The sequence below is a fragment of the Streptomyces beigongshangae genome, assembly GCF_019710745.1.
GTDB lineage: Bacteria > Actinomycetota > Actinomycetes > Streptomycetales > Streptomycetaceae > Streptomyces > Streptomyces beigongshangae.
This window is the reverse complement of sequence record NZ_JAHKJW010000049.1, coordinates 1-57,671: the sequence shown is the minus strand read 5'-3', so window position 1 is coordinate 57,671 and position 57,671 is coordinate 1. Positions and strand designations below refer to the sequence as shown.

The 57,671-nt window shown below is 72.9% G+C and carries 46 protein-coding genes and 3 pseudogenes (1 of these 49 running past the window's edge); 27 read left to right on the top strand and 22 right to left on the bottom strand.

Annotated features, from left to right (window positions below; all coding sequences use genetic code 11):
- Positions 1–2,549 carry part of the coding region annotated (locus KM933_RS29910) for a beta-ketoacyl synthase N-terminal-like domain-containing protein (protein ID WP_221357968.1) on the bottom strand (this coding region is incomplete at its 3' end). Its footprint begins 2,216 nt before the window's first position, so 2,549 of the 4,765 annotated nt are shown.
- 199 nt (positions 2,550–2,748) lie between these two features.
- Between KM933_RS29910 and mhpA the strand changes: the two genes are divergently transcribed.
- Positions 2,749–4,356, top strand: a complete 1,608-nt coding sequence (mhpA, locus tag KM933_RS29905) for a bifunctional 3-(3-hydroxy-phenyl)propionate/3-hydroxycinnamic acid hydroxylase MhpA (protein WP_221357966.1) — start codon at positions 2,749–2,751, stop codon at positions 4,354–4,356.
- Here the strand turns inward: mhpA and KM933_RS29900 are convergent.
- Both KM933_RS29900 and KM933_RS29895 read right to left on the bottom strand, forming a co-directional pair.
- Positions 4,322–7,222 (bottom strand): helix-turn-helix transcriptional regulator, encoded by a 2,901-nt coding sequence (locus KM933_RS29900; RefSeq protein ID WP_221357964.1) that lies wholly within the window; start codon positions 7,220–7,222, stop codon positions 4,322–4,324. The genes mhpA and KM933_RS29900 overlap by 35 nt on opposite strands.
- A gap of 451 nt (positions 7,223–7,673) precedes the next feature.
- Positions 7,674–8,303: a malonic semialdehyde reductase gene (locus KM933_RS29895; RefSeq protein WP_221357962.1), complete on the bottom strand. Its 630-nt coding sequence runs from the start codon at positions 8,301–8,303 to the stop codon at positions 7,674–7,676.
- 259 nt (positions 8,304–8,562) lie between these two features.
- Between KM933_RS29895 and KM933_RS29890 the strand changes: the two genes are divergently transcribed.
- The 4 genes and pseudogenes from KM933_RS29890 to KM933_RS29875 all read left to right on the top strand — a co-directional run.
- Complete coding sequence (locus KM933_RS29890; RefSeq protein ID WP_308013588.1) at positions 8,563–9,507, top strand: zinc-dependent alcohol dehydrogenase; 945 nt, start codon at positions 8,563–8,565, stop codon at positions 9,505–9,507.
- Between the two features lie 362 nt (positions 9,508–9,869).
- Positions 9,870–11,231: a crotonyl-CoA carboxylase/reductase gene (gene ccrA / locus KM933_RS29885; protein ID WP_260334366.1), complete on the top strand. Its 1,362-nt coding sequence runs from the start codon at positions 9,870–9,872 to the stop codon at positions 11,229–11,231.
- Positions 11,232–11,579: 348 nt separating this feature from the next.
- Positions 11,580–12,263: a response regulator transcription factor gene (locus KM933_RS29880; RefSeq protein WP_308013589.1), complete on the top strand. Its 684-nt coding sequence runs from the start codon at positions 11,580–11,582 to the stop codon at positions 12,261–12,263.
- Positions 12,260–13,672 (top strand): annotated as a pseudogene (locus KM933_RS29875) (HAMP domain-containing sensor histidine kinase); the annotation flags it as partial. The gene KM933_RS29880 and the pseudogene KM933_RS29875, both read left to right, overlap by 4 nt.
- 350 nt (positions 13,673–14,022) lie before the next feature.
- Here KM933_RS29875 and KM933_RS29870 read toward each other — a convergent pair.
- Positions 14,023–16,173, bottom strand: coding sequence for an MMPL family transporter (locus tag KM933_RS29870; protein ID WP_221357951.1), 2,151 nt, complete (start codon positions 16,171–16,173; stop codon positions 14,023–14,025).
- Positions 16,174–16,287: 114 nt separating this feature from the next.
- Here KM933_RS29870 and KM933_RS29865 point away from each other — a divergent pair, with 114 nt between their 5' ends.
- Positions 16,288–16,635, top strand: coding sequence for an aldo/keto reductase (locus KM933_RS29865; protein WP_308013587.1), 348 nt, complete (start codon positions 16,288–16,290; stop codon positions 16,633–16,635).
- The gene (locus tag KM933_RS40380) at positions 16,580–17,854 is read left to right on the top strand and encodes an acyl-CoA dehydrogenase family protein (protein ID WP_221357949.1); all 1,275 of its coding nucleotides are present in this window, start codon (positions 16,580–16,582) and stop codon (positions 17,852–17,854) included. The genes KM933_RS29865 and KM933_RS40380 overlap by 56 nt, the downstream gene beginning before the upstream one ends.
- A gap of 223 nt (positions 17,855–18,077) precedes the next feature.
- Here the strand turns inward: KM933_RS40380 and KM933_RS29855 are convergent, their stop codons facing one another.
- Entirely contained in the window at positions 18,078–18,755 is a 678-nt protein-coding gene (locus KM933_RS29855; RefSeq protein ID WP_308013585.1) for an NAD(P)H oxidoreductase, read from the bottom strand.
- 112 nt (positions 18,756–18,867) lie between these two features.
- Here KM933_RS29855 and KM933_RS29850 point away from each other — a divergent pair, with 112 nt between their 5' ends.
- Positions 18,868–19,845 (top strand): AraC family transcriptional regulator, encoded by a 978-nt coding sequence (locus KM933_RS29850; protein ID WP_430727386.1) that lies wholly within the window; start codon positions 18,868–18,870, stop codon positions 19,843–19,845.
- Positions 19,846–19,996: 151 nt separating this feature from the next.
- Here the strand turns inward: KM933_RS29850 and KM933_RS39795 are convergent, their stop codons facing one another.
- Complete coding sequence (locus KM933_RS39795; RefSeq protein WP_308013584.1) at positions 19,997–20,605, bottom strand: TetR/AcrR family transcriptional regulator; 609 nt, start codon at positions 20,603–20,605, stop codon at positions 19,997–19,999.
- A gap of 174 nt (positions 20,606–20,779) precedes the next feature.
- On the opposite strand from KM933_RS39795, the gene KM933_RS29840 reads away from it, so the two are divergent.
- The 4 genes from KM933_RS29840 to KM933_RS29825 all read left to right on the top strand — a co-directional run bounded on the left by KM933_RS29840 (position 20,780) and on the right by KM933_RS29825 (position 23,679).
- Positions 20,780–21,751: an alpha/beta hydrolase family protein gene (locus KM933_RS29840; protein WP_221357943.1), complete on the top strand. Its 972-nt coding sequence runs from the start codon at positions 20,780–20,782 to the stop codon at positions 21,749–21,751.
- A gap of 43 nt (positions 21,752–21,794) precedes the next feature.
- Positions 21,795–22,391 (top strand): NADPH-dependent F420 reductase, encoded by a 597-nt coding sequence (locus KM933_RS29835; protein WP_221357941.1) that lies wholly within the window; start codon positions 21,795–21,797, stop codon positions 22,389–22,391.
- Between the two features lie 479 nt (positions 22,392–22,870).
- Complete coding sequence (gene panD / locus KM933_RS29830; protein WP_221357939.1) at positions 22,871–23,290, top strand: aspartate 1-decarboxylase; 420 nt, start codon at positions 22,871–22,873, stop codon at positions 23,288–23,290.
- A gap of 44 nt (positions 23,291–23,334) precedes the next feature.
- On the top strand, positions 23,335–23,679 hold the full coding sequence (locus KM933_RS29825) for a GNAT family N-acetyltransferase (protein WP_221357937.1): 345 nt from the start codon (positions 23,335–23,337) through the stop codon (positions 23,677–23,679).
- 670 nt (positions 23,680–24,349) lie between these two features.
- On the opposite strand, the gene gndA is transcribed toward KM933_RS29825, so the two are convergent.
- Positions 24,350–25,789, bottom strand: coding sequence for an NADP-dependent phosphogluconate dehydrogenase (gene gndA / locus KM933_RS29820; RefSeq protein WP_221357936.1), 1,440 nt, complete (start codon positions 25,787–25,789; stop codon positions 24,350–24,352).
- A 327-nt stretch (positions 25,790–26,116) separates the two neighbouring features.
- Here gndA and KM933_RS29815 point away from each other — a divergent pair, with 327 nt between their 5' ends.
- Positions 26,117–27,316: a transglycosylase family protein gene (locus tag KM933_RS29815; RefSeq protein WP_221357933.1), complete on the top strand. Its 1,200-nt coding sequence runs from the start codon at positions 26,117–26,119 to the stop codon at positions 27,314–27,316.
- Between the two features lie 48 nt (positions 27,317–27,364).
- On the opposite strand, the gene KM933_RS39790 is transcribed toward KM933_RS29815, so the two are convergent.
- Positions 27,365–28,750 carry a DMT family transporter gene (locus KM933_RS39790; RefSeq protein WP_260334355.1) on the bottom strand — a complete coding sequence of 462 codons (1,386 nt, stop codon included), beginning with the start codon at positions 28,748–28,750 and terminating at the stop codon, positions 27,365–27,367.
- A gap of 225 nt (positions 28,751–28,975) precedes the next feature.
- Here KM933_RS39790 and KM933_RS29805 point away from each other — a divergent pair, with 225 nt between their 5' ends.
- The 5 genes from KM933_RS29805 (at position 28,976) to KM933_RS29785 (ending at position 35,516) form a co-directional block, all read left to right on the top strand.
- Positions 28,976–29,803, top strand: a complete 828-nt coding sequence (locus tag KM933_RS29805) for a (2Fe-2S)-binding protein (RefSeq protein ID WP_308013583.1) — start codon at positions 28,976–28,978, stop codon at positions 29,801–29,803.
- Positions 29,804–29,840: 37 nt separating this feature from the next.
- On the top strand, positions 29,841–31,001 hold the full coding sequence (glgA, locus tag KM933_RS29800; RefSeq protein ID WP_221357931.1) for a glycogen synthase: 1,161 nt from the start codon (positions 29,841–29,843) through the stop codon (positions 30,999–31,001).
- A gap of 51 nt (positions 31,002–31,052) precedes the next feature.
- The gene (gene glgC / locus KM933_RS29795) at positions 31,053–32,273 is read left to right on the top strand and encodes a glucose-1-phosphate adenylyltransferase (protein ID WP_221357930.1); all 1,221 of its coding nucleotides are present in this window, start codon (positions 31,053–31,055) and stop codon (positions 32,271–32,273) included.
- Positions 32,274–32,494: 221 nt separating this feature from the next.
- Entirely contained in the window at positions 32,495–33,862 is a 1,368-nt protein-coding gene (locus KM933_RS29790) for a wax ester/triacylglycerol synthase family O-acyltransferase (protein ID WP_221357929.1), read from the top strand.
- A gap of 103 nt (positions 33,863–33,965) precedes the next feature.
- On the top strand, positions 33,966–35,516 hold the full coding sequence (locus tag KM933_RS29785) for an SDR family NAD(P)-dependent oxidoreductase (protein WP_260334354.1): 1,551 nt from the start codon (positions 33,966–33,968) through the stop codon (positions 35,514–35,516).
- A 21-nt stretch (positions 35,517–35,537) separates the two neighbouring features.
- Here the strand turns inward: KM933_RS29785 and KM933_RS29780 are convergent, their stop codons facing one another.
- The 4 genes from KM933_RS29780 to KM933_RS29765 all read right to left on the bottom strand — a co-directional run bounded on the left by KM933_RS29780 (position 35,538) and on the right by KM933_RS29765 (position 38,723).
- Complete coding sequence (locus tag KM933_RS29780) at positions 35,538–36,293, bottom strand: SDR family oxidoreductase (RefSeq protein ID WP_221357928.1); 756 nt, start codon at positions 36,291–36,293, stop codon at positions 35,538–35,540.
- Positions 36,294–36,389: 96 nt separating this feature from the next.
- Positions 36,390–36,899, bottom strand: a complete 510-nt coding sequence (locus KM933_RS29775; RefSeq protein WP_221357927.1) for a hypothetical protein — start codon at positions 36,897–36,899, stop codon at positions 36,390–36,392.
- Positions 36,900–37,005: 106 nt separating this feature from the next.
- On the bottom strand, positions 37,006–37,638 hold the full coding sequence (locus tag KM933_RS29770; RefSeq protein ID WP_221357926.1) for an MBL fold metallo-hydrolase: 633 nt from the start codon (positions 37,636–37,638) through the stop codon (positions 37,006–37,008).
- Complete coding sequence (locus tag KM933_RS29765; protein WP_221357925.1) at positions 37,635–38,723, bottom strand: S-(hydroxymethyl)mycothiol dehydrogenase; 1,089 nt, start codon at positions 38,721–38,723, stop codon at positions 37,635–37,637. The genes KM933_RS29770 and KM933_RS29765 overlap by 4 nt, the downstream gene beginning before the upstream one ends.
- 392 nt (positions 38,724–39,115) lie before the next feature.
- Between KM933_RS29765 and KM933_RS29760 the strand changes: the two genes are divergently transcribed.
- Positions 39,116–39,286, top strand: a complete 171-nt coding sequence (locus KM933_RS29760; RefSeq protein ID WP_221357916.1) for a hypothetical protein — start codon at positions 39,116–39,118, stop codon at positions 39,284–39,286.
- A gap of 94 nt (positions 39,287–39,380) precedes the next feature.
- A pseudogene (locus tag KM933_RS39785) lies at positions 39,381–39,670 on the top strand (GNAT family N-acetyltransferase); the annotation flags it as partial.
- 128 nt (positions 39,671–39,798) lie between these two features.
- On the opposite strand, the gene KM933_RS29755 reads toward KM933_RS39785, so the two are convergent.
- Complete coding sequence (locus KM933_RS29755; RefSeq protein WP_221357915.1) at positions 39,799–41,205, bottom strand: amidase; 1,407 nt, start codon at positions 41,203–41,205, stop codon at positions 39,799–39,801.
- Positions 41,206–41,532: 327 nt separating this feature from the next.
- Here KM933_RS29755 and KM933_RS29750 point away from each other — a divergent pair, with 327 nt between their 5' ends.
- The 5 genes from KM933_RS29750 (at position 41,533) to KM933_RS29730 (ending at position 48,827) form a co-directional block, all read left to right on the top strand.
- Entirely contained in the window at positions 41,533–44,553 is a 3,021-nt protein-coding gene (locus KM933_RS29750) for an alpha-mannosidase (RefSeq protein WP_221357913.1), read from the top strand.
- 248 nt (positions 44,554–44,801) lie between these two features.
- Positions 44,802–46,181, top strand: a complete 1,380-nt coding sequence (locus tag KM933_RS29745; protein WP_221357911.1) for an enolase C-terminal domain-like protein — start codon at positions 44,802–44,804, stop codon at positions 46,179–46,181.
- Positions 46,178–46,933, top strand: a complete 756-nt coding sequence (locus tag KM933_RS29740) for an SDR family NAD(P)-dependent oxidoreductase (RefSeq protein WP_221357909.1) — start codon at positions 46,178–46,180, stop codon at positions 46,931–46,933. Before KM933_RS29745 ends, KM933_RS29740 begins: the two co-directional genes overlap by 4 nt.
- Before the next feature lie 5 nt (positions 46,934–46,938).
- Positions 46,939–47,976 carry an aldo/keto reductase gene (locus KM933_RS29735; protein WP_221357907.1) on the top strand — a complete coding sequence of 346 codons (1,038 nt, stop codon included), beginning with the start codon at positions 46,939–46,941 and terminating at the stop codon, positions 47,974–47,976.
- A complete protein-coding gene (locus KM933_RS29730; RefSeq protein WP_221357904.1) occupies positions 47,973–48,827 on the top strand; it encodes an amidohydrolase family protein in 855 nt (284 codons plus the stop codon). The genes KM933_RS29735 and KM933_RS29730 overlap by 4 nt, the downstream gene beginning before the upstream one ends.
- Here KM933_RS29730 and KM933_RS29725 read toward each other — a convergent pair.
- The 5 genes from KM933_RS29725 to KM933_RS29705 form a co-directional block, all read right to left on the bottom strand.
- Positions 48,815–50,263: a lipase maturation factor family protein gene (locus KM933_RS29725; RefSeq protein ID WP_221357902.1), complete on the bottom strand. Its 1,449-nt coding sequence runs from the start codon at positions 50,261–50,263 to the stop codon at positions 48,815–48,817. The genes KM933_RS29730 and KM933_RS29725 overlap by 13 nt on opposite strands.
- Before the next feature lie 94 nt (positions 50,264–50,357).
- Positions 50,358–51,026: an anti-sigma factor family protein gene (locus KM933_RS29720; RefSeq protein ID WP_221357900.1), complete on the bottom strand. Its 669-nt coding sequence runs from the start codon at positions 51,024–51,026 to the stop codon at positions 50,358–50,360.
- Positions 51,027–51,237: 211 nt separating this feature from the next.
- A complete protein-coding gene (locus KM933_RS29715; RefSeq protein ID WP_221357898.1) occupies positions 51,238–51,753 on the bottom strand; it encodes a hypothetical protein in 516 nt (171 codons plus the stop codon).
- Between the two features lie 135 nt (positions 51,754–51,888).
- Positions 51,889–52,434, bottom strand: a complete 546-nt coding sequence (locus KM933_RS29710) for a sigma-70 family RNA polymerase sigma factor (RefSeq protein ID WP_221357896.1) — start codon at positions 52,432–52,434, stop codon at positions 51,889–51,891.
- A 181-nt stretch (positions 52,435–52,615) separates the two neighbouring features.
- The gene (locus KM933_RS29705) at positions 52,616–53,077 is read right to left on the bottom strand and encodes a universal stress protein (RefSeq protein WP_221357894.1); all 462 of its coding nucleotides are present in this window, start codon (positions 53,075–53,077) and stop codon (positions 52,616–52,618) included.
- 191 nt (positions 53,078–53,268) lie between these two features.
- On the opposite strand from KM933_RS29705, the gene KM933_RS29700 reads away from it, so the two are divergent.
- Positions 53,269–54,123 (top strand): polysaccharide deacetylase family protein, encoded by an 855-nt coding sequence (locus KM933_RS29700; protein WP_221357893.1) that lies wholly within the window; start codon positions 53,269–53,271, stop codon positions 54,121–54,123.
- Positions 54,124–54,301: 178 nt separating this feature from the next.
- On the opposite strand, the gene KM933_RS29695 is transcribed toward KM933_RS29700, so the two are convergent.
- Entirely contained in the window at positions 54,302–54,964 is a 663-nt protein-coding gene (locus KM933_RS29695; RefSeq protein WP_221357892.1) for a class F sortase, read from the bottom strand.
- 332 nt (positions 54,965–55,296) lie between these two features.
- Here KM933_RS29695 and KM933_RS29690 point away from each other — a divergent pair, with 332 nt between their 5' ends.
- Positions 55,297–55,785: a hypothetical protein gene (locus KM933_RS29690; RefSeq protein WP_221357891.1), complete on the top strand. Its 489-nt coding sequence runs from the start codon at positions 55,297–55,299 to the stop codon at positions 55,783–55,785.
- A gap of 100 nt (positions 55,786–55,885) precedes the next feature.
- On the opposite strand, the gene KM933_RS29685 is transcribed toward KM933_RS29690, so the two are convergent.
- The 3 genes and pseudogenes from KM933_RS29685 to KM933_RS29675 form a co-directional block, all read right to left on the bottom strand.
- Positions 55,886–56,434 carry a hypothetical protein gene (locus KM933_RS29685; RefSeq protein ID WP_221357889.1) on the bottom strand — a complete coding sequence of 183 codons (549 nt, stop codon included), beginning with the start codon at positions 56,432–56,434 and terminating at the stop codon, positions 55,886–55,888.
- Between the two features lie 241 nt (positions 56,435–56,675).
- Entirely contained in the window at positions 56,676–57,440 is a 765-nt protein-coding gene (locus KM933_RS29680) for a bestrophin-like domain (RefSeq protein WP_221357887.1), read from the bottom strand.
- A gap of 15 nt (positions 57,441–57,455) precedes the next feature.
- Positions 57,456–57,671: pseudogene (locus KM933_RS29675) on the bottom strand (hypothetical protein); the annotation flags it as partial.

Genomic DNA, 57,671 nt, shown 5'->3' with positions numbered 1-57,671 from the left:
GTCGAAGAGGACAGCACGAAGGCGGTGAGGGCGGCGTCGCGGGTGAGGTCGTGCAGGGTGCGGACCTCGGCGGCCACGCGGGTCTCGGAGGGCTCGTCCACGGCGTCCCAGGCGTGGACGACCAGGGTCAGGGGAGAGGGCGCCTTGGCCAGCGCCCGCCTGAGTTTCGCGCGGTCGTCGAGGTCGGCCTCCGCGAGCCGGACCTCCGTGCCCTGCCGGGTGAGCCGGGCGCGCAGGCCGGCCGCGCCGGCGCCCTGTCCGGGCGGGGTGATCAGCAGCAGGCTGCGGGCGCCGTGGGCGGTGGCGAGGTGGCGGGCGATCGTCGTGCCGCGTCGGGTGTCGGCTCCGGTGACGACGACGGTGCCCGTGCGGTCGAAGGCTCGATCGGGCTGCGCGACCGTGTCCGTCGCGGCGTCGAGGGTCACGCGTTCCAGTCGGGGCAGCAGGACGACACCGTCGCGGACGGCGCTCTGCGGTTCACCGGACGCCACCGCGGCGGCCAGGGCGGCCATGGCCGCGTCGGCCGCATCGGCCCAGTCGTTCGCGTCGTTCGCGTCGGCCGAGTCGTTCGGGTCGGCCGGGTCGTCCGGGTCGTCAGCGTCATCCAGGTCCACGACGGCGACGCGGCCGGGGTGGGCGGCCTGGAGGGAGCGGATCAGGCCCCACAAGGCCGCCTGGCCGAGGTCCCGCACCGTCTCGCCCGGGTGGGTGGCCACGGCGCCGCGGGTGAGCACGACCAGCCGGGGACCGGCCGGGTCGGCGGACGTGAGCCAGGGTTCGGCCGTACGCAGGAAGTCGTCGACGCTCGTGCCCGCGGGGGTCGGCAGCAGGGCGACGGAGGGCGTGTCGCCGGTCAGGTCGGTGCCGGAGGCCCGGAGGCGGTCGGCGAGGGCGGTGCCGGGGTCACCGAGGAGCGTCCAGTGGCCGTCGGCCGACGCGGGCGCGGACGGCTGGGGAACCCAATGGGTGCGGAAAAGGGTGTCATGGTGGGCGCCGCCGACCGCGCGGAGCCGGGCAGGACCGTCCAGGAGCCGGTGCCGGGTGACCTTACCGGTGGCCGTGCGCGGGATGCGCTCGATCTCGTACAGCTCCTCGGGGACCTTGAAGTACGAGAGCCTCTCGCGGCACAGGGAGAGCGCCCGGGCCGGGTCGAAGCCGCCGGGGGCGGGGACGACGAAGGCGACCGGCACTTCGCCGAAGACGTCGTGCGGCTTGCCGGCCACGGCGGCGTCGGCGACGCCGGGGACCTGACGCAGCACGTCCTCCACCTCGCCGGGGTGGATGTTCTCCCCGGCTCGGATGATGAGCTCCTTGAGCCGTCCGGTGACGGTCAGGTAGCCGTCGCGGTCGCGGACGGCGAGGTCACCGGTGTGGAACCAGCCGTCGCGCAGCGCCTCGGCGGTGGCGTCGGGCTGGTCGTGGTAGCCGGCCATGACGTTCGGGCCGCGCACCCAGACCTCGCCCTCGGTGCCGTCGGGCACGTCGAGGCCGGTGCGGTGGTCGACGACCCGCAGCGCGAGGCCCGGCACGGGAAGGCCGCAGGAGCCTTCGACGCGGGCGCCGGTCGGCCAGTTGATGGCGATGGAACCGGAGGTCTCGGTGGAGCCGTAGGCGTCGATGAGGGGGGCGCCGAAGGTCTCCTCGGCGGAGCGGCGCAGCGCGGCGCCGAAGACGGCGCCGCCGACCAGGCCGACCCGCATCCGGGGCACGGTGAAGCCCGGGGCCCGTGCGGCGCGGACGAGGTAGTGGTAGAGCGTGGGGACACCGGCGACGACGGTGGACCGGTCCTGCTCCCACAGGGCGAGCACGTCGTCGGCGGAGTGGCCGTCGGTGATGCGGGCGGTGGCTCCGACGGCCGTCACGGCCAGCACGCAGACGATGTGGGACAGGCTGTGGAACAGCGGCAGCGGCCACAGCACCCGGTCCTCGGCGGTGAGGCCGAGCGCGGGGACGTAGGCGGCGGCGACCGACCACAGGCAGTTGCGCTGGGTGGCGAGGACGCCTTTGGGGCTGCTGGTGGTGCCGGAGGTGAAGAGCATCCAGGCGACGTCGTCGAGCCCCTGGTCGTCGCGGGCCGGGGTGGCGGGCTCGGTGGTGGCGAAGTGCTCGTAGGCCAGGCACCCGGCGGGGACGGGGCCGTCACCGTCCACCACGACCACGGTCAGCGGGCCGGTGCGGGGGGCCAGCCGGCGCACCGCGGGCACGTGGGCGGCGTCGGTGATGACGACGCGGCTGCCGCTGACGGTGAGCAGGTGCTCCAGCTCCGCGGCGGAGAGGTGCGGGTTGACCGGGACGCCGATGCCGCCGGCGCGGACGACCGCGAAGTAGCTCTCCACCGTCTCGACCCGGTTGCCGAGGAACATCGCCACCCGGTCGCCGGGCAGCAGACCCAGTCCGGCGAGGTGCCCGGCCAGACGACGGGTACGGGCTTCCAGACCGGCGTAGCTGACGGCGCGCCGGGCGTCGAGGTAGGCAGTCCTGTCGCCGAAGCGCCGGCTCTGTTCGGTGAGGAGTTCGTGGATCGGGCGGATCAACTCGGCACGCAGCATGCTGTCTCCACACTCCGTCTGCTGGGGTACGCGTGCCGCTGCGGCGGCTTCGGCCACGTCCAGCTTCACCCGCGCCGGGCGTCGGGGATCCCCTGAATCACCCCCTCACCTCCCCCTATTTGTGATCTGCGGGGCTTTCTCCGCGGTGTGCGGCGGAACGCCGTTGGTAGGTTCGCCGCACTTCCGGAGGGAGGGGCCGATGCGCACGTCGCAGGCGGATGTCCTGATCGTCGGGTACGGGCCCGTGGGTCAGGTGTTGTCGGTACTGCTGGCCGAGCGGGGCCGGCGCGTGACGGTGGTCGAGCGGTGGGAAGCCCCCTACACGCTGCCGCGGGCGACCAGTTTCGACGGTGAGACGGCGAGGACGCTGGCGGGGCTGGGGGTGGGCGACGCGTTCGCGGAGATCGGCCTGCCGGCCGACGCCTACGACTGGCGCAACGCCGACGGCGAGTCGCTGCTCCGCGTCGAACTGGCGCGGCGGGGCGCGCACGGCTGGCCGGAGACGACGACCATGCACCAGCCCGCCCTGGAGGAGGCGCTGTCCGCCCGCGCGCGGCGGCTGCCGGGGATCGAGGTGGTGCGCGGGTGCACGGTGACGGAGCTGTCCGACGACGGGGACCGGGTGGAGGTGACGGCGGCCGACGCGGCGGGGCGGGAGCGGCGGTGGACGGCGTCGTGGGTCGTCGGGTGCGACGGCGCGAACAGTTTCGTGCGGGAGCGGCTGGGGGTGCGGTGGAACGACCTGGGCTTCTCCTACGACTGGCTGCTGTGTGACGTGACGCTGGACGTGCCGAGGGAGTTCTCGCCGCTCAACGTGCAGTTCTGCGATCCCGCACGGCCGACGACGGCGGTGGGCAGCGGACCCGGCCGCAGGCGCTGGGAGTTCATGCGGCTGCCCGGGGAGAGCGTGGCCGAGCTGAACCGGGAGGAGACGGCGTGGCGGCTGCTGGCGCCGTTCGACGTGACGCCGGCCAACGCCACGCTGCGGCGGCACGGCGTCTACCGCTTCCAGGCGGCCTGGGCCGAGGAGTGGCGGCGCGGCCGGGTGCTGCTCGCGGGGGACGCGGCCCACCTGATGCCGCCGTTCACCGGCCAGGGCATGTGCGCGGGCGTCCGGGACGCGCTGAACCTGTCGTGGAAACTGGACCTGGTGCTGAGCGGTGACGCCGGTGAGGAACTGCTGGACACGTACGGCCCCGAGCGTGCCGGACACGTGCGGGAGGCGGTCGGCACGGCGGTGCGCCTGGGCAAGGTGCTCTGTGTGACCGACAGGGCCGCGGCGGCGGCCAGGGACGCCGCGCTGCTGGCGGGCACGGACACCGGCCGGTTCGGCGGCGCCGGCGCGCCGCTGCGGACCGGGCTGCTGTACACCGGGGCCGGCGCGGAACCGGTGCCGCCGGCCGGGGAGGTGGTGCCGCAGGGCCGGGTGCGGCTGGGCGGTGTGACCGGGTACTTCGACGAGGTGGTCGGCGCCGGTCCGGTGCTGCTGGGGTCGGCCGCTCCGGCGGCGGCACTCGACGGACCGCGGCTCGCCTTCCTCACCGGGCTCGGCACCCGGATCGTGCACCTGGTGGAGGACGGGGTACCGGGCGCCGGGGCCGCGCCGGACGCCGCCGCGGACGTCGACGGCGTGTATCTGCCGCTGCTGCGGGCGGCTCGGGCGCGGTACCTGCTGGTGCGCCCGGACCACCACGTCTACGGCCCGGCCCGCACCTCGCGTGAACTGGCGGCGCTGGTCGACGCGTTCCGTTCGGGGCTGGCCGGCGGGCCGGTCACAGCAGGTAGGGCAGTTCCTGGCGCCGTTTGACGTTGACCTTGCGGAAGACGCGGGTGAGGTGCTGCTCGACGGTACTGGCGGTGATGTACAGCTTGGCGGCGATCTCCCGGTTGGTGTACCCCTTGGAGGCCAGTGCCGCGATCCTGCGTTCCTGCCGGGTCAGCGAGGAGACGCCGTCGGGGCGTTCCTGCGCGTCGGCGTCGGCGGCGGGCGCGACCTCGGAGCCGGCCGGGTCGAGGGCGGCCTCGTGGTACAGGTGTTCGGTGCCGGTCTGCTTGGCGAGGTGCCAGGCGCGGTGGGCCACCCGGCGGGCGTTGCGCTGGTCGCCGGCGTCACGGAAGGCGGCGCCGAGGTCGATGAGGGCGCGGGTGAGTCCGTAGTCGTCGCCGCTCTCCTTGAGCATGTCGACGGCCTCGGTGAGCAGTTGCGGGCGGCGGGTGACCCGGCTCACCGCGGCCAGGGTGCGCAGGCTCTGCCCGCGTTCCCGGGAGGGGCCGGGGAGCAGCCGGGCGAGCTGTTCGCGTACCAGGCGTTTGGCCTGTTCCTGGTCGTTCTGCGCGAGCCATGCCTCGGCCGCGCTGAGACGCCAGGGGACCACGTCGGCACCGGGCCTGCCCCAGGTCTCGGCGAAGCGGCCGCAGGCGAGGAAGTCGGCGAGCGCGGCCTGCGGATGGTGGGTGGCGAGCCGGTAGTGGCCACGGGCGTGCAGGTAGGCGGCGCCGTGGCGGCTGTGCAGGGCGTGCTCGGGTAACGGCAGCGCCACGTACTTCTCGGCCGCCGCCAGGTCTCCGGAGCGGGTGGCGGCCAGGACGGCGCAGGCCAGAACGCCGGCGAGGCCGACCCCCCAGCCCTGCGGCGGGACGAGGGACAGGGCGCGGGCGGCCAGGTCACGGGCGTGGACGAGGTCACCGCGCTGCAGGTGGGCCTCGGCGCGCACGGCGAGGAACCGGGCCTGTGAGGCGACGGCGTGGTGGGCGGCGGCCTCGGCCTCCAGTTTCCCGCACCAGGCGACCACCTCGTCCAGCCGGCCCGCGTGGCAGAGGCCGCGCAGGGCCAGCACCCCGGACTCCACGTTCCACAGCGAGTCGTGGTCGAGGTGGTAGGTGCTCAGCAGGAGTTCGGCGCGCCGGACCAGCTGGTCGTGGCGCCCGTCGACGTAGTCGTCGGACAGGGCGACCGCGGAGGGCAGCCACGGGTCGTGGCAGGGGACGGCCGCGGGGGTGGCCGCGGCGACGGAGTGGGCGAGTCTGCGCAGACCGGTGTGGAGGGGGTAGGCCGTCGCCGCCCAGCTCGTCAGGGAGCGGATGTCCTCGGTGCCGGGGCCGGGCCCGCTGTCCTGCCGGTACCGGGTGCGCAGGACGTCGAGCAGGGCGGTCAGATCGTGCAGGGCGCCGGTGTCGGCGAGACCGAGGACGAGTTCGGAGACGCCCCGCCGGTCCAGGTGGCCGGCATGGAAGTCGTCGAGCTGGGGGCGCAGGTGGCGGACGGCCGCCTGCGGTTTCAACTGCCGTTCCAGGCGGCTGAGCCGGGTCCGGACGCGGGCGCCGGTGGTGCCGTCGGTCCGGGTGCGCCGGGCGAGGCCGAGGCAGCCGAGGGCGGTGTCGACGTCGCCGGCCGCCAGTGCCTCCTGGGAGGCGGCGAGGAGTACGTCGATGCCGTCGTCGATGCCCGCGTCCCCGGCGCTCGTGAGCTGCCGGGCGATGGTGAGCGCCGAGGCGCCGTTCTCCCGCAGCAGTTCCGCGGCGGCGTGGTGCAGCGCGGTCCGGTCGGCGGCGGGCAGGTTGTCCAGGACGGCGGCGGCACCGGCCGGATGCCGGAACGCGTACCGCTCCGCGTGCGCCGGTGCCGCGGTCCCGGCCGCCGGCACCACGACACCGGTACCGGGCGGGCCCGCGTGGGCGCCCGGCACGCGTGCGTCGGCGCTCAGCATGCCCGCGTCGGCCAGGGCCCGCAGGGCCCAGCGGGTGGTCTTGGTGTCCTGCCCGGCCAGCCGGGCCACGTCGGCCGGTTCCGGGGCACCGCCGAGCACCGCGAGGGAGCGGACCACGGCCGGTATCGGCGGCCGGGCGTGGGCCACGAGGTCGAGGAGCGCCTGCCCGTACCCTTCCGGGTGGCCGGTGCCGCCCGCCTGCTGATCGACGATCAGAGCACGTACGGCCAGCGGGTTGCCGCCGCTGACGGCGTACAGGTCGGCGGTGAGCCGGGGGGTGGCGGTGCGCGGTCCGAGGAGCCGGGTGGCGAGGCTGTGCACGGCGGTGCGGCTGAGCGGGGCCAGGGGGACGCGGTGGACGTGCGGGCCCGGTGCGGGCCCGCCGAGCAGCGGTGAGCGCGGCCGGCGCATGGTCGGGTCGTCGGTGACCAGCACCAGGATGCGGGTGGAGTGCAGCCAGGCCACGACGCCCGCGAAGAAGTGCAAGGAGGGGGCGTCCGCGTAGTGGGCGTTGTCGACACAGATCACCAGAGGGGTGTTTTCGGCCAAGTGGGCCAGTTCCACGGTGAGTTTCTGGAACGCGTCCGCGATCCGGGGGTTCGCGGCGTCCTGGGCGTCAGGGGCGGTGCCGCCGTGGAGGAGGGCGTGCTCGACCGCCGCGGCGAGCAGGGCGCGGAACGCCTCCCGGCGCGCCGGTGGGATGGCCAGGCCGTGGGAGAGCTGGGTCAGCACCCCGAACGGCAACGCCTCCTCGCGCAGCGACGCGGTGGCCCGCAGGACGCGCGCGGCGCCGGGTTCCAGGGTCTCCAGGAACTCGTGGACCAGTCTGCTCTTGCCGCTGCCGAGCGGTCCCTCGACGACGACCAGCCGTCCCTTGCCGCCGACGGCGTCCGCCAACGACGCGCGCAGCGCGGTCAGTGCGGCGTCACGTTCGACCAGATCACGTCGGCCGGTGACGGCGGCCACGGAATCGCGGCATTCCAAAAAACTTAATGACATGCCAGCTCCCGACATTCCCTAGTGTTGTGCGGCCGGGCGAAGGGAACGCCGCCGCTCGAACTGCTTGACGTACGGGCAGACGACAGCCGTGACGTTTTACGTCACGGCGAGAATGATGGAGGAAAAAGACAGGTAAAAAAACCGTAGTCTTTTGTGGTGACGGTGTGTGGTCAAGGCGCGGACGGGCGCTCACCGAATGTGTGTGGGGGGTGCCGAGTGGGTGGGGGGCACCGAATGGGTGGGGGCAACTCTCGGAATCATGGATAAATCGCCGTGCACCGCAATGTCAAGCGTTTGAGTCGTACGTCACGAACCACTCCGGCTTCGCGCGCGGGCCGGGCGCGGCGGCGGAACGGGGCACTCGCACCGAGTGCCCCGTTCCGCCGGAATGTCGGCGTCGTGCCGGGCTGATCCGCTGTCAGACCAGTTGCACGGCCTGCTCGTAGGACGGCCGCGCCCCCCGCTCGCGGAACGCGTCCTCGGCCGGGTGGCCGATGTTGACCAACAGGATCGACTTCCACCGGCCGTCGGGGAAGAACTCCTCGTCGACGGCGCGCGCGTTGAAGCCGCCCATCGGGCCCGCGGCCAGGCCCGCGGCCCGCACGGCCAGCACGAAGTAACCGGCCTGGAGCCTGGCGTTGAGGTCCATCTGGGCCACCCGCAGGGCCTCGTTGGCCTCCAGCATCGCCCGGAGCTGGGGGTTGGACGGGGCCAGGAAGGGAACGTATTCCGCGAACTGCGTGTCCGCCGCCAGCACCGCGGTGACCGGGGCCGACGCGGTCTGCTCGCGGTTGGGCGGCGCCACGCCGTCGAGGAGCCGGCGCCTGCCGTCCTCGGTGCGGACGTAGAGGATCCGCAGCGGGTTGATATTCGCCGAGGTCGGAGCCCACTTGAAGAGTTCGTAGATGGCCTGCAGGCGGTCGTCCCCGACCGGTTCGTCACGGAAGGCATAGGCCGTCCTGGCCTCGGTGAAGAGTAATGCCTGCCCTTCGGGGGAAAGCGCGTACAAGCTCTCGTCCACTTCGGAGACCAGGGTGCTGTCCGACATATCGAAATGCTCCTCATTCACGGTACACGCGGTGCTTGATTGCCTGGCACAGCGTACGCGTTCCATGAGCCCGTCCACAGACCGAACCCGCTGTGGTGAAGGGGTATTTGTCCGCTGCCGGAGGAAAATGGCGCAAGGACATCGGTGCGGTCTACCGCCGGGCTGATCACCTGTGGCAGGCTTCGGGCATGCGCCCGCCGACGATCCGCCGCGACGAGTGGGCGGTCCTTTGAGGGCCGCCGTGCTGACGGAGCCCGGCGTGCTGTCCGTGACCTCCGTGCCGGACCCCGGGTGCGGCACCGGAGAGGTGCTGATCAGGATGCGTGGCACCGGCCTGTGCGGCTCCGACCTCGCGGTGTACGAGGGACGGCGGCCCGCGCCGCGCCGGCCGTGGATCCTGGGCCACGAGGGAGCCGGCCGTGTGGCCGGGCTCGGCGCCGGCGTCGAGGGTCTGACGGTCGGTCAGGACGTGGTCGTCGAGCCGGACTACTGCTGTCTGGCGTGCCCGCCGTGCCGGGAGGGACGGACGTCGGCCTGTGCCGGCCGGGCCGCGGTCGGACTGACCGTGCCGGGGCTGCTGAGCGAGTACGCGGTGGCGCCGGCGGAGTTCGTGTGGCCGGTCGCGCCGGACGTGCCGCTGGAGGACCTGGTCTGCGTGGAGCCGGCGACCGTGGCATGGGCGGCGCTGCGCCGCTCGGGCATCGCGCCCGGCTCCTCCTGCCTCGTGACCGGTGCCGGCTCGCAGGGCCTGCTGCTGTGCCGGGCCCTGGTCGAGCACGGGGTGACGGTGTACGTCCAGGAGCCCAACGCGGGCCGCCTCGAACGGGCTTGTTCCCTGGGCGCGCTGCCGGCGCCGCCGGGCGGTGGGACGTTCCCGTACCTCTTCGAGACCTCCGGCGCCCCCGGAGCCGTCGAGCAGGGGCTGCGGCGCCTCGCCCGGCACGGCACCGCGGTACTGATCGGCCTCGACACCGCGCCGCTCCAGCTCTCCCCCCGTGACCTGGTGGCCGGGCAGGTCACCCTCATCGGCAGCATGGTCTACGACCACCCCGGGGACTTCGCCCGGACCGTCGGCGCGCTGCGCTCACCGTCGTCGTCCCCCCTGGGCGCGGTGGTCAGCGACGGCTATCCCCTGGACGACGTCGACGAGGCGTTCGCCGCGGCGGCCACCGCGTCGGGCAAGGTGTGGGTCGACCTCGGTTGACCGGCCGAGAAGGACCTCCCAGCGACACGGCGGGCCCGACCGGGCGGAACAGTGCGCGGATCCGGCCGCTGCCCCCCGTCCCGGCAGTCGTCCTGGCGGGCCTGTTCGTCTCCGCCCGACGTGCACCGTCCCGCCCGACGTGCACCGTCCCGCGTCCGGGTGGAGGCCGCGCACCCGCGGCCCCGGTCGTCGGTTCGGCGGCCTGATCGCGGGGCACGCCGCGACGGCCGTGCCCCGGGACACCCCTCACCCCACGGTGCGGACCCGACGACGGTGTAAGGGGGGTACCCCCCTGCACGGGGCCCGAAAATCTGGGGTTCCCGCGCTGACCTCGTCACTTTAAGGTGCGGTACGTGGAAGACATGACCAGTGCGCTCCTTTCCGAGGACGTCACCCGGCAGGACTGGGCCGGTGTCCGGATTCCCGACTCCTTCCGCGGCATCGTCACCCGCAAGGACGAGACCGACCTCTTCGAGGGGGTGGACTCGGCCGACAAGGACCCGCGGAAGTCGCTCCATCTGGCGGAGGTGCCGACCCCGTCGCCCGGCCCCGGTGAGGCGCTGGTGGCCGTGATGGCCTCCTCGGTCAACTACAACACCGTGTGGTCGGCCGTCTTCGAACCGCTGCCGACGTTCCGCTTCCTGGAGCGCTACGGCAGGCTCAGCGCGTCGGCCCGCCGGCACGACCTGCCCTACCACGTCCTGGGATCGGACCTGGCGGGCGTGGTGCTGCGCACCGGGCCGGGCGTCAACGCCTGGCGGCCCGGCGACGAGGTCGTCGCGCACTGCCTCAGTGTGGAACTGGAGTCCGCCGACGGCCACGGCGACACCATGCTCGACCCCGAGCAGCGCATCTGGGGCTTCGAGACCAACTTCGGCGGCCTGGCGGAGATCGCGCTGGTGAAGTCCAACCAGCTCATGCCCAAGCCCGCGCACCTGAGCTGGGAGGAGGCCGCCGCTCCCGGCCTGGTCAACTCCACCGCCTACCGCCAGCTGGTCTCCCGCAACGGCGCCCAGATGAAGCAGGGGGACAACGTCCTGGTCTGGGGGGCGAGCGGTGGCCTCGGCTCGTACGCCACGCAGCTCGTCCTCGCCGGCGGCGCCACACCGGTCTGTGTGGTCTCCTCGCCGCAGAAGGCCGAGATATGCAGGAGGATGGGCGCCGAGGCCGTCATCGACCGCGATGCCGAGGACTACCGCTTCTGGCAGGACGCCCACACCCAGGACCCGAAGGAATGGAAACGGTTCGGCGGGCGCATCCGCGAGCTGACCGGCGGAGAGGACGTCGACATCGTCTTCGAGCACCCCGGCCGCGAGACCTTCGGCGCCAGTGTGTACGTCACGCGCAAGGGGGGCGCCGTCGTCACCTGCGCGTCGACGTCCGGCTACGAGCACGTCTACGACAACCGGTACCTGTGGATGTCGCTGAAGCGCATCATCGGCTCGCACTTCGCCAACTACCGCGAGGCGTGGGAGGCCAACCGGCTGATCGCCAAGGGCAGGATCCATCCCACCCTGTCCAAGGTCTACTCCCTCCAGGACACCGGCCAGGCCGCCTACGACGTCCACCGCAACCTGCACCAGGGCAAGGTCGGCGTGCTGTGCCTGGCACCCGAGGAAGGCATGGGCGTGCGCGACGAGGAGACGCGGGCCCGGCACGTCGAGGCCATCAACCGCTTCCGGATCACGGAGGATCCGCCGCCGGAGGAGACGGCCACGGCCTGACACGGGTACCTGCTCACCCTTGGAGGACGGGTACCCGCTCACCCTTGGAAGGTTCGCTGCGCGATGCGCCGGCTCTTCCGCCGCACGGGCCTTGGCTCCGGCACCTTCGTCGTTCCCGGCACCGGGGCCGAAGCCGACACGATCCACGGCCGCGGCTGTCGCTTTCCCGCGGCCGGACCAACGACCGTCCCAGCCGAAAGCCACATGATCAACGGCTTCTGTCCGGACCTCCTGGGCATCCGTAGGGGCACGGCCCCCGGGCACCACAGCGGCGACGCTCTAATCCTGGTCTCAGGTTGATCGGGGACAATGAGCGGCAAAAGCATCGACTGGAGGGGGCGGGCCGACGTGCGAATCATGATCGCGGATGACGAGGCGGCCATCCGCGAGTCGCTGGAGCGGGTGCTCCAGGTCGAGGGTTACGACACCAGCACCGTTGCCAACGGTCTCGCCGTGCTCGACGGGGTCGGTGGCGACGCGCCGGATCTGCTGCTCCTCGACGTGATGATGCCCCGCCTCGGCGGGTTGGAGACCTGCCGGCGGTTGCGGGCCGCGGGCCGGGATCTGCCGGTGCTGATGCTGACCGCCCGCGACCAGGTCTCCGACCGGGTCGCGGGACTGGACGCGGGCGCCGACGACTACCTGCCCAAGCCGTTCGCCACCGAGGAGTTGCTGGCCCGGGTGCGGGCCCTGCTGCGCCGGCGCACGCCGGCCGACGAGGAGTCGCAGATCCTGTCGTTCGCCGACGTCCGGCTCGATCCCGACCGGTTCGAGGCGTGGCGGGGCGGGCGGCCGCTGCGCCTGACCCGGACCGAGTTCTCCCTCCTGCAGGTCCTCGTGCGCAACGCGACCCGGGTCGTGACCCGCGACGCGCTGTTCGAGGCGATCTGGGGCTTCGGCATGAGCTCCACCGCCAACAACCTCCAGGTGTACGTGAGCTACCTGCGCCGCAAGACGGAGGCCGAGGGTGAGCCGCGACTGATCTACACGCTGCGCGGCCTGGGATACACGTTGCGGGAGACTCCTCCGTGAACAGGCCCGCCGGCCGGGGCTCGCGCCGGCTGACCCGATGGTGGCGCCGGCGGTCCCTGCGGGCCAGACTGACGGTGATCGCGGCGACGGCCATCGCGGTCAGCGTGTTCGTGGCCTTCCAGGTGGCCAGTGAGCTACTGGACCGGGAACTGCGGGACACCAACGAGGGTCAGCTGCGCGCCGACTCCCGCGTCCTGGCGACGAACGCGGAGCGCGCCGGTCTGGCGCAGGTCCAGCTACCGCCGTATCCCGGATCCGGTCGGCTGGTGCGGGTCATCCTGCCCGACGGCTCGATCCGGACGCCGGCCGGCCAACCCGCGCTGCCCCCGGTCAGCGAGGGCGCCGGCCGCGTGGCGCAGGGCGCGTCGGCCGACCTGATGGAGTCGAACGACAGCGACGAGGACGGCTACCTCGTCCACACGCTGCGGGCGGGCGACGGTGCGGTCCAGGTGGCCCACGTCGTCGACGACAGCCCGATCAACCGGTTCGGGTTCGGCATGCTGTTGATCGGGCTGCTCTGTGTGGTCGGTGGCGCCCTTGTCGGGCGGACCGTGGCGCGGACCGGGCTGGCACCGATCGACCGGCTGACCGCCGCCGCGGTACGCGTCGCGCACACCCGGGATCTCGACGCCGACATCCCGGATGAGGGCGGTGGGGAGATCCGGCGGCTGATCCGGTCGATCAACGACATGCTCGCCGCGCTCCGGGACTCCCGGCAGGCCCAGCGGCTGCTCGCCGAGGACGCCGCCCACGAGCTGAAGACCCCGCTCACCAGCCTGCGCCTCAACGTCGAGCTGCTGATCCGGCTCGATCGGCGCGGCACCCTGGACAGCGCATTGCCGGCGGAGAGCCGGACCCGGCTGCTCAACGACCTCGGCGCCCAGGTGGCCGAGTTGAGCACCCTTGTCGCCGAGCTGACCGAGCTGGCGCGCGGTGACGTCAGCGACGAGAGCACCGAGGCGCTCGACCTCGCCGACGTGGTGGTGGCCGCCGCGACCCGGGCGCGTTCCCGCATGCCCGGCATCGAGGTCGCGCTCGACGTGACCTCTGTGTGGGTGAGCGGGCGTCCCGCTGCGCTCGAGCGGGCGGTGCTCAACCTCGTCGACAACGCCGGCAAGTGGTCCCCCGCGGACCAGCCGGTCCAGGTCCGGCTCCGTGCCGAGGGCGCGTCGGCGGTGCTCGAGGTCGACGACGCCGGGCCGGGCATCGCCGCCGCCGACGCGCCGCGGGTGTTCGACCGGTTCTACCGTGCCGACAGCGCCCGGGCGTTACCGGGATCCGGTCTGGGGCTGTCGATCGTGCAGCGGGTCGTCGACGCCCACGGCGGCCGGGCCACCGTCGCCCGCTCCGCACGCGGTGGCGCGCTGCTTCGGGTCGGCCTTCCGGCCGCGGCCCCGCCCGCCCCGATCGCNGCGGCCGGGCCACCGTCGCCCGCTCCGCACGCGGTGGCGCGCTGCTTCGGGTCGGCCTTCCGGCCGCGGCCCCGCCCGCCCCGATCGCGCGCCGCGGCGCCGGGGAGGACAGCGCGGTGCGCTGATCCGCCCCGGCGGCGCGGCGCAGGACAAGGGACGGCGGCCCCCGGACATGGCCCCGCGCGGCTCACCGTCGGGGCAGAACACTGCGGTGCCCCGGCCCCGGCCCCGATCCCGGCGAGGGCGAGGGCAAGGGCGCGGGACCGAAGGGCGGTGACCGTCGGGCCCGTGAAAAAACCCGGGACGGGCCTGGGGCCCCGTCCCGGATCTCGTCCGTGCCGCCGCGCTCACCGTTGCAGCGCGGGCTCCTCGTCACCGGCGAGCGGCTGCTGACCGTCCGGCAGCTCCGCCGCTGGACGGGACAGCCGGCTCGGCCACCAGATCCGGCGGCCGATCAGCAGGGTGAGGGCGGGCACCAGGACCGACCGCACCAGCAGGGCGTCGAGCAGCACGCCGAAGGCGACCAGGAACCCGACCTCGATCAGCATCACCAGCGGAAGTGTGGCGAGCACCGCGAACGTGGCCGCCAGGACCAGGCCCGCCGAGGTGATGACGCCACCGGTGGCGGAGAGGGCTTTGAGCATGCCCTCCCTGGTGCCGAGACGCACGGTCTCCTCCCGGGCCCGGCTGGCCAGGAAGATGTTGTAGTCCACGCCGAGCGCCACCAGGAACAGGAATGCCAGCAGCGGAACCGAATAGTCGACGCCCTTGAACCCGAGGATCGTGTCGAAGACGAACACGCTGCCGCCGAAGGCCGCGGCGAATGAGACGATCACGGTGGCCATCAGGAGCAGCGGGGCCAGGACCGCGCGCAGCAGCAGCCCGAGGACGATCAGGACGACGGCGAGCACCAGCGGGATCACCAGCTTCTCGTCGCGCTCGGTGGTCACCTCGGTGTCGAGGTTCTCCGCACTCGGCCCGCCGACGATCGCCTCCGCCCCGCTCACCGCGTGCACGGCGGTGCGCACCCGCTTGACCGTGTCGTACTCTGCGACGGTGTCCGGCGCGTCCTTCGGGAACACCGAGATGTCGGCCCAGCCACCGCTGGTCTGTTCCGGGACGGCCAGGGCCACACCGCGAGTGTCCCTGACGACGTCGAGCACCCGCTCCTGGTGCGCCGGCCGCGTGAAGATCGTCATCGGCTGGCCGCCGAGCTCCGGGAAGTGCTGGCGGAGAACGGTGAAGCCGGTGACCGACTCCGGCGCGGACAGGAACTGGTCCTGCTCCCGCAGGGCGCCGGTGTTGCCCGCCAGCCCGAGGGCGAGCACGCCGAGGACTCCGAGCGAGCCGAGCGCCGCCACCCACCGGCGGCGGCTGATGGCGCTGCCGAGCCGTCCCCACAGCCCCGGCTTCTCCTCCACGGCCGTGCTGAACCGCGGGATGGCCGGCCAGAAGATCCGCCTGCCGAGCACCACGAGCACCGCCGGGAACAGCGTCAGCATGGCCACCAGCGCGCACAGGATGCCGGCCGCACCGATCGGGCCCAACCCGCTGGTGCTGTTCAGGTCCGCGACGAGCAGGCAGAGCAGGCCGGCGACCACGGTGGCCGCGGACGCGACGACGGCCGGCGCCGCGCCGCGCAGCGCGTGGACCATCGCGACCCGGACGTTCTCATGGTGGTGCAGTGCCTCCCGATACCGGGCGATGAGCAACAGCGCGTAGTCCGTGCCGACGCCGAACACCAGGATCGTCAGCAGCGCCGAGTTCTGGTCGTTGACCACGATGCCGAAGCCCTTGACGAGCAGGTAGACGGTCCCCATCGAGATCAGTGCGGCCGCGCCGACGGCCACCAGCGGGATGATCCACAACACCGGGCTGCGGTAGGTGAGGATGAGCAGGAGCGTGACGACGACGATGGTGGTGAGGAGGACCTGCACGTCGATGCCGTCGAAGACGGCATCCATGTCGCCGTCGATCGCGCCCGGGCCGGTCACGTCGAGTTCCAGGCCGGAGGGGCGGTCCTTCGCGGCGTCACGCAACGGGCCGACGATGTCCTCCGGTGCGCCGTAGGCCGTGCTCACCTCCAGGGTGAACATCATCGCCTTGCGGTCGGCGGAAGGGCTCGTCGGTGAGCCCTCGTCGTCCTCGCCGGCCGCCGCCGTCGCCTTCGGCGGGTACCGCTCGGCAAGGGTGTTGTAGTGGCGCTCGACCGTCGCGCGGTCGGCGTCGGTCATGCCGCCGGCACGGTGGTACACGAAGACGAACGTGTTGTCGTCACCGCCGGGGAGACTGTCGTCCAGCACCGCCACCTTGGTGGACTCGGCACTGGCCGGCAGGGTGTCCACGGGGCTGTCGGTGGTGACCGAGCTCAACTTTCCGCTCAGCGGCACCATGCCCGCCGCCAGCACCAACCACAAGCCGATCACCAACCAGGGCACCCACCGGCCCGCCAACCGACCGGCCGGCGCTTCCCCGGACGGCGCTGCGTCGACTGCCATCACTAGCCTCCTGCATACGGGTTGCATCGCTTGTCTGGATGGCTACTTCCTACCGAGCGAACCTGAGACGACTGTTAGTACGACAAGACCCTCTACCGCGACGGGGACCAGGCAGTGGTCGAACGCGTCCACGGGATCGCGGGCAAGCGGGGTCTGCCCCCGGCCCAGGTCGCCCCGGCCCGGGTCGTGCGCGACCCGGCGGTGACCTCGCCCGTCGTCGGGGTCACCAAGCCGGCCCAACTGGCCGACGCGGTCGCCGCGGTGGACGTCGAACTCGACGAGGACGAGGCCGCCTGCTTGGAGGAGCCCTACCGGCCGCACGAGACCGCCTACCTGGAGGAGTCCTTCTGCACGTCGCGCCCTGTGGCGGGTCCGAGGGTGTGGGGCGGGGTTCGGCGGAGACGCTGTGGACGTTGCCGTCGCCGGGCGCACGGAGCCCGCGCAGCACGTACTGCTTGGTGAGCACGCCGACCGCCCGTGCGCTGGCAGCCGGCGCTACCCGAGGAATAGATGTAGATCATGGAACGTTGCCTGGCGCATGATGACTAGAAGTACCGACGGCGCCTCCGTCCCCCTGCTCGATGCCGCTCGTACGGCGGCGAAGCAAGCAGCGGTCGAAGCCGCGGCGACCGAGCGGGATCGGCGGATCACCGACGTGAGTGCCACCGCCGCCCGGGCTGCGGGCGCGTTCGCCTTGGGCGTCCGCCGATCCGACGGAGGGATCGAGGCCGACCTCAGCACGAGGGTGCGGTTCCTGGCCGAGCTCGGACGGGGCTGCCCGTCGACGGCCTGGGTCGCGGCCACGACCTACGAAGCGAAGCGGTTGTTGCAGATCGGCACGTCGGACGAGGCATACGCGGATGCGTTTCGCGATGTCGACAGCGTGGTGTGCTCTTCTGCCCGGCCGGGGACAGCCGTCCGTGAGCCCGGCGGGCTGCGCATCTCCGGCCGATGGTCGTACGCCTCGGGGTGTGAACTCGCCGAATGGGCGATGCTGTCCGTGCGACTGCCCGGGGAGGGTGACCGCCCGCCGCAGCCGGCCGCGGTGTTCGCCCGCACCCGGGATCTGACCGTCGACCGGGACTGGCACATGGCGGGACTGGGCGGCACCGGAAGCCACACTCTCGTCGGCGACGACGTGTGGATCCCCGATTCCCATGTCCTCGACCTGCCCCGGATCGCCGCCGCGCTGTCCAACATCGCAATCGCGGTCGGGCTGTTCGCTCCCCTGTGGGGTGCCGCGCGCGGCGCCCTCGACATCGTGGTCGACGTCCTCGCCAAGCGGACGTCACCGAACCCCGCCCACCCCACGCTGGCCGACTCTCCCGGTGCCCGGAGGAACCTCGCCGTCGCCGCGCACAGGATCGACACCGCTGAACGGCGCATGCTCGGGATCGCCGCCGCCGTCGACGCCACGCAACCCGGCGAGGTACTCGCGGCCGAAGAGCGCGCACGGCTCCGAATGGATCTGATCGCCGCTGTGCGGGAATGCCGCAGCGCACTGGAGGAATTGCTGGACCTGCACGGATCCACCGGTCTGGACAGCGCCAACCCCTTGCAGCGGTACTGGCGGGACTTCGCAGTGGGGACGCGGCACGTCCAGTTCACCTCCCACGTCGTCGAGGAGGACTACGGCGTGCTTCTGCTCGGCGTCGACGAAGCACCCTCCGGGATGCTCTGAGGACCAGCGCCTGTCTCTTTGACCGGTGAGTGCCTCGGGGGGGAGAGAGAGCCGCTGCTGGAACTTCTCCCGGTAGAGCGCAGGATCCTTCGACACGTCCGCTCCGGGCAGGGACGACTGCCCACTGATCGCCATGCCTGCGATGTGGCAGCCCGTGCCGCGTCGGCGAGCAGGGTGGCCGCACCCCGAAGCAGGCGACGGGGGCGGCACCCTCCTGGGGACGTCAGGCCGCTGCGGGTTCTGCGACGAACTTCTCCACGAACTCCCTTGCCCGCCGGTCGAGATCGGCGTACCGGGCTTCCCGCTCCGCACCCGTGAGGGCTTCGCCGACCAGGAGGTTGCCCTCGGCGTCGACGCGTTGCGGACGTTCCTCGGCGTCGGTGAGCAGGCCGACGGTGGAGTGGGCGAAGCCGCAGTAGTAGGCGATGCCTTCGCTCAGACCGGTTTCCAGGACGGTCTGCATCCCCTCCACGAGGGGATCGTCGGCGGTCGCACCGGCCAGGCCCAGCCACAGCATGCGCTTGCCGGCGAGGCGGGGCTTGCTGCGGCCGTAGGCGAACCCGTAGTTCCACACGCGGTCGATCCATCCTTTGAGGATGGCGGGCACGTTCTGCCAGTAGACCGGGAAGACGGCGACGACGACATCGGCGTCGAGTACGCGCCGCATATGAGCCCGCGTCTCGTCCGAGTATGCCTTTTCCCTGTTGCCCCAGTCCGGCTGGTCCGTGACGGTCATCCGCGGGTCGAACCCCTCGGCGTGCAGGTCGAGCAGGTCGATGCGGTATCCGGCGGCTTCGAGCCCGGCGGCGGCGCGGCGGGCCGTGTGCGCGGTGAGGGAATCGGGACGGTGGTGTGCGACGACCACCAGGGCTGTTCCGGCGTGGCTGTCGTGCTGTGACACGGTGTCTCCCGGTTGGTCTCGATGATGCGACACCTCCAGTACAGCCGGGGTGGTGTGGATGATCCATGAGAGAAAAGCTCCGAAACATAGGAGATCGTCTACGATGTGTGCCGTGGATCCCTTGAGCTCACTCCTGAACGGCATCCGGGCCGAAGGCTCGGTCGTCAGCCGCGCCGTACTGATGCAGCCCTGGACGATCCGCTTCACCGACGACGCACCGCTCACCATGATCAGCGTGCTGCGCGGCGGGGGCACCCTGTTGCTGTCCGACGGCACCGAGCGAGCGATCGGTGCGGGCGACACAGCCATCGTGCACGGCCCCGCTCCGTTCCATCTCGCGGACCACCCCACCGCTGTCCACACCTCCCGCACCACGTACGAGGTCGCCTGCTTCAGCGCGCCCGCCGAGCCCACCGAGTCCACCGCCCAGGAACTCGGCGGGATCCGCTGGGGCGACGACTCCGCGGAGGCGACCGCCCTGATCGTGGGTGCCTACCGCGCCCCGAGCCACCGCCACGAGCGGCTTCTGCGTGCCCTGCCGCCCGTCCTGGTGGTCAAGGAGGACGTGGAGGTCTGCGCCTGGCTGGAGACGGCTGCCGCCGACGCCGCCCGTTTCTCGGCCGGTTCGCAGGCGCTGATGGACCGGCTCCTCGACTGGGCCCTGGTGTGCACACTGCGCAGCTGGTTCGACCGGGCCGGTGCTGATGCGCCCAGCTGGTACCGGGGCCTTGCCGACCCGGTCCTCGCCCCCGCCCTGCAGGCATTCCACGACCGGCCCGCCGAGACCTGGACGGTGGCAGCCCTGGCCACTCGGGCCGGCGTCTCACGGGCGCTGTTCGCCAAGCGCTTCACCCAGCTGATGGGCCGCCCACCCCTCGCCTACCTCACGCAATGCCGCATGGATGAGGCCGAGGCGCTTCTGACCGACACCGACCTCGGCATCGCCCAGATCGGGAGATCCGTCGGTTATGCCGACGCCTTCGGCTTCAGTGCCGCGTTCAAACGCCACAAAGGTCTGAGCCCCAGCGCGTTCCGCGCCACGGCAGCCGGGGTCCCGGCCCGGCGGGCAAGGGCTCCTCGCGAGGTCTGACGAAACCGTTGGACGTCGTAACGGCTTCATCAGGAGGACGACGAGGCCGAGGCGCGTGCCTGCCGCGCCCGCTCCCCGCGTCGCAATCGCAGGACGGGCTCAGGCGACGCGGGCCGCGGCGATGCCGGTTGCGGCCGACGCGGCCCGCGTGTCAGCGCTCGAACTTGAGCGAGCCGTGGCCGACACGGGTCCTCTCGGCGATGCTGCGGATCAGGTTCAGCAGGTCCTCGTGCAGACGGTCGGTCATGCGGCCTTCGGCGACACTGCGTTCGAAGGATCGGTTGACGCCTCTGATCGCCGCACGACCGGCGGCCTCGAACGGGTCCTCCTGATCGGTGCCGTCGAAGGGGAAGTCGGTCCCGGGGGTCCGGCGCGACACCTCCACCTCGGCCAGCGCGACGACACCGGGATTGGCGAGCGCCATCGCGCGGGTCAGTGTCGCCTCCTCGTGGTCGAGGTGGTCCCGCAGGTCGCGCCACCACTTGTCGACGAGCTCGACGAAGTCGACGGACGGATCGGCGTGGTGGAGCGCGATGAGCCGCTGCTCGCGTTCGGCCGGCCATTCGGTGACGAAGTCGAGCTTGGAGGGGAAGTAGCCCGTCACCGTCCGCGGGGCCACGTCGGCGGCCTCGGCGATGTCGGCGATGGTCGTCCCCTCGTAGCCGTGTTCGGCGAACAGGCGCAGAGCGGTGTGCAGGATGTGGCGCCGACGGCGTGCCTTGTTCCGCTCCCGCAGTCCGGGACCGTTGCCTGCCGTCACCGCGCCCTCCCTCTCGTCGTTCGCCGTCACGCGATTTTTGCCATATACAGCATACACACCTCAACCGGCATAACTGCCTACTTGCGCAAACTTGCCTCTGGTGGCAAGATTTTCGTTGACGGTTCGACAATGTGTCCGAACGGACGGCAACTGCCCGCGGACCGCGCATAGGAGATGGTCTTGAACACTGCATACGCCGACGCATCCGGGTTCCCGGTCGGTGACCCGACATCGATCCTGAGCTGCAGCCCCGTCGTCCTGGACGTCCCGGACAGGCCCGTCCGGCTGGAGGTCAAGGTCACGGCGCCCGCGACGGGCACCGGGCTCCCGGTCATCGTGTTCTCCCACGGGCACGGCGGCGCGAACTTCCTGTCCTCGCTGCGCGGCTACGGCCCGCTCGTGGACTTCTGGGCCGCCCACGGGTTCGTCGTCGTCCAGCCGACGCACCTCGACTCCACCGTGCTCGGACTGCGCGAGCGGGACCTGCCCGACGCGCCACTCTTCTGGCGTGACCGCGCCCTCGACATGCACGCCGTCCTGGACCGTCTGCCGGAGATCCTCGGCGCCCTCCCCGGCCTGCCGGAACGCGTCGACACCAGCCGGATCGCGGCGGTCGGTCACTCGCTGGGCGGCCACACGGTGTCGCTGCTGATGGGCATGCAGGTCCTGGAGCCGCAGGACCCTCGGGAGAAGGACCTGTCGGACCCACGGCTGACCGCGGGTGTCGTCATCGGGGCCCCCGGCATCGCCGACGAGCACTTCGGTTCGTGGGCCAGGGAGCACTACCCGTCGCTGCAGTACCCCGACTTCGCGACGATGACCGGCACCACGCTGGTCGTGGCCGGCGACGAGGACCTGAACCCGAACTTCTCCAGCCGCCTGAGCTACCGGTGGGACGCCTACACGCACAGCCCGGGCGGTAACAAGACGCTGCTCATGATGTTGGGAGCCGGGCACCTGTTCGGCGGGATCTCCGGCTACGACGCGGCCGAGACCACGGACGAGAACCCGGCCCGCGTCGCCGCACTGCGCGCACTGGTCCTGTCCTACCTCCGGTCCCGACTTCTCGGCGACCGGTCCTGGGAGACGGCGCTCGACGTGCTCCCGTCCCTGCCGGTGCCTCTCGCCACGGTGGAGACCAGGTGAGTACGCGACCTCGCCCCCACCGAGGGCCGAAGGGGAGCAATCCGTGAACATCGCCGTCCTCGGCACCGGCAAAGTCGGCTCGACGCTGGGCGCACGCCTGACCTCGCGAGGCCACCGTGTGCTCTACGGATCCCGGACACCCGCGGGAGCGGACCGGCTCGACCACCGCAGCGCCGTCGCCTCCTGCGACCTCGTCGTCACGGCCCTGCCCGGCAGCGACGTGCTCGGCGTCCTGGACGGGATCGGGGACGAGGTGCTGGGTGACAAGATCCTGCTCGACCCCTCGGCGACGATCACCCCGCAGACCGCCACGGGGCACACCGGCGACGCGGTGGCCGTCCGGGTCCAGAAACGGTTCCCGCGCACACGCGTGGTGAAGACCCTCAACACGATGAACTTCGCCATCATGGTCGACCCGCTCGCATCGGTCCCCGCGGCCACCGTCTTCGTCAGCGGTGACGACGTCGCGGCGAAGACGGTGGTCACCGGCCTGCTCGGCGACCTGGGCTGGCCCGATACCGGCATCATCGACCTGGGCGGCATCGACACGGCCGCCGCGACCGAACAGGCCGGCTCGCTGTACTTCGCAACGGTGCGCGCCCTGGGCGATGCGAGGTTCAACCTCACGGTGTCGCGATGACGAGGACGGCACCGGAACCCGCCCGGTGACGCCTGCGGGCCGCGCATGCACCGGTGCGACGTCCGGGCCGTCATGAGGCCCTGGAACGCTCAGTTCCGCGACAGCGCCCAGTTCCGCGTCGAACGGCAAAGCCGCTGCACGGACGCCTGCTGCGCGCCGTCCTCGCCCGCCCCGGTGCACAGGACGGCGGGCGAGCGGCGGTGAGGACGACACTGCGCCCGGCCGTGCTGCGGGCGCGGACGGTCGTGCGTACCGAGCGCAGGCGCGAGCGGGTCCTCGTAGTGAAGGAGTTCCCGACAGGCGCGGTCGGCGACGAGCACGTCGGCCCTGACGGTGGGTCGGAAAAGTCGGCAACCGGTCGGCATGAGTCCTGGAGAACCTGGGGGCGGCTGCCCGGGCGTGCGTCTCGTTGTAGGGTGTCGAAACAGCCCTTGACCTGTGGAAATACAGGCAGGGAGCCTATCTGTGGGAGTGCCCCGATGTTGCGTACAATGTTCAAGTCCAAGATCCACCGTGCCACCGTGACCCAGGCCGACCTGCACTACGTCGGGTCCGTGACCATCGACGCCGATCTCCTCGACGCCGCCGACCTGCTGCCCGGTGAACTGGTCCACATCGTCGACGTCACCAACGGCGCCCGCCTGGAGACGTACGTCATCGAGGGGGAGCGCGGGTCCGGTGTCGTCGGGATCAACGGCGCCGCGGCCCACCTCGTGCACCCCGGTGATCTTGTGATCATCATCAGTTACGCTCAGGTCTCCGACGCCGAGGCCCGTGCGCTGCGGCCGAGGGTCGTGCACGTGGACGCCGGCAACCGGATCGTGACGCTCGGTACGGATCCGTCCGAGCCGGTGCCCGGCTCGGACCAGCAGCGCAGCCCGCGGTCCGTTCCGGCCTGAACTCCGGGCACGCCGGGTTCCGGCCGCACCCACGAGGAGAGTCCATGAGCGAGATCACCATCCGTGACGACCGGGCGGCGGGGCGCCTGGAGGCGTACGCGGGTGACGAGGTGGCCGGCCGCATAGCGTACTTCGTGCTCGAAAGCCCCGGCCGGGCGCTCGTTCCGGTCCACACCACCGTGGAGCCCGCGCACGAGGGCAAGGGGATCGCGGGCTCGCTCGCCCGCGAGCTGTACGCGATCTCGGAGCGTGAGGGCGTGCCGGTCGCTCCGCTGTGCCCGTACGTCGTGAAGTGGGCCGAGCGGCATCCGGACGTGGCGCCGGTCGCGGACCCTGCCCTGCTCGACGCGGCGAAGGGGTGGCTTGCCGCTCGTCCCGGCCGGTTCTGACCGGCCCGGTCCTCCGGTCTGACCGGCCCGGTCTTCCGGGCGGTCATCCGGGGCGGTTCCCGTGGTGCGGGTCGGTGAGGGCTGGTCGCGCGGTTCCCCGCGCCCCCGGAGGGGCGCCCCGGAAAGGCGCCCCGACGGGTACCGCCAGATGTACGGCCACCTGGCCCTCTGGGTCCCGCGAGGGAGTGAGTGCGGGCGACGGGGCAGGGTAGGCGGGGGAGAAGTCCAGAGTCGATGATCCCCATGGCTGGAGGACAAGATGACGCATCCGTTCCCCGACCCCGTGCGACCGGACCCCACGCCCGGACCGGGCCCCGACCGGCCGCAGCCGTTTCCCGACCCGGTGCCGACGCCGGACCCGACGCCCGGTCCGTCACCGAGCCCGGTGCCGCAGCCGCCCCCGAGGCCGGCTCCCGGCCCGGACCCGACCCCGGCCCCGGAACCCCAGCCGGGCCCTCTGGGCTGACGGCGCGGCAGAGCCGGCGGGTGGCCGGTGCGGACATGCCCGCACCGGCCACCCGCCGGCTTCTGCGGTCAGGACGCCTTCAGGGGGCGCACTCAGGGGCGTGGGGGACTGCACGGCCGAGCCCCACCCGACGCCCGCCCCACCCGGCCCCCAGCCCGTCACGAGCCCTCAGCCCGTCACGAGCCCTCAGCCGGACACGAGCCCTCAGCCGGACACCTCGGACCGGTCCCCGCCCCACAGCGTGTGGAACGACCCCTCCCGGTCGGTCCGCCGGTAGGTGTGCGCGCCGAAGAAGTCCCGCTGTCCCTGCGTGAGCGCCGCGGGCAGCCGCTCGGCGCGCAGCGCGTCGTAGTACGCCAGCGCCGCCGCGAACCCGGGCGTCGGCACCCCCTGCTGGACGGCGGAGACCAGCACCGCGCGCCAGTCGTCCTGCGCCGCCGCGATCTCCTGCGCGAACGTGTCGTCGGAGAGCAGGCTCGGCAGGTCCGCGCGCGCGTCGTAGGCGGCGCGGATGCGGTCGAGGAACGCCGCCCGGATGATGCAGCCCCCGCGCCAGATCGAGGCGACCGCGCCCAGGTCGATGTCCCAGCCGTACTCGGAGCTGCCGGCCGCGATCTCGTGGAAGCCCTGCGTGTACGACACGATCTTCGACGCGTACAGCGCCTGCTCCACCCGGTCGGCGAAGGCCGCCGCCTCGGACCCGTCCAGCGTGGACGCCGTCGGCCCGGCCAGCCCGCGGGACGCCTCGCGCAGCGCACCGTGGCCCGACAGGGAGCGGGCGAAGACCGCCTCCGCGATACCCGACACCGGCACGCCCAGGTCCAGCGCGATCTGCACGGTCCAGCGGCCCGTGCCCTTCTGCTCGGCCTGGTCCTGGACCACGTCGACGAAGGGCTTGCCCGTCGCCTCGTCCACGTGCGACAGGACCTCGGCGGTGATCTCGATCAGGTACGAGTCGAGCCGCCCGGTGTTCCAGGTGCGGAAGATGTCGGCGATCTGCGCGGGCGAGTAACCGGCCACGTCGCGCAGCAGCTGGTACGCCTCACCGATCAGCTGCATGTCGGCGTACTCGATGCCGTTGTGCACCATCTTCACGAAGTGCCCGGCGCCGTCGGGGCCGACGTGTGTGACGCACGGCGCGCCGTCCTCGGCCTTCGCGGAGATCTTCTCCAGCATCGGGCCGAGCGAGTCGTACGACTCGACCGGACCGCCCGGCATGATGCTCGGGCCGTGCAGCGCGCCCTCCTCGCCGCCGGAGATGCCCGCGCCGACGAAGTGGATGCCCTGCTCGCGCAGCTCGCGCTCCCGGCGCCGGGTGTCCGCGAAGTGCGCGTTGCCGCCGTCGATGATCATGTCGCCGGGCTCCAGGAGCGGGGCGAACTCCTGGATCACCGCGTCGGTCGGCTCACCGGCCTTCACCATGATCACCAGACGGCGGGGCCGCTCCAGCGCGGCCACGAACTCCTTGGCCGTCTCCGTCGCGACGAAGTCGCCCTCGCTGCCGAACTCCTCCACCAGCGCGTGCGTACGCGCCGCCGTCCGGTTGTGCAGAGCGACGGCATAGCCGTTCCGCGCGAAGTTGCGGGCGAGATTGCGCCCCATCACCGCGAGTCCCGTGACGCCGATCTGCGCTGAGTTGCTCATACGGTTTGGCTCCTAAGATCCTGTGATCACTGTGCCGGGCCCGCCCGTCGGCATCGCCCACCGACCATGCTGACGTGCCGCTTCCCGGACCGCACATCCTGCCCTGCCGACGGTGTGTACGCAGCAGAAGCGTCCTTGCCTCAGTGCTCCGGCGAACTCACGGCGAACCTCACCCCCACACCTGCCGCGGGCATACACACCAACGGCGGGCAACGAAGGTGCATTCCCGGTCACTTGGCGGAATGGGGCGGCCGACAGCCCTCTTGTCATGGCCTGTTAGCAGCGTTTACTTTGGCCGCTCCTGACGCTTGTCGAGGGGGCACCTTCATGGCCGTACGCGGCCGGCACCGCCGGTATCAGCCCAACAGGATCAACCGCGCGTCGCTCACGGTCACGGTGGGCGGTGCCGGGATGGCGATACCGCTCATCGGTACCGGCGTCGCGAACGCGGCCGACGTGGACACCTGGAACAAGGTCGCCGCCTGCGAGTCCACGAACAACTGGAGCATCAACACCGGCAACGGCTACTACGGAGGACTGCAGTTCAGCCGGTCCACCTGGGAGGCATACGGCGGCAGGGCCTACGCGGCACGCGCCGACCTCGCCACCAAGGACCAGCAGATAGCCGTCGCGGAGAAGGTCCTCAAGGGGCAGGGACCGGGCGCCTGGCCCGTCTGCTCGCAGCGGGCGGGGCTCACCCGCGGTGGCGACAGCCCGGACATCGACCCCTCCGGCACCTCCACGCGGACCACCGGGCGCAAGGCCGACGTACGGCCGCAGACCGCGCCGCAGTCCCGGGCCGGCACCGCCGAGATGTACACGGTCGTCCGCGGCGACACGCTCTCCGGCATCGCGGGCACCCGTGAGGTGCGGGGCGGGTGGCGAGGGCTGTACGACACCAACCGCGAGACCGTCGGCTCCGACCCCGACCTGATCGTCCCCGGCCAGCGGCTGAGCCTGCGCACGAAGGCCGCGCCGGGCACCGGAGGCACCCCCTCGGAAAAGGCCGACAAGGCCGGTAAGGCCGACAGGGCCGACAGGAAGCAGCGGACGCAGCAGAAGAAGCAGACGCAGCAGAAGAAAGCCGAGGAGAAACCGGAGAAGAAGGCCCGGTCGGTCACGCACGCCCTGTCCGCCCCGGTGAGCGCCGGGACCGGAACGCCGTACCACGCCACGGGCTCCTCCTGGTCGAAGGGCTACCACACGGGCGTCGACTTCCCGGTGCCCACCGGTACCTCCGTCAAGTCGGTCGCGGCGGGCAGCGTGGTCACCGCCGGGTGGGGCGGTTCGTTCGGCTACCAGGTGGTCGTCCGGCACGGCGACGGCCGCTACAGCCAGTACGCCCACCTGTCCGCGATCTCCGTACGGGCCGGGCAGAGCGTGGGCAGCGGCCAGCGCATCGGCCGCTCGGGCTCCACGGGCAACAGTTCGGGCCCGCATCTGCACTTCGAGGTGCGGACGGGGCCCGGCTTCGGCAGCGACATCGATCCCATCGCCTACCTGCGTGCGGGTGGCGTCAGGCTGTGATCACGGGACGGCGCCGCCGGCGCCCGGCCGCGGCGCGGGAACGCGCCGTCACGACCTGACGCACGAGTGCGTCACCATCGGGGCGGGCAGCAGGAGGGGCGGGTACGGGATGCCGTAAGAGGCACCCCGTAGCCATGGAGCCCCGCCCGGACCGTCCGGCACCTCGCCGGACGGCCGGGGCCCGGGCCCGTCGGAACCGGGCGGCGGAGGACCGTTGGAACCGAGCGGCGGCACCGGGACCGCCGTCCGCCCGGAGGCGAGCGGTCCGGCGGTCGCCGTGAGCGCCTCCTCGGGTGCCCCGGGCGGGTCGGCGGAGGCCGGCACCGTCTCATGGACGCCGCCGGCGAAGGAGTGCGCCGCCCCGCGGGCAGCGGCCGCCGTGAACGTTTCTCCTCGTACCCCGGCCGCCGCGACCGCCCGCTCGCGCACCTCCGAGGAGATCCCACGGCGCACGGAGACCGGGCCGTGCTGCCCGGGAAGCACCGCGGCCGTCCCCGCCACGAAAGGGCTCGGCGCGGCTTCCACGGGTGAGGCGGCGGCCGGGGGCGCCGTTCTGGCAGCCGGCGGAACCGGCCGCGTACGCTCCGTGCCGTCGAGCTGCTCCGTGCCGTCGAGCCGCTCGGTGGTGAGCAGGATCAGGCCGCCCGCGGCGACGACCCCGCAGCCCAGGGCGAGCACCGTGCCCGTGGTGCCGTACCGGAACGTCTCGCCGAACATGGTGAGGCCCACCGCGGCGGCCACGATCGGGTTCACGACGGTCAGCGTGGCCAGCGGGGCCGCGAGACCGGCGCCCCGGTAGGACGCCTGCGACAGCAGCATCCCGGCGGTCGCCAGGACGCCGATCACGGCGAGGCTCGGCAGATCGGCGAGCACGACACCGCCCGTCCAGTCCACCGCGACGGTCTTGGTGAACACCGAGGACATGCCGAAGGCGACACCCGCCGCGACGGCCAGCAGCACGCTGCGCACGGCCGGATGCCGGTGCGCCGCGCGGGCCGCCGTCATCAGCGCCACCACGGCGCCGCCGGTGACCAGGCCCACCACGGCACGCTGGGTGCCGCTCAGGGACTGGGAGTCCGCCGTGCCGACCAGCGCCAGCAGTCCGGCCAGCCCCACCGTCGCCATGACCGCGCCCCGCCAGGCCGTCGCCCCGGCCCTGCGGCGCACGAAGACGGCCGCCATGGGCAGCGCGAACACGATGGTCAGCGCGCCCAGCGGCTGGACCAGGCTGAGCGGCCCGTAGGCCAGCGCCACGACGTGCAGCAGCGCGCCGAGCGCGTTGAGACCGACCGCCGCCCACCAGACGGGCCGGCGCATGGGGGCGTACGTCTGATCCGGGGTGGTCGCCGCGACGCGTTCCTGCACGATGGCCCCGCCGGCGTAGGCGACGGCGGAGACGAGAGAGAGCACCACGGACAGCACGAGTGCACTCATGTGTCGCTCCTCTGCGTGGGACGGACGCGCCCTGTCGAGCGGGGCGTCCGGTGCGGCGAACGGTCGGCTTCCATGATGGTTACGATCCCCTGTGAAAGGCCCCGTGTCGTCGTCCCTGAGCAGTCATTGGGTCCTACTGCCGATGGAGTACGTACCGGACCCCGTCCTCCCCAGGTCTGGTGACACCCACTGCAACCCGCCCGCCCGCGCCCTTATGCCCCCTCGGTGTACTCGATCTCCGTCCTGGTGTACTTGGTCCCCATGGATTCCGACCCGGGCCCCGACCGGCTCGCCTCCCTCACCCCCTTCGCCTCCCCGGCTTCCCTCACCCCCCTCACCCCCCTTGCTTCCCTCGCCTCCCTCGGGGGGTTCTTCGTCCTGCGCACCGGACGCCCGCCGCTGCCGACGCTCGCGGAGGCATACGCGCCGCGGAACGCCGTCGCCGGGCCCGACCCGCTCACCCGCCGTGTCCGCGGGGTCGTACGGTCACTGGCGGCCCCGGAGACGCGGATCGGGGCCTCGGTGGCGCAGCAGGGCCTCGCCGCCCGGCTGTGGTCGGTGGCCCTGGGCGCCGCCGTGCTCCACGGCCGGGTGCCGGACCTCGACCCCCGGCTGCTGCGCTGGGACGCCGGCGGCAGCGCCCCCGACGACCTGTGGCTGTCCGAGGTGCGCACACTGCCCGGTGACGCGGCGACGATCCGGCGGCTCGTGCACCACGGCCACCTGGAACCCCTCTCGGCGGCGCTGCGGGCCCGGTACCCGGTGGCCGCGGGGCTGCTGCGGGGCAACGCGGCCTCCGCCCTCGCGGGCGCCGCACGCCAGCTCGACCGCTGGGCCGCCGCCCACGGGCGCGCGGACGCCGGCGCGCGCGCCCGCGCCCTCGCCGCCGAGCTCCTCGACCACCCCGATCTCAGGAACACGGGCACACTGGTGGGAACGGATTTCCGCCGGCGCAGTTGCTGCCTCTATTACCGGGTACCCGGTGGCGGGGTGTGCGGCGACTGCTGCTTCACTCGGGCCCCACGGTCTTCCCCACCGGCCGCATCTGGGTGATCATGTGGGGGTCGGCCGCTGAGACAGGGAGTTCTGGGTGCGAGTGGGACTGCTGAGCCGGGAGTATCCGCCGGACGTGTACGGCGGAGCGGGGGTCCACGTCGAATTCCTGGCCCGGGAGCTCCGGCCGCTCGTCGACCTGGACGTGCACTGCTGGGGCGAGGGCGCAGCGGACGGGGTCGTCCGGCACGGCTCCTGGCCCGCGCTCGACGGCGCCAACGACGCGCTGCGCACCTTCTCCGTGGACCTCTCCATGGCCGCCGCCCTGGAAGGCCGGGAGCTGGTCCACTCGCACACCTGGTACGCCAATCTCGCCGGCCACTTCGCGAAGCTGCTGCACGGCGTCCCGCACGTCATGACCGCGCACTCCCTGGAACCGCTGCGCCCCTGGAAGGCCGAGCAGCTGGGCGGCGGGTACGCCCTGTCCAGCTGGGCCGAGCGCACCGCGATCGAGGCCGCCGACGGGGTGATCGCCGTCTCCGGGGCCATGCGCGAGGACATCCTCGGCAGCTACCCGTCGCTGGACCCGGCGAAGGTGCACATCGTGCACAACGGCATCGACACCACCCTCTACCGGCCCGACCACGGCACGGACGTCCTGGAGCGGCTCGGCCTGGACACCTCCCGGCCGTACGTCCTGTTCGTGGGCCGCATCACCCGCCAGAAGGGCGTACCGCACCTGCTGCGCGCGGTGCGCGACATCGACCCGGCCGCACAGGTCGTGCTGTGCGCGGGCGCGCCGGACACCCCCGAGATCGACCGGGAGTTCCGTGTCCTCTTCGAGGAGCTGAGCCGGGTCCGCGAGGGCGTGCACTGGATCCCCCAGATGCTGCCCCGTCCCGAGGTGATCCAACTCCTCACCCACGCGGCCGTGTTCGTCTGCCCCTCGGTCTACGAGCCCCTCGGCATCGTCAACCTGGAGGCGATGGCCTGCGGGACCCCGGTGGTCGCCTCCCGGGTCGGCGGCATCCCCGAGGTCGTTGAGGACGGCGAAACCGGGGTACTGGTCACCGTGGACGAGGACGACGAGGACTTCGAGGCAGGACTCGCGCAGGCGCTGGACTCGGTCCTCGGCGACGCCGGGACCGCCCGGCGGATGGGCGAGGCCGGACGGCAGCGCGCGGTGGGGGAGTTCGGCTGGGACGCCGTCGCCCGGCGCACGGTCCGGCTCTACGAGGAGATCCTCGAACAAGCGTAGTCCGGCCCGCCGGAGGGCAGGACCGGATCGATGAGGGTTAGGGGAGCGGCCATGCGTCGTGGTGGACCTTCGGTGCTCGGGATCGTGCTGGCGGGCGGGGAAGGCAAACGCCTGATGCCCCTCACCACGGACCGTGCCAAACCAGCGGTCACGTTCGGAGGTACGTACCGGCTGGTCGACTTCGTGCTGTCCAACCTCGTCAACGCGGACATCCTGCGCATCTGCGTCCTCACGCAGTACAAGTCGCACTCGCTCGACCGGCACGTCACCACCACCTGGCGGATGTCCAGCCTGCTGGGCAACTACGTGACGCCCGTCCCGGCCCAGCAGCGGCTCGGCCCGCGCTGGTACCTGGGCAGCGCGGACGCGATCCTGCAGTCGCTGAACCTGATCTACGACGAGCAGCCCGAGTACGTGGCGGTGTTCGGCGCCGACCACGTCTACCGCATGGACCCGCGCCAGATGCTGGCCCAGCACATCGACAGCGGGGCGGGCGTCACCGTGGCCGGCATCCGCGTCCCGAGATCCGAGTCCTCCTCGTTCGGCGTGATCACACCGGGCACGGACGGGCAGAGGGTGGAGCGCTTCCTGGAGAAGCCCGCCGACCCGCCCGGTCTGAAGGACTCCCCCGACTGCGTCTTCGCCTCCATGGGCAACTACATCTTCACCACGAAGGCCCTGATCGAGGCGTTGCAGCGGGACGCGGAGGACGGGGACTCCGTGCACGACATGGGCGGCTCGATCCTTCCCCAGCTCACCGAGCGCGGCGAGGCGGGCCTGTACGACTTCAGCAACAACCACGTGCCCGGCGAGACCACCCGCGACCAGGGCTACTGGCGTGACGTGGGCACCCTGGACGCGTACTACGACGCCCACATGGACCTGATCGCCGAGCGGCCGACCTTCAACCTCTTCAACCGCAGCTGGCCCATCTACACCACCTCCGGCCAGCTGTCGCCCGCCCGCTTCAACGCGGGAGGCATGGCCAGCGAGTCGATCATCAGCGCGGGCTGCCTGATCCGCGGCCAGGTCACGCGCTCGGTCCTCTCGCCGGGCGTGGTCGTCGACCCGGGAGCCGTCGTCCAGGGTTCGGTCCTCCACGACAACGTGCACGTGGGCCGGGGCGCGATCGTGCGCGGCGCGATCCTCGACAAGAACGTGCAGGTACCGCCGGGCGCGACCATCGGTGTCAACCCGGACCGGGACGAAGAGCTCTACACGGTCTCCAAGAACGGCGTGATCGCCCTCGGGAAGGGCCAGCAGGTGCCGTAGGGCACGGGAGCACAGGGGTAGAAGGCGTACAGGCTCGCCCTCTACCCCCTCACCTCTCCACCCCTTCACCTCTCTACCCCTTTACCTCTGCGCCCCGCCCCTTGCGCCGGAAGCGGGACTTGATCCGACGCTTACCGTGTGTGGCGTGATCATGCTTGACCGTGATCGAGCGAGCGGGATTGACTGCTGGCCCACCCGTCGTCGACGCGGGAGCCGATCCGTTGTCCGCAGACTCCGACCTTCTCGCACCACTCGACCTGGCGTTCTGGAGCATCGAGTCCCCCGAGCACCCCATGCACCTCGCGGCACTGGGGATCTTCACGGCCGGTTCGCCCTCCGCCGCGCGGCACGCGGCCGACCTGCTCGCGGCCCGTGCGGCGGGCGTACCCGGGCTGGGCCTGCGGATCCGCGACATCTGGCAGCCGCTCGCCTTCGGCGGCGCCGCCCGCGAGGCCGCCCCCGACTTCGAACCGCTCGACCACGTCCGCCTGCACGCCCCGGCCGCCGACTTCCACGCGGCCGCCGGCGCGATCATGCAGCGTCCCCTGGAGCGCGGCAGACCCCCGTGGGAGGCGCACGTCGTGCCCGGCGCGGCGGGGACCTCCTTCGCCGTGCTGTTCAAGTTCCACCACGCGCTGGCCGACGGACTGCGGGCCCTGACGCTCGCGGCGGCCGTGCTCGACCCCGTCGGTCCCACGGACGTACCGGCCCCCCGGCCGCGTCCCGAGGAACCCGCACGCGGCTTCCTCCCCGATGTGACGAAGCTGCCGTCGCTCGTCCGCGACACGCTCCGCGACCTGGGGCGCGCGGTCGACATCGGCGCCTCCGTCGCCCGCGCCACCCGGGACGTACGGTCCTCCGCCGCGCTGGTCTCGCAGCCCACCGGCACCCGTCGCGTCGCGGGCGCCGCCGTGGAGCTCGACGAGATCCACCTGATCCGCAAGAGCGCGGGCGGCACCGTCAACGACGTACTGATCGCTGTCGTCGCGGGTGCCCTGCGCCGCTGGCTGGACGAGCGCGGCGACGGCAGCGCGGGGGTGGCGCCCCGTGCCCTGGTCCCCGTCTCGCGGCGGCGCCCGCGCACCGCGCACCCGCAGGGCAACCGGCTCTCCGGGTACCTGATGAAGCTGCCCGTCGACGACCCGGACCCGCTCGCCCGGCTCGCCGCCGTGCGCACGGCCATGGACCGCAACAAGGAGGCGGGACCCCACCGGGGAGCGGGCGCCGTCGCCCTGCTCGCCGACCACCTCCCGCCGCTCGGCCACCGGCTCGGCATGCCCGTCGTCGGCCAGGCGGCCCGGCTGCTCTTCGACATCCTCGTCACCAGCGTGCCGCTGCCCGGCCCGGGGATGAAGCTCGGCGGCTGCCCGCTGGCCGAGGTGTACCCGCTCGCGCCGCTGGCCCACGGGCAGGCCCTCGCCGTCGCGGTGTCGACGTTCCGCGGACGCGTCCACTACGGGCTCGTCGCCGACGCCCAGGCCGTCCCCGACCTGGACCTGCTGGCCGCCGCGCTCACCGCGGAAGTGGCGGAACTCACCGCCGTCTGCGCCCTTCGAACCGCCTCCGCGGGCCCGTGGGAGGCCCGGTGACCACCGCGGGTTTGGTGCCTTTGCCCCGTGCTCCGTAAAATCTCGCCTTCGAAGGCGAGCGCGGTTCGAGCGCCGCGCACAGACCCGAGGAACGGCGACGGCGATGACGGTGACAGAGGACAGCCAGGCGGCCCCCGCCGTGGACACGGCACAGGCCCCGGACGGCTCGTCCGGTCCCGGCGCCGGCCACGGCTCCGGTGCCGACCACGACCCCGGCGCCGGCCACGGCCCCGGTATAGACCCGGACCGGCTGGCCGTCTGCCTCGCCGTGCTCGACGAACTGGAGAAGCTCGACGTCGACCACCCCGACGCGATCGCCGTGCGCCGCGCCACCGCGGGGATCTACCGCTCGGTGAAGCAGCGCCGCCGCCAGGAGCGCAGGGCCGCCAAGACCGCCCACGACAAGGCGGTCACCGAGGCCACGGCCACCGGTTCCGCCCAGCGCATCGACGACGAGACCGAGGGCGTCCTGCCGTCGTCCGTGACCGAGGCGGGCGCGCTCGCGGGGATACTCCGGCGCCCCCGTTCCTGCTACACCTGCAAGACCCGGTACGTCGAGGTCGACTACTTCTACCACCAGCTCTGCCCGAAGTGCGCCACCGAGAACCGCGCCCGCCGTGACGCCCGCACCGACCTCACCGGCAAGCGCGCGCTGCTCACCGGCGGCCGCGCCAAGATCGGCATGTACATCGCGCTCAGGCTGCTGCGCGACGGTGCGCACACCACGATCACCACGCGCTTCCCCAACGACGCCATCCGCCGCTTCAAGGCCATGCCCGACAGCGACGAGTGGATCGGCCGCCTGAAGATCGTCGGCCTCGACCTGCGCGACCCCGCCCAGGTCGTCGCGCTCGCCGACTCCGTCGCCGCCGAGGGGCCGCTCGACATCCTGATCAACAACGCCGCCCAGACGGTACGCCGCTCGCCGGGCGCCTACAGCGAGCTGCTCGCCGCCGAGTCGGGGCCGCTGCCCGCCGGTGAACTGCCGCCCGCCGAGGTCATCGGCACGTTCGGGTCCGGCGCCGTGTCCGCGCTGCCCGTGGCCGGCGGCGGCGCGCTCACCGCGCAGGACGTCACCGGCCTCGCGCTCGTCTCGGGTTCCGCCTCGCCGGAGCGGATCGCCGCCGGTACGGCCATCGACGCGGGCGGGCTCGTGCCCGACCTGCACGACACCAACAGCTGGATCCAGGCCGTCGAGGAGGTCACGCCGGTCGAGCTCCTGGAGGTGCAGCTCTGCAACTCCACCGCCCCGTTCATCCTCATCAGCCGGCTGCGGGCGGCGATGGCGGCGGCCGAGGCGGGACGCACGTACATCGTGAACGTGTCCGCCATGGAGGGTGTCTTCAACCGCGGCTACAAGGGTGCCGGCCACCCGCACACCAACATGGCCAAGGCCGCGCTCAACATGCTCACGCGCACCAGCGCGCAGGAGATGTTCGAGAAGGACGGCATCCTGATGACCGCGGTCGACACGGGGTGGATCACGGACGAGCGCCCGCACCCGGACAAGATGCGGCTGGCCGACGCGGGGTTCCACGCGCCGCTCGACCTGATCGACGGGGCGGCCCGGGTGTACGACCCGATCGTGCGGGGCGAACAGGGGGAGGACCTGTACGGGGTCTTCCTGAAGGACTACGCGCCCGGCAAGTGGTAGACGCCCGGTTCCCCGAGCCCCTCAGGGGGCCTTGTGCGCCGGCCGGACTCGTGTGCCGCCGTCCACCAGCAGGTCCGTACCGGTGATCCACCGGGCCGCGTCCGAGGCCAGCCAGACGACGGCCCGGGCGATGTCCTCGGGCTCCCCGATGCGGCCGAGCGGGAGACCGGCGGCCGCCCCGCCCGCCGGTTCCCAGACGAAGCGGGCCATCTCCGTGCGTACGAGACCGGGGGAGACCGAGTTGACCCGGACCCCGGGGGCCAGCTCGCCCGCGAGCTGGCGGGTCAGGTGGAGCAGGGCGGCCTTGCTGCTCCCGTAGGCGCCCAGGTCGGGGCCGACGTGCGTCGCGCCCTCGGTGCAGATGTTCACGACCGAGCCGCCGTGCTCGCGGAGCCAGGCCCGCCACGCGTACTGCACCAGCCGCAGCGGCGCCTCGACGTTGACCGCGAACGCCTCGCGCCACCGGTCGGGGTCGGCGTCCATCAGCGGGCCGTACGGCTGGTTGGTCGCGGCGTTGTTCACCACCACGTCGATCCGGCCGTACGCGTCCATCGCCAGCCCGGTCAGCCGGCGCAGGTGGGCCGGGTCGGCGACGGTGCCCGCGAGCGCCACGGCGTCCAGCCCCGCGGCGGCCCGGCGCAGTCCGCCGGCGTCCCGCGCGGTGAGGCACACCCGGGCCCCCGCGGCCGCGAACGCCTCGGCGACCGCCAGCCCGATGCCGCGCGAGGCCCCGGTGACGACGGCGACCCTGCCCTGGAGCCCGTGCGGCGACGTCATCCGCGTACCGTCTCACGGCGCACCGTCGGGCAACAGGCCCGGCGGGCGGCGGTCCCGTCAGGCCCCGGCCCGGCGGGCGGACCGGTCGGCGGGCGGTCAGTCGACGGCACCCAGCCGCGTGTGCCGGGACGACACCAGTTCCAGCACCGTGCGCCAGTCCTCCAGGACCCCGGCGTCCAGGCCCGCGGTCCGGGCCGACTCGTCGGCCTGGCGCAGGAGCAGCACGTCCTCCATGACGTGGTCGTCGGCGTGATCGTCTGAGTGGTCGTCTGCACGGCCGTCGTCCGGGACCGTTCCACGGTCCGGAGCCGGCACCCGGAGGCGTACGAGACGGGCGACCCGCTCGCCGAGCAGCGGCCCGACCGCACCGGCCGCCAGGCGGGCCCGGCCGACCGGGCCACTCGGTCCCAGCAGCTGCCCGACGGCCTGCACCAGCCCCGCCACCTGGAGTTCCTTGTCCGCGGGACGGCTCCGGCGCAGCAGCGCGGCGGTCTGCAGCGCATGGTCGTGCAGATCGACCGGAGCGCCGCCGGGGCAGGCGGCGCCCCGGACCCCCCGGCAGGCGTACAGCAGGTCCATCAGCTCTTCGACACTGCGCAGTTCCATGCGCCAGTCCTCCCTGCGGGTGAGAAAGGCCGTCGTCGCGTCAGCAGATCATGGCTGGATTTCAGCCGGGCCAACGGGAACTGAACTGCGCATCCGTGCCTCCGTCTCAGTGCCCCCGGTCGATCCATTCCTGGAGGTGCGGGGCCTCGGCGCCGATCGTCGTCGAGTCGCCGTGACCGGTGCGCACCACCGTGTCGGCGGGCAGACCGAGCAGCCGGGTCCGGATCGACTCGACGATCGTCGGGAAGTGCGAGAACGACCGGCCCGTCGCGCCCGGTCCCCCCTGGAAGAGGGTGTCGCCGGTGAAGACGGCACCCAGCTCCGGGGCGTACAGACACACGGCCCCCGGCGCGTGCCCGGGCGTGTGCAGGACGGTCAGCTCCACGCCCGCCACGGAGAGCCGCCCGCCGTCGGACAGCTCGCCGTCCGGCAGGCGGTCCGGGTGCGTCTGCTTCCACAGCGGCAGATCGTCCGGGTGGAGCAGGACCGGTGCGCCGGTGAGCGCGGCCAGCGCCGGGGCCGCGTCGATGTGGTCGTTGTGCGCGTGCGTACAGATGATGGCGCGCAGCGTGCGGTCGCCGAGCGCCTCGGCGATGGCGTCGGCGTCGTGCGCCGCGTCGACGACGACCGCCTCGGTGTCGTCGCCCACGATCCATACGTTGTTGTCGACGTCCCAGGTCCCGCCGTCCAGGCTGAACGTGCCGGAGGTGACCAGGTGCTCGATCCGCGCGGCCGTCACAGCTCCACCACCGAACGCAGGACATCGCCCTGGTGCATGCGGTCGAACGCCTGCTCCACCCCGTCGAGCGCGATGGTCTCCGTCACGAACGCCGCCAGGTCCAGCCGGCCCTGCTGGTGGAGATCGATCAGCATGGGGAAGTCGCGCGACGGCAGGCAGTCGCCGTACCAGGAGGACTTCAGGCTGCCGCCGCGGCCGAAGACGTCCAGCAGGGGCAGTTCGAGCTTCATCTCCGGGGTGGGGACGCCGACCAGGACCACCGTGCCCGCCAGGTCGCGGGCGTAGAACGCCTGCTTGTACGTCTCGGGCCGGCCGACCGCCTCGATGACGACGTCGGCCCCGAAGCCGCCGGTCAGCTCGCGGATCGCCTCGACGGGATCCGTCTCCTTGGAGTTGACGGTGTGGGTGGCACCCATCGTGCGCGCCTTCTCCAGCTTCCGGTCGTCGATGTCGACGGCGATGATCCGCGCCGCGCCCGCGAGGTTCGCCCCCACGACCGCCGCGTCGCCCACGCCGCCGCAGCCGATGACGGCCACCGAGTCGCCGCGGCCCACCCCTCCGGTGTTGATGGCCGCCCCGATGCCCGCCATCACGCCGCAGCCGAGCAGGCCCGCGACCGCCGGGGAGACGGACGGGTCGACCTTGGTGCACTGGCCGGCCGCGACCAGGGTCTTCTCCGCGAAGGCGCCGATGCCCAGGGCGGCGGAGAGCTCGGTGCCGTCCTCCAGGGTCATCTTCTGCTTCGCGTTGTGCGTGTCGAAGCAGTACCAGGGGCGGCCGCGCAGACAGGCCCGGCACTGCCCGCAGACCGCGCGCCAGTTGAGGACCACGAAGTCGCCGGGGGCCACGTCGGTGACGCCCTCGCCGACCGACTCGACGACGCCCGCCGCCTCGTGGCCGAGCAGGAACGGGTAGTCGTCGCCGATACCGCCCTGCTTGTAGTGCAGGTCGGTGTGGCAGACCCCGCAGGCCTGCACCTTCACCACGGCCTCACCGGGACCCGGATCCGGGACGAGGATCGTCCGGATCTGCACCGGCTCGTTCTTCCCGGGGGCGATGACACCGCGTACCTGTTGGGCGGCCATGTCGGACTCCTTCACATGAACAGTGCAACCTCGATCATGTTGGCACAGGGCCGGAGGAGTGGATCCCCGCCTGTGGACAACCGAGTGAAACACGCCGGACGGACGGGCGGACGCGGCCGGACGACTTCAGATGGTTACACCTTGTTTTCGGCCCCATCGAGCGGCGCTCCGCTCATTTGGTTACCCTGTGCGGGACGGACAGCGCAGCTGGGTTCCACCCACACCCACGGTCCGTCCCGGGACATGCCGGTCACCACGGCCTGCTCCCATGCGAGTCGACCGGCGCCACCGCGTCCGAAGTGCCTTTACCCAGACCCGAGCGGACGTCGGCCGGCCAGGAGCAGAGTGGCCCCGCACGCCCCGAGGGTGATCCGACACATAAGGAGTGCGCGGTGACACCGGAGAAGACGAATCTCGACCAGGGCCCCGAAGAACGTACGGAGCTCGTGTACCGGGCGGAGAAGCTCGGCAGCCTCGACGTGTGGGCCAGGTCCGCCCCCATCCGGCTGGCGGGCTACGAGGACGACCTCGCCGAGCCCCACATCCTGCCCAGCGTGGACTGACCGCCCGGGGCGGCCCCGGCATCCCGGCCCTGCCCGGAGCCGCCCGGGACCCCGCCCGGTCGCCGGCCGGCACGGACGTGCCGGACTCGGGTCCATGCCGATCAGGGAAGCCGTGGCCGGGGACCGGCCGCGGATCCGGCCCTTCCGGCACCGCATCGCCGTCGCCGCCGAGACCTGCACCTGGGACCCGGACACCTCCGAGGAGGACGCCCGCGACCTGTGGATGGCGCCGGGCAAGCGCGTGTTCGTCGCCGAGGACGAGACGGGCGCCGGCGCCGTTGTCGGGCCCGCCTGTCCGACGCCGAACTACGGCGGCCCGGCGGCCCGGCGGTCTCGGTCGCCAACGCCGGTTTCATGGTCGACCCGGACCGCACCGGCCGGGGCCGGGCCGGCCTCCACGTCATGCACCGGGCCCTCCGAGCCGCCTGCCCCAGGAGGAACGGGGAACGGGGAACCGCGCGACCGGCCCCTCCAGCCCTTCCAGCCCTCCCGGCCCCTCCAGCCCTTCCGGTTCACAGCCCTTCCTGCGCGGACCCCAGCGGAGCCGTCCGCCCCCAGGGCCGCGCCTCCTCCAGCTGCCCCGCCAGATCCAGCAGCACCCCCTCGGACCCGGGCCGCCCCACCATCTGCACGGCCCCCGGCACCCCCGCCGGCAGCATCCCGAACGGCACGGTGATCGCGGGCCACCCCGTCAGGTTCCAGGCCGGCGTGAACGGCGAGCAGTTCGTGTTCACCACCAGGTTCCGCAGCCACCCCCGCCTGTGCCAGTCCGCCGCCGCGGGCCCCCGCCGGGCCAGTGCGGGAGTCAGCAGCACATCGTGCTCGTCGAAGAACGGCGCGAGCCGCTCCCGCAGCTGCTGCCGGCGCACTCCGGTCCGTACCGAGTCCACGCAGTGGCGCCCCAGGCCCGCGTGCACCCGCGTCCGCCGGGCGAGCCGCCGCGGATCGAGCCCTTCCGCGTCCACCGCGGTCCCCGCCGTCCAGTGCGCCAGCGACGTCGTCGCCAGCCACGCCGGATACGGCGGGTCCGCGCGCCGGACCCGGTGCCCCGCCCCGGCGAGCACCCCGGCCGCCTCGCGGGCCGTGTCCACGTAGGGCCGGGAGACGCGTACCCCCGCCAACGGACTGCGCGCGGAGACGGCGACCGCGAGCCCACCGGACTGCGCGCCGCGTACGCCGTCCGCACCCGTGCCGTCTGCCCGTGCGTCACCCGCGTGTACGCCGTCCGCGGCGGCCAGCACCGAGAACATCAGCCGTGCGTCCTCGACCGTCGTCGCCAGCGGCCCGTTCTCCGACATGCCGAACCAGTCCCCGCGGCCGATGCCCGCCGGGACCGTGCCGCGGCCGGGCTTGAGACCTATCAGGCCGCAGTTCGCGGCGGGTATCCGCAGCGAGCCCATGCCGTCGTTGCCCAGGGCCAGCGGCACCATCGCGGCGGCGACCGCGGCCGCGCTGCCCCCGGACGAACCGCCCGCGGTACGGGTGGTGTCCCACGGGTTGCGGGCCGTGCCGTGCACGCCCTCCGTGGTGCCGAAGACGCAGAGCTCGGGAACGTTCGTCAGGCCCACCACCACGGCGCCCGCCGCCCGCAGCCGGGCCACCGTGACGTGGTCCTCCGCCGCCGGGGTGTCCGGGCTCGCCGCGCTGCCGTTACGGGTGGACTCGCCGCGTACCGGCAGGTTGTCCTTGACCGCCACCGGCACGCCCGCCAACGGGAGGTCGGCCAGGTCCGACCTGGCCGCGACCTCGTCCGCCTCGGCGAGCGCGGCCGCCGTACGCAGATGGCGGAAGGCCCCCACGCGCACGTCGAGCAGCTCGATCCGCGCGAGGTGCTCGGCCACCACCTCACGCGGTGTGACCCGCCCCTCGCGTACGGCGGCGGCGATCTCGGCGGCGGTCCGGCCGGCCCAGCTGGTCACGGTGGCTCCTCGGAGGCGTGGTCTGACTGGTGTTCGAGGAGGACTGTGCCCCGGTACGCGCCGTCCAGTCGGGAGCCGTCGCATGCCGGACCGGCGCGCCCGCCGACAGTTGCGTACGCCACGGCGGAACCGCTCAGCGGGCCCTCTTCGTTGGAGGGTCGACACCCGAAGGAGGCGAGCGGGCCGCGCGGTTCGAACCGCGGGCCGCGGGGGAGCTTTACACCGCGTCGGCCCCCGCGACCGTCACCCGCACAGGGTGACCGCCGACAGCCGGTGACCACCGGTACACAGCACCGACCCGCACAACGGAGTTACGGAGCACCCCGCATGCATGACGACCGCAGCCTCGTCGAAGCCCGCCTCAGGCGCGTGCTCGACGAGCGCATCCGACCCGCCGTGTACCCCGAGTCCCTGCCGCTGGAAGTGGCGGTGTGGAACGCGCCCGGCGAGCCGGTGCCCGTCGAGGAAGGGCTGGCCGCCACGCCGTCCCCGGTGGCGGTCGGCGACAGGTGGGGTGCTCCCTGGGGCACCAGCTGGTTCCGCGTCACCGGGACCGTGCCCGAGGAGTGGGCCGGGAGGACCGTCGAGGCGGTCCTGGACCTCGGCTTCGACGAGAACATGCCCGGCTTCCAGTGCGAGGGCCTCGTCCACCTCCCCGACGGGACCCCCGTGAAGGGCCTCAACCCGCGCAACCAATGGGTGCGGATCGGCGCCCCCGTCGCGGGCGGCGAGGAGGTGCGCCTGCACATCGAGGCCGCCTCCAACCCCGTCGTCCTCGACCAGCACCACCCCTTCCTGCCCACGCCGCTGGGCGACAAGGAGACTGCCGGCGGCGAACCGCAGTACGTGCTGACCCGGATGGACCTGGCCGTCCTCGACGAGACGGTGTGGCAGCTCGTCGTCGATCTGGAGGTGCTCGGCGAGCTGATGGCCGAGCTTCCGGTGGACTCCGCGCGCCGCTGGGACATCCTGCGCGCGGTGGAGAGGGCGCTGGACGCCGTCGACCTCCAGGACGTGGGCGCCACGGCCGCCGCCGCCCGCTCCCGCCTCGAAGCGGTGCTGTCGGCCCCCGCCGCGCCCTCCGCCCACCGCATCAGCGCGGTCGGCCACGCGCACATCGACTCGGCGTGGCTGTGGCCGCTGCGCGAGACGGTCCGCAAGGTCGCCAGGACCACGTCCAGCATGACCGCCCTCCTGGAGGACGAGCCGGACTTCGTCTTCGCCATGTCCCAGGCCCAGCAGTGGGCCTGGGTGAAGGAGCACCGGCCCGAGGTGTGGGCGAAGGTCAAGAAGGCGGTCGCCGACGGGCGGTTCGTGCCCGCGGGCGGCATGTGGGTGGAGTCCGACACCAACATGCCCGGCTCGGAGGCGATGGCCCGGCAGTTCGTGCACGGCAAGCGGTTCTTCATCGACGAGTTCGGCGTCGACAACGACGAGGCGTGGCTGCCCGACACCTTCGGCTTCGCCGCCGGGCTGCCGCAGATCATCAGGGCGGCCGGCTCCAAGTGGCTGCTGACGCAGAAGATCTCGTGGTCGCAGACCAACAGGTTCCCGCACCACACCTTCCGCTGGGAGGGCATCGACGGCACACGGATCTTCACGCACTTCCCGCCCGTGGACACGTACAACTGCTCGATGAGGGGCAGCGAGATCGCCCACGCGGCGAAGAACTTCAGGGACAAGGGCGTCGCCCGGCACTCCCTCGCGCCGACCGGCTGGGGCGACGGGGGCGGCGGCACGACCCGTGAGATGGTCGCCAGGGCGGCCCGGCTGCGCAACCTCGAAGGCTCGGCGACCGTGGTGTGGGAGACCCCGGGGCAGTTCTTCGAGAAGGCGGAGGCCGAGTACCCGGACGCGCCGGTGTGGGTCGGCGAGCTGTACCTGGAGCTGCACCGCGCCACGCTCACCAGCCAGGCGAAGACCAAGCAGGGCAACCGCCGCAGCGAGCACCTGCTGCGCGAGGCCGAGCTGTGGGCGGCCACCGCGGCCGTCCGGACCGGATTCCGCTACCCGCACGCGGAGCTGGACCGGCTCTGGAAGACGGTCCTGCTGCACCAGTTCCACGACATCCTGCCGGGCTCGTCCATCGCCTGGGTGCACCGCGAGGCGCGCAGGACCTACGAGGCGGTCGCCGGGGAGCTGACCGGCATCGTCGACGCCGCCCAGCGCGCGCTGGCCGGTGACGGGACGACCGCCCTCGCCTTCAACTCCGCCCCGCACACCCGCGACGGGGTGCCCGCCGGCGGCGCGCGGACCCCCGTGATCGGCGGCGAGTGCACGCTGGTGCCCCGCACGGACGGCGGCTTCGTGCTCGGCAACGGACGGCTGCGCACGGAGGTCGACGCCCGCGGACTCGTGGTCTCCGTGTTCGACCTCGCCGCCGACCGCGAGACCCTCGCCCCCGGCGAGGCCGCCAACCTGCTCCAGATACACCCCGACCTCCCGAACATGTGGGACGCCTGGGACGTCGACGAGTTCTACCGGAACACGGTCACCGACCTGGTCGACGCCGACGAGGTCGTCCCCGGCGAGGACGGCGTCTCGGTCCGCGTCGTACGGAGCTTCGGGGCGTCGAAGGTCACCCAGGTGCTGTCGCTCGCGCCGGGGGAGTGGCGCCTGGACATCGACACCGAGGTCGACTGGCACGAGACGGAGAAGTTCCTGAAGATGGCCTTCCCGCTCGACGTGCACGCCGAGCGGTACGCGTCCGAGACGCAGTTCGGTCACGTCTTCCGGCCGACGCACACCAACACGTCCTGGGAGGCCGCCAAGTTCGAGGCGTGCAACCACCGGTTCGTCCACCTGGAGGAGCCCGGCTGGGGTGTCGCGGTCGTCAACGACTCGACGTACGGCCACGACGTGACACGCACGGTGCGCGAGGACGGCGGTACGACCACCACGGTCCGGGTCTCGCTGCTGCGCGCCCCGCGCTTCCCCGACCCCGAGACCGACCAGGGCGTCCACCGCTTCCGGCACGCGCTGGTGCCGGGCGCCGCGATCGGCGACGCGGTGCGCGAGGGCTGGCGGATCAACCTGCCCGAGCGGAAGGTCGTCGGCGGGGTCTCCGAGGTCGCGCCGCTCGTGACGGTGGCACAGGACGCGGTCGTGGTCACCGCGCTCAAACTCGCCGACGACGACAGCGGCGACGTGATCGTCCGCTTCCACGAGTCCCGGGGAGGCCGCAGCCGGGCCACGCTCACGGCGGACTTCGGCATCGGGGCCGTCACGGTCACGGACCTGCTGGAGCGGCCGCTCGCCGGCGCGACCGCCCCGGAGCGGGACGGCAACCGCCTGACCCTGCGGCTGCGCCCCTTCGAACTGGTCACACTGAGGATCGAGCGCGCCTGAAGGCCCGCGCCCTCCGGGGCGCGGGGAACCGCGCGACAAGCCTCCACCGTCCCGCAGCCGGACGCATCACCCCGGTTCGCGGTCCCGGCCCCGGCCCGGTCCTGAAGGCCGGGGCCGGGCCGGGGCCGGGACCGCGGGTGCGCCGTGACCGGCCGCGCCCACGCGACGGAGCCGCACCTGCCACAGCCCCGCCCGCGCCCCCGAAGGGACCCGACGCCCCCGAAGGGGCCCGACCGAAAGGCATCCCCGTGTCCTCGTCCGGCGCCCGCGTCACCGCGGTCGACACCCACGACATCCGGTTCCCCACCTCACGGGAGCTCGACGGGTCCGACGCGATGAATCCCGACCCCGACTACTCGGCCGCGTACGTCGTCCTGCGCACGGGCGGCGACGGTACCACCGGCGCACCGGAGGGACACGGCTTCGCCTTCACCATCGGGCGGGGCAACGAGGTCCAGGTCGCCGCGATCGAGGCGCTGCGCCCGCACCTCCTCGGCCGGCCGGTCGACGAGCTGTGCGCGGACCCGGGAGCGCTGGCCCGCGACCTGACGGGCGACAGCCAGCTGCGCTGGCTCGGGCCCGAGAAGGGCGTGATGCACATGGCGATCGGCGCGGTCGTCAACGCCGTCTGGGACCTCGCCGCCAAGCGCGCCCGCACCCCGCTGTGGCGGCTGCTCGCCGACGCCACCCCCGAGTGGCTGGTCGGCCAGGTGGACTTCCGCTACATCGCGGACGTCCTCACCCCCGAGGACGCCCTCGGGCTGTTGCGCCGGGGCAGGGAGGGCTCGGCGGAGCGCACCGCCCTGCTCATGGAGCACGGCTTCCCCGGCTACACCACCTCGCCCGGCTGGCTCGGCTACTCCGACGAGAAGCTCACCCGGCTGGCCCGCCGCGCCGTCGCCGACGGCTTCACCCAGATCAAGCTGAAGGTCGGCGCGGACCTCGCCGACGACGTACGGCGCTGCCGGGCGGCCAGAGCCGCCGTCGGGCCGGACATCCGGATCGCCCTCGACGCCAACCAGCGGTGGAACGTCGACGAGGCCGTCGAGTGGACCAGGGCGCTCGCCGGGTTCGACCCGTACTGGATCGAGGAGCCCACCAGCCCCGACGACATCCTCGGCCACGCCGCCGTCCGCAGGGCCGTCGCGCCGGTCAAGGTCGCCACCGGCGAACACGTGCAGAACCGGATCGTCTTCAAGCAGCTGCTCCAGGCGGGCGCCGTCGACGTGCTGCAGATCGACGCGGCCCGGGTCGGCGGCGTCAACGAGAACCTCGCGATCCTGCTCCTCGCCGCCCGGTTCGGTGTCCCCGTCTGCCCGCACGCGGGCGGCGTCGGCCTGTGCGAACTCGTCCAGCACCTCTCGATGTTCGACTACGTGGCGCTGTCCGGGACGACCGAGAACCGCGTGATCGAGTACGTCGACCATCTGCACGAGCACTTCCTCGACCCGGTGGTGATCAGGGAGGGTCACTACACGGCACCCACCTCACCGGGCTTCTCGGCGGCGATGCGGCCCGGGTCCGTCGCGGAGTACGGGTTCCCCGACGGCACGTTCTGGGCAGCAGACCTCGACCGGCAGCGGGAAGAACAGGAAGAACGACAGCAGCGGAAGGGGCGGGTGGAATGAGCGACTTCGAGGGTCTCAGGGCCCTGGTGACGGGCGGTGCCTCCGGCATCGGCCGGGCCACCGCGGAACTCCTCGCCGCGCGCGGCGCCCGGGTCGCCGTCCTGGACCTGGACCCCGCGGGCGTGCCGGAGCCCCTGCTCGGATACGCGGCGGACGTCACCGACGACGAGTCCGTACGCCGGGCCGTCGCCGCCGCGGCCGCCGACCTCGGCGGTCTCGACGTACTGGTCAACAACGCGGGCATCGGCGCCCAGGGCACCGTCGAGGACAACGACGACGAGACCTGGCACCGTGTGCTGGACGTCAACGTCGTCGGGATGGTCCGGACGGCCCGCGCGGCCCTGCCGCACCTGCGGAGGTCCGCGCACGCGGCGATCGTGAACACCTGCTCCGTCGCGGCCACCGCGGGCCTCCCGCAGCGTGCCCTCTACTCCGCGTCCAAGGGCGCCGTCCTGTCCCTGACCCTCGCCATGGCCGCCGACCACGTCCGTGAGGGCATCCGCGTCAACTGCGTGAACCCCGGCACGGTCGACACCCCGTGGGTCGGGCGGCTCCTGGACGCCGCCGCCGACCCGGCCGCCGAACGGGCCGCCCTGGAGGCCCGCCAGCCGGCCGGCCGCCTCGTCTCGGCGGCGGAGGTCGCGGGCGCCATCGCCCACCTGGCGAGCCCGTCGTCCGGCGCGACCACCGGCACGGCCCTCGCGGTCGACGGCGGGATGCAGGGGCTGCGGCTGCGCCCGGCGGGCCGGTGACCGGCATGCGTACGCGCACCCTCGGCCGGAGCCCCGTCCCGGTCACCGCACTCGCCCTCGGCGCCGCCGCCGTCGGCAACCTCTACCGCGAGGTCCCCGAGGAGCAGGCGCACGCGACCGTGCACGCCGCCTGGGACGCGGGGGTCCGCTACTTCGACACCGCGCCCCACTACGGCCTCGGCCTCTCCGAACGCCGCCTGGGCGCGGCCCTGAGCGGGTACCCCCGGTCGGCGTACACCCTCTCCACCAAGGTGGGCCGCCGCCTGGAGCCCACCGGCGCGGGCGGCGACGACCTCGCCGACGGTTTCGCGGTGCCCGCCACGCACCGCAGGGTGTGGGACTTCAGCGCGGACGGGGTACGCCGCACCCTAGACGCCAGTCTGGAGCGGCTGGGCCTGGACCGGGTGGACGTCGTCTACCTCCACGACCCGGACGACCATGCCGAGGAGGCGTTCCGCGAGGCGTACCCCGCCCTGGAGGCGCTCCGCTCCGAGGGCGTGGTGGGCGCGATCGGCGCCGGCATGAACCGGACCGGGATGCTCACCCGGTTCGTGCGCGACACGGACGTCGACGTGGTGCTCTGCGCCGGCCGCTACACGCTCCTCGACCAGCGGGCCCTCACCGACCTGCTGCCGGCCGCGCGGGAGCGGGGCACCTCCGTCGTCATCGGCGGCGCCTTCAACTCCGGCCTGCTGGCCGATCCGGGGCCGGGGGCGACGTACGACTACGCCACCGCGCCACCAGGGCTGCTGGAGCGGGCACTGGCCCTCAAGGAGGTGGCGGACCGGCACGGCACCACCCTGCGCGCGGTCGCCCTGGCCTTCTGCGCCGCCCACCCGGCGGTCGCCTCCGTCCTGGTGGGCGCCCGGTCGCCGCACGAGGCGCACGACTGCGCCCGGCAGTTCACGGCCCCCGTGCCCGACGGCCTCTGGCAGGAGCTGCGGGACACGGGCCTCCTGCCCGCCGGGGCCCCGGTACCCGCCGGGGCCCCAATGCCGGGCGGGACTCCGGTGCCGGGCGGGACCCCGCGGGAGCTGCCGTGACGGACCGCGCGGGTGCCGTCGACGCCCACCACCACGTCTGGGACCTCTCCGTGCGCGACCAGGACTGGCTCACCGGACGCGCACTCGCCCCCCTGCGGCGGAACTTCACCGTCGAGGAGCTGGCTCCGCAGGCACGCGCCGCCGGGGTGTCGCGCACCGTCCTCGTGCAGACGGTCACGGTGGCGGAGGAGACCCCGGAGCTGCTGGCCCTCGCGCGGGGCAGCGACCTGATCGGCGCCGTGGTCGGCTGGACCGACCTCACCCGCCCCGACGTCGCGGACGAACTGGCCCGCCTGCGCGAGCTGCCCGGCGGCCGTCACCTGAAGGGCGTCCGCCACCAGGTCCAGGGCGAACCGGACCCCGAGTGGCTGCTGCGCGACGACGTGCGCCGGGGACTGGCGGCGGTCGCCGACGCGGGCCTGGTCTACGACCTGGTCGTGCTGCCCCACCAGCTCCCGGTCTGCGCACGGGCGGCCGAGCGCCACCCGGAACTGACGTTCGTGCTGGACCACCTGGGCAAGCCCCCCGTCGCCGCGGGGGAACCGCACGCCTGGGCCGCCGCCGTCCGCGCCCTCGCCGCCCTGCCGAACACCGTCTGCAAACTCTCCGGTCTGGTCACCCAGGCGGATCCGCTGAGCTGGACGGTGGAGGACCTGGCGCCCTGCGCGGACACGGTCCTGGAGGCATTCGGACCCGCCCGGCTCATGTTCGGCTCCGACTGGCCCGTGTGCACGCTCGCCGCCCGGTACGCCGACGTCGTGGACGTCGCACGGGAACTGGTCGGCGGGCTCGGCGAGCGGGAGCGCCAGGAGGTCTTCGCGGACACCGCGGCCCGCGTCTACGGCCTCTGACCCGCAGGTCGGTCGCGCCCGGGCGCGGGGCCGCCGCTCAGCCGCGTCGGCGGGAAGAACTCCCGTACGTACGTCCGCTGCCAGCACGCGCCCGTCCCGCGCAGCTCCTGCCAGGTCGTGTACCGGTAGCGGTAGAGGCGCGCCCGGACGTAGCGGGGCGGCGCGGTTGCCGGGAACGGGCAGTGGCGCAGGAGGCGCAGGGTGTCGCGGTCGTTCTCCAGGAGCCGTTCCACGAAACCGCCGAACCACGGCTCGGCGTAGGCGGGGGAGAGGGCGGCGAACCACATCATCCAGTCGAGCCGCAGGTGGTACGGGGCGAACTGGCGGGGCCAGCGCCGCGGGTCGCCCGGCTTGCCCCGGAACCCGTACTCCCGCCACCCCGCGTCCTCCCGGGGCTCCGGATCGGCCGTCCCCTCGACCACCACCTCGTACCGGACCCGGCTGACGCTGCCGAACGCCCCGTAGGTGTTCACGAGGCGGAGCGGGTCGAAGGAGCGGTTCATGGACTGGTGGCGGGAGAGCATGTTGCGCACCGGGCCGCGGCTGAGGAACACGAGCGGCGCCGCGGCCGCCAGGACCACGACCTCGTACCAGAGCGGGGCGCCGGGGGCGCCGGGGGCGTCGCCGGGGAGCCGCAGGACCGGTACGGCGAGCACGATGGTGAGCCAGTTCAGCCACGAGAAGTTGCCGGACAGGATCAGCCACGCCTGGGTGGCGATCATCAGGGCGGCGGCGGCCGTGGCGACGGGCTGCGGGGCGAACAGCAGGAACGGCACGACGAGCTGGGTGACGTGGTTGGCGGCCGCCTCCACCCGGTGGAGCGGTGTGGGGAGGTGGTGGAAGAACCAGCTCAGCGGGCCCGGCATCGGCTGGGTCTCGTGGTGGTGGTCCAGGCAGGTCAGCCGGCGCCAGCAGACGTCGCCGCGCATCTTGATCAGACCGGCCCCGAACTCCACGCGGAACAGCAGCCAGCGCAGCAGGAGGAGGACCACGACGGGCGGGGCGACCTCGTCGTTGCCCAGGAACACCGCGAGGAAGCCGGTCTCCAGGAGCAGGGACTCCCACCCGAAGCCGTACCAGGTCTGCCCGACGTTCACGATTGACAGGTACAGCAGCCAGGGGAGGAGCCAGAGCAGCATGGCGCCCCACAGGGGCAGCAGGTCGTCCGCCCCCGCGACGAGCGCCAGGGACACCGCGCAGCCGGACCAGGCCCAGGCCGCGAAGAAGCGGTCGGAGCAGTGGAGGTGGAACACGCTCGGCGCCCTCCGGAACGGCACCCGGGCCGTGAACCGCGACACCGGCGACATGCCGCGCTCGCCGATCAGCGCGCGGAACTGCAGCGCCGCGCCCAGGAACGCGACGAGGTAGACCACGGCCAGTCCTCGCTGGAAGACCAGCCTGCCCGTTTCGTACCCGGGGGCGGTGAACCACTCCACGGCGTGCGCTCCCCTCCCTCTCCCGGCGCGGACGACAGCGACCGTGTCGCGGACGACAGCGACCATATTGCCGGGACGGGGCGGGAACGGGGCGTCAGGGTGCCTTGAGCGTCACGAGCCGTTTCCCGTCCGCCGTGCGGACCTCGTACCGGACGATGTCGCCGGGGTGCATCGCGGCCGCGCCCCGTATGGCGCCGGAGGACGGCGTGGCGCTCCCCGGCACGGTCCAGCTCAGGACGACCTCCTCCGAGCCGTCGCGGCCGACGGCGACCAGTACGCAGACCTGGTCGGCCGAGGCGTGCCTGACCCTGGCGTCCACCTCGCTGCCGTAGGTCCGGTCGAGCGTGGTGACCTCGGCCCACACGCCGGTTCCCGGATCGGTCGCGGCGACCGTCCTGACGCCCGCGCCCCCGCCCCCGTCCCCGTCCCCGGCGACGACCGCGACCGCGGGTCCGCCGACGGCGAGGACCACGGCGGCGGCGACCGCGAACAGCCAGCGCCTGCGCCCGCTCCTGCGCGCCGAGACGACATCGTCCAGGAGCCGGTCCAGCAGACCCGGTCCGGCCTGCGTCATGGGGTGCACCGTGCGCGGCGTCGCCTGGGCGTAGGCCCGCAACGTCCGTGTCGTGGCGGACAGTTCATGTATCTGAACCGCACACTGGGGACACTCCATGAGGTGGTCCTCGAAGCGGAAGGCATCCGCCTCGTCCAGCACGCCTAGCGCGTATGCGCCGACGTCGCGGTGGCGTTCCAGCGACCTCATACCAAATCCTCGTGCCGTGCCGATGGGGGTGTGTGCGGGGAGTAGCTGCTCGCCCACCGGTACGCACGGGACCGCCGAATCACTCAAGCCGCGCCCGGAATGCAACCAGGAGATTCGGAGCGGCCGGGCCCGCGGATTGGTCGGGATCCGAAAAAAACCGGTCGCAGGGACCGACGCCCGGGACGGACGGCCAGAACGGACGGCCGGAACGTCAGAAGAGATGGATCGCCAGGTGTCCCAGCGGCAGCCCCAGCTGCCAGGCCGGGGTCCAGACCTTGGGGCCGTCGTCCTCCCCGACGACGGGACCGCCGCCCGGCACCGCGTCCAGGTCCGGGGCGAGCAGCTCGGTCTCCTCCAGCCAGCGCCAGGCCGCCGTCGCCAGGTCCAGGTCCGGCGCCGGCCCGCCCGCCCGGGCGGCCTCGGCGGCGAGCCCCGTGATCCGCTCCCGCACCCAGTCCTGCCACGGCTGGTCGTACGCCGTCAGCGACAGCCACGTCTCCAGCTGGGTCACCACCCGGATGCCGGAGAGCTCGCCGCCCGTGTCCGACAGGAAGATGGTGAGCGCCAGCGCGTCGCGCCCGGCGCGGAACTCGAAGGACGTGGGCGGCATCAGGTCGCCGGTCCGCAGCAGTTCGTCGGCGATGTACTCGGCGTACAGCCAGGCCATGGGGACGGTGAGTTCACCGCCGCCGGTGCCGTCCGTGCTCTCTTGACCTCTGTGCAGCATCCCTTCCTGCCTTCCTCCGGTGCGTACGCGTCACCCGAACCCTGGTCCCGGTCGGGAGCACGGATGAGGACAGCTGATTGCTCAACCATGGTCCTCAGCAAGGCGCTTTACGGAGGCTTTACCGGGCCTCCGGTTTCACCGCAGGTCGGCCGCGTATCCCGGAAGAACCCGGCGCAGGGCGCGCAGCGCGTAGTACGCGCGAGATTTCACCGTACCGGGCGGGATCCCCAGGGCCGCGGCGGCCTCCGCCACACTCGCCCCCCGGAAGTACACCTGCACCAGGACTTCACGGTGCTCCGGGGTGAGTGTCTTCACAGCCTTCCGTACGTCGAGGGTCGCGACGGAGCGCTCCGCGTGATCGGCGGCGACCCGCGCGCTCTCCAGGACGGCGTCCCCGACCTCGGCGGGACGTGCCTGCCGGGCCCGCCGGGCGTCTATGGCCAGCCGCCGCCCCACGGTCAGCAGCCAGGGCCGTACGGAGTCGAAGTCGTCGGCGCGCAGGGCCTCGGGATGCTGCCAGGCGCGTACGAACGTCTCCTGCACCAGATCCTCGGCGCGCTGGCGGTCCCCGTCGGAGAGCCTCAGCATCAGGGCGAAGAGGGGCGCTCCGTGCTCCCGCTGCAATTCAGCCAGCTCGTGCTCGGCGGTCGTCCTGCTGGTCATGGTGATGGCGGCCGTCATGGCCGTATGCCAGCGCAGGGCGCCCTGCCGGGACAGGGGCACGACACGGCTCGTCGACGGACGGTCGAACCCGTCGACGAACGGTACGACGAACGGTCGACCGGGACGGTAGGTTCCGCCTCCGGACGTCCCGGCGCGGATGACCGGATCGCGCGGCCCGCGGCCGTCCGCCGCCGTCGGGTTACGGCACCACGGTCACCGGCCAGCGGCCCGCCTTCACCAGGCGGATCGCGACGGACCCGACGATCCGGTGCCCCGCCTGCTCCGACGCGCCCACCACGACGGCGTCCGCCTTGAGCCGGTCGGCCGCCTTGACGAGGCCGTTGTACGGGTCGCCGCGGAAGGTGTGGAACTCCCAGCGCACATCGAATATGCCCTTGACCTGCTCGGCCGCCACCTGGATCTCCCGTACCAGCTCCTCGGCGATCTGGTCGGTGGTCTCCGTGACCGGGACCCCTAGCGAGGCACCCGCCGCCATCACCGGCTGTACGTACACCAGGGTCAGCAGCGCCCGCTGGCGCCGGGCCAGGCCCGCGGCGTAGGAGGCGGCCCGCAGCGAGGACTCGGAGCCGTCCACGCCGACCATGATGACCCTGGGCCCGTCGGTACCCCGTTCGAACCGGTGGGAGTGCTGTTCCGTCACGGCCCGAGGCTATCGGAACCGGCCTCCCCGGCCACCGGCCGGACCGGACGCCGCCGTACCGCCGCCGTACCGCCGCCGTGTCGCCGTCGTACCGCCGCCGGGTGTCCGCGGGTGCTCCCAACGGGTGTTTTCATACGTCCGCACCGGTGGCGGCGTGCAGCGGTGCGCCACCACCGGGCGACTGATCACTCATGAACGAGGACCAGTTCTCCACGCGGCGCCGGGTACTGCTGGCCGGTGCCGCCGTCCTGGGAGCGGGCGCGGCCGGCACGGCACGGCTGCTCACCGGCGACCAGGGCCCGCCGGGCCGCTCCCCGGCCCCGCCCGCCGCCCCCGCGGCCGGGGCCCAGGCGAACAGGGCGGCCCGCCGGCCCTCCGCCTACCGTCTGCAGCCCATCGCCGGATACGGGCCGGTCCACGGCACGCCGGCGCGCACCCTCGTACGGCACGAGCCGTTCCTGCGTATGTCGGGGCGCGGCCGCAGCATGGTGCTGACCTTCGACGACGGACCCGACCCCCGCTACACCCCGGACATCCTGCGGGTCCTCAGGGCCCACGACGTGCGCGCCATGTTCTTCGTGTGCGGCGGGATGGCCGCCGACAACAAGGACATCCTGCGCCGGATGTCGGACGAGGGCCACGTCGTCGGCAACCACACCTGGTCCCACCCGCTCCTGACCAGGCTGAGCCGGTCCGCGATCCGCTCCCAGATGGAGCGCACCTGCGACGTCGTCCAGGAGGCGTACGGCGAGCGCCCCGGCTGGTTCCGCGCGCCGTACGGGGCCTGGAACCGGGCTGCCTTCCAGATCGGCGCCGATCTCGGCATGGAGCCGCTCGCCTGGACCGTCGACACCCTCGACTGGACGACACCGGGGGCGCGCACCATCGAGCGCCGGGTCGTCAGGGGCGCCGCCCCGGGGGTCGTGGTCCTCGCGCACGACGCGGGCGGCGACCGCTCCCAGAGCGTGCGGGCGCTGCGCGAGTACCTGCCGCGGCTGCTGGACTCGGGCTACCACATCACCGTGCCCCGCCGGCAGCCCGCCTAGGGCCCTGTCGCTTGGACCGTCCCGGCGTCGCGGGGCCCGGCTGAGAGGCGCCGCGCCTCTCAGCCGGGCCGATCCGAACGACGGGCCCGGCGGCCGCGCCCCGTGGAACCCCACGGGGTTCCACGGGCTTCTCGCCGCGGTCGTCCGTCCGCCGGGCCGGCAGGCGTTCCGCAGGGGGTCAGCGAACCTCGACCATGCGGGCGAACGCGACGACGTTCCCGTCGTATCCGTTCCGCTGGGAGAAACCGCCTCCGCAGGTGATGACACGCAGTTCGGGGTTCCCGGTGCTCCCGTAGACGCGGTCCCCGGGAAAGTCGTTCTTCTCGAACACCTCGACGCCGTAGATCTCGAACACGGCGGTCCTTCCGTCCCGGCGTCCGACCTCCACGTGGTTCCCCTTCTCCAGGGCCCCCAGGCCGTAGAAGACGGCGGGACCCCTGCTGTTGTCGACATGCCCCACGACGACGGCCGTGCCCTTCTCGCCGGGCGAGACGGCGCCCGAGAACCAGCCCGCCAGATTCGAGTCCTCCGGCGGCGGCGCGTCCACCCAGCCCTCCGTGTCGAGGCCCACCGGCACGGCGGGCGCGTCCACCTGGATCGCCGGGATCCTGATGCGGTCCACCACGGAGAACGGCAGGGGAGCCGGTGCGCCGGGCCGGGACCCGTCCGCGAAGCCGCTGTCCGCGGCGGCGGCCGTCGCGGGCTGCGGGGGACCCGCGTCGAACTCGCCCGAGCCGTTGCGGATGAGGGCGAGGCCGGTCAGCAGGACAAGCGCTATGACACCCCATGGAGCGCGCTTCCTCGGGCGCTCCTCCTCTTCGGCCATCCCGGACACGGACATTCGCACACCCCTCTCGACGCGGCCGTCACCCCGTCCGTCGCGCATACGAGAACGCTAGGCGCAGCCCGCGCGCGGGGCGACGGGAGAAGGGCGAACGGGTGGCGGGGGAGAAGGCCGTGCGCCATCCGGGTCCGTACCGGAAGGAAATTTCTGACAGTGCGTGACCTGCGGCAATATCCGATTGTGTTCCTTTTCCCCGGGGTGTTGCCTCACCAGGACGGACCATTCCCGAAATGCGGCCCCGTGCGCGGCAACTGAGTGTCTGTCTGGGAGGTGTTCTCTCGCCGATCGAACCGGGGACGTTCCCCGGGGCGCCTCCCCCGGAGGATCACATGCGTAGCACTCGTGCCCTGGCGGTCTCCGCGACAGCGGTCGCCGCCCTCGGACTTACCGCCCCCCAGGCGGCCGCCTGGGACACCTCTAGCAACATCGTCGCCCTGCCCGGCGTCATCGCCCGGGGAGGGCAGCTGACGGTGACCGTCGACGGGTGCCCCAGTGGCGGCACCATGACGTCCAGGGCGTTCCCGCGGGCCACCCTCTCGCCGATCAGGAACCACAGCGAGACCTCGAAGGGAATCGCGACCGTCAGCAGCTCGGCCGCCCCCGGCGCCTACGACGTCACCGTCCACTGCAACGGCAAGCCCTCGCTCACGAAGTCTGCCGCCTTCACCGTCATCGGCGGTGTCCGCGGCGGACTCGGCGGCAGCAGTTCCACCGGTGCCACACCGACGGACATGGCCATCGGCGGCACGCTGGTCGGACTCGCGCTCGTCGGCGGCGGGGTGTTCTGGATGCGGCGCCGCTCCGAGAGCAAGACCTGAGCGCCGCCCACCCGACGGACTCCTCCCGGGAGACCGGAACGCACCGGACGGCCCTTCGCCCGGAACCCCGAGGGTTCCGGGCGAAGGGCCGTCCGGTGCGTCAGCCGCCGTGCCCGTCGTGTTCGCCGGTGCGCCTGCGCGACCAGTGGCAGGCCGCACCGACCGAGCCGGCGACGAGTACCGCCCCCAGGGCGATCTCGCCCGGGTCGAAGCCGCCCGCGGTGCCGCCGAGGCCCGCCTTGACGCCGTGGCGGGCCGGGGGACGGGTGGGGTCGTCCGGGCGGCCGCCGGCGATGGTGAGGTCCGTACGGCCGATCTCGTCGCCGCAGCGGAACGTCACCTCGTACACCGCGCCGGGTTCGGCGTCCCGGTCGACGGTCGCCGTGCCCGCGGACTCGCCCTTGCGGATCGTCACCGGGTCGAAGACGCCCGAGGTGACCTCGGTCCTCTTCCCGCAGTCCTCGACGGTCAGCGTGACGCGGCCGCCCGCGGCGATGGTCGACGGGGCGACGGCGAAGCCGAACGAGGTGATGTCGCCCCTCCCGCTCCCTTCCCGGCCCCCGTCGCCCTCGGCGACGGCGACGGGCATGGCGAGGGTCAGGGCGGTCGTGCCCAGCAGTGTGGCCGAGGCGATGCGTATCGCGCGCATGGTCGAGTCCTCCGGGTCCCCGAGGAGCAATCCGCGGACCTTTTCCGCTGCGCCGTACATGCACCTCGATGACCGGAACGCTAGGAAGGTGCGGGCGAGGGCGCGATCCCAGTCGCGCGAACGGGGCAATCGTGTGGGCCGAACCGGTTGTTCCGTACCCGCGCGGGAGGGACGGGCGCGGCGTGGCGCCCGTCCCTCCCGCGCGGCTACCGGACACGGGTACGGGTCCCCGGCGGGTCCGTCAGCCGCCGGCTCCGGGGAAGTGGGCGAGGAACGGTTCCGCGGTCGCGGTGATCCCACGGCTGTAGGGAGCGTCGAAGTCCCAGATCAGGAAGAGCAGGAAGGCGATCAGCGAGGAGAACAGGCCCGCCAGGATCACCTCGCGCGCGGTGCGCCGGATCTGCAGGGCGAAGATCAGCCCCACCGTCACCACGGCCCCGGTGATCAGCCCGAACCACACGACGCCCGGCATCGTCGGCGCCGTCGCCTCCGCCCGGGCGGTGCGCGCGGTGTCCGCGGCCGTCACCTGGTCGAGGAGCGGCTGGTACGCCTGGGCCTCGAAGTCCGTCCTCGGCTCGTAGTCGGTGACGTCGTGGCGGATCCGGTCGAGCAGTTCCTCCCCCCGCCCGGTGACGTGGCCGTGGTCGGCCATGGTCTTCCATTCGGTGGTCACGACATGGCCGACGTAGGCGTTCACGTCGTCCCGGATGCGGTCGCGCGTCTCGGGAGGGTAGACGCGTACCCGCTCGGAGATCTCGTGCAGCGCGTGCGCCTCGGTCTGCACGTGGTCCTCGGCGACGCCCCGCGCCTCCCAGACGCCCGCGATGGCGAGGCCGAGCACGATGGCGTACACCACGCCGATCATCATCGTCATGTACTCGATGACGTCCGGGGTGTCGGACGGGTCGTCGTCCTCGGCGACCGTGTGGTGCCGCACGAAGGTGACGATGAGGACGACGACGGCGGCGGCCGCCATCGCAAGGGTGAGAACAAGCCATTCCGACAAGGGGTCCTCCAGGGGTCAGCGCGGGCGCAGCGCGGCGACGGCGAGCACCGCGGGCGCTGTGATGAGCAGGGTCATCGACACCAGGGACGGGCCGCCGCGGGGCGGGGCCCGGTGCGCCCGCACGCGGTACGGCGGATAGCTCACCGCAGTCGCCGAAGGGCCGGGCCGCGCGCCGGGGGCCGGCGGCGGGGGCGGAGCGGGAGGTGTGGGCCGGGCCGCCGGGACCGGCCG

Coding starts and splice junctions, on each gene's coding strand:
- KM933_RS29815 (WP_221357933.1), top strand. CDS start 26,117: ATGGCCGTACGCGGCCGGCACCGCCGGTATCAGCCCAACAGGATCAAC.
- KM933_RS29825 (WP_221357937.1), top strand. CDS start 23,335: ATGAGCGAGATCACCATCCGTGACGACCGGGCGGCGGGGCGCCTGGAG.
- KM933_RS29715 (WP_221357898.1), bottom strand. CDS start 51,753: ATGCTGCACAGAGGTCAAGAGAGCACGGACGGCACCGGCGGCGGTGAA.
- ccrA (WP_260334366.1), top strand. CDS start 9,870: ATGACCAGTGCGCTCCTTTCCGAGGACGTCACCCGGCAGGACTGGGCC.
- KM933_RS29690 (WP_221357891.1), top strand. CDS start 55,297: ATGCGTAGCACTCGTGCCCTGGCGGTCTCCGCGACAGCGGTCGCCGCC.
- KM933_RS29870 (WP_221357951.1), bottom strand. CDS start 16,173: ATGGCAGTCGACGCAGCGCCGTCCGGGGAAGCGCCGGCCGGTCGGTTG.
- KM933_RS29765 (WP_221357925.1), bottom strand. CDS start 38,723: ATGGCCGCCCAACAGGTACGCGGTGTCATCGCCCCCGGGAAGAACGAG.
- KM933_RS39790 (WP_260334355.1), bottom strand. CDS start 28,750: ATGAGTGCACTCGTGCTGTCCGTGGTGCTCTCTCTCGTCTCCGCCGTC.
- KM933_RS29735 (WP_221357907.1), top strand. CDS start 46,939: ATGCGTACGCGCACCCTCGGCCGGAGCCCCGTCCCGGTCACCGCACTC.
- KM933_RS29895 (WP_221357962.1), bottom strand. CDS start 8,303: ATGTCGGACAGCACCCTGGTCTCCGAAGTGGACGAGAGCTTGTACGCG.
- KM933_RS29750 (WP_221357913.1), top strand. CDS start 41,533: ATGCATGACGACCGCAGCCTCGTCGAAGCCCGCCTCAGGCGCGTGCTC.
- KM933_RS29775 (WP_221357927.1), bottom strand. CDS start 36,899: ATGGAACTGCGCAGTGTCGAAGAGCTGATGGACCTGCTGTACGCCTGC.
- KM933_RS29780 (WP_221357928.1), bottom strand. CDS start 36,293: ATGACGTCGCCGCACGGGCTCCAGGGCAGGGTCGCCGTCGTCACCGGG.
- KM933_RS29695 (WP_221357892.1), bottom strand. CDS start 54,964: ATGTCCGTGTCCGGGATGGCCGAAGAGGAGGAGCGCCCGAGGAAGCGC.
- KM933_RS29785 (WP_260334354.1), top strand. CDS start 33,966: ATGACGGTGACAGAGGACAGCCAGGCGGCCCCCGCCGTGGACACGGCA.
- glgC (WP_221357930.1), top strand. CDS start 31,053: ATGCGTCGTGGTGGACCTTCGGTGCTCGGGATCGTGCTGGCGGGCGGG.
- mhpA (WP_221357966.1), top strand. CDS start 2,749: ATGCGCACGTCGCAGGCGGATGTCCTGATCGTCGGGTACGGGCCCGTG.
- KM933_RS29700 (WP_221357893.1), top strand. CDS start 53,269: ATGAACGAGGACCAGTTCTCCACGCGGCGCCGGGTACTGCTGGCCGGT.
- KM933_RS29710 (WP_221357896.1), bottom strand. CDS start 52,434: ATGACGGCCGCCATCACCATGACCAGCAGGACGACCGCCGAGCACGAG.
- KM933_RS29840 (WP_221357943.1), top strand. CDS start 20,780: ATGGTCTTGAACACTGCATACGCCGACGCATCCGGGTTCCCGGTCGGT.
- gndA (WP_221357936.1), bottom strand. CDS start 25,789: ATGAGCAACTCAGCGCAGATCGGCGTCACGGGACTCGCGGTGATGGGG.
- KM933_RS29685 (WP_221357889.1), bottom strand. CDS start 56,434: ATGCGCGCGATACGCATCGCCTCGGCCACACTGCTGGGCACGACCGCC.
- KM933_RS29720 (WP_221357900.1), bottom strand. CDS start 51,026: ATGAGGTCGCTGGAACGCCACCGCGACGTCGGCGCATACGCGCTAGGC.
- panD (WP_221357939.1), top strand. CDS start 22,871: ATGTTGCGTACAATGTTCAAGTCCAAGATCCACCGTGCCACCGTGACC.
- KM933_RS29740 (WP_221357909.1), top strand. CDS start 46,178: ATGAGCGACTTCGAGGGTCTCAGGGCCCTGGTGACGGGCGGTGCCTCC.